General features: G+C 57.0%; 49 protein-coding genes and 1 pseudogene (2 of these 50 only partly in view). 15 read left to right on the top strand and 35 right to left on the bottom strand.

Going from position 1 to position 57,671, the window contains the following annotated elements; translation table 11 throughout:
• Both Q7U76_11080 and Q7U76_11075 read left to right on the top strand, forming a co-directional pair.
• Positions 1–438 carry the end of an SHOCT domain-containing protein gene (locus Q7U76_11080; protein ID MDO8356921.1) on the top strand. Its footprint begins 438 nt before the window's first position, so the window shows 438 of its 876 coding nt (coding positions 439–876); the start codon falls outside the window, past its left edge; its stop codon occupies positions 436–438.
• A 358-nt stretch (positions 439–796) separates the two neighbouring features.
• On the top strand, positions 797–1,204 hold the full coding sequence (locus Q7U76_11075; GenBank protein MDO8356920.1) for a response regulator: 408 nt from the start codon (positions 797–799) through the stop codon (positions 1,202–1,204).
• 50 nt (positions 1,205–1,254) lie between these two features.
• Here Q7U76_11075 and Q7U76_11070 read toward each other — a convergent pair whose 3' ends face one another.
• From Q7U76_11070 to Q7U76_11030, 9 genes are all read right to left on the bottom strand, one after another.
• Complete coding sequence (locus Q7U76_11070; protein ID MDO8356919.1) at positions 1,255–1,509, bottom strand: hypothetical protein; 255 nt, start codon at positions 1,507–1,509, stop codon at positions 1,255–1,257.
• 524 nt (positions 1,510–2,033) lie between these two features.
• Positions 2,034–2,600, bottom strand: a complete 567-nt coding sequence (locus Q7U76_11065; protein MDO8356918.1) for a heme-binding beta-barrel domain-containing protein — start codon at positions 2,598–2,600, stop codon at positions 2,034–2,036.
• Positions 2,601–3,277: 677 nt separating this feature from the next.
• The gene (locus tag Q7U76_11060) at positions 3,278–3,973 is read right to left on the bottom strand and encodes an ABC transporter ATP-binding protein (protein ID MDO8356917.1); all 696 of its coding nucleotides are present in this window, start codon (positions 3,971–3,973) and stop codon (positions 3,278–3,280) included.
• A gap of 1 nt (position 3,974) precedes the next feature.
• Complete coding sequence (locus Q7U76_11055; protein MDO8356916.1) at positions 3,975–5,255, bottom strand: ABC transporter permease; 1,281 nt, start codon at positions 5,253–5,255, stop codon at positions 3,975–3,977.
• 9 nt (positions 5,256–5,264) lie between these two features.
• Positions 5,265–5,636 carry a hypothetical protein gene (locus Q7U76_11050; protein MDO8356915.1) on the bottom strand — a complete coding sequence of 124 codons (372 nt, stop codon included), beginning with the start codon at positions 5,634–5,636 and terminating at the stop codon, positions 5,265–5,267.
• A 3-nt stretch (positions 5,637–5,639) separates the two neighbouring features.
• Positions 5,640–6,338: a hypothetical protein gene (locus Q7U76_11045; protein ID MDO8356914.1), complete on the bottom strand. Its 699-nt coding sequence runs from the start codon at positions 6,336–6,338 to the stop codon at positions 5,640–5,642.
• Positions 6,339–6,347: 9 nt separating this feature from the next.
• Complete coding sequence (locus tag Q7U76_11040; protein MDO8356913.1) at positions 6,348–7,634, bottom strand: hypothetical protein; 1,287 nt, start codon at positions 7,632–7,634, stop codon at positions 6,348–6,350.
• 53 nt (positions 7,635–7,687) lie between these two features.
• Positions 7,688–8,041, bottom strand: a complete 354-nt coding sequence (locus Q7U76_11035; GenBank protein MDO8356912.1) for a hypothetical protein — start codon at positions 8,039–8,041, stop codon at positions 7,688–7,690.
• Between the two features lie 249 nt (positions 8,042–8,290).
• Positions 8,291–8,662 (bottom strand): hypothetical protein, encoded by a 372-nt coding sequence (locus tag Q7U76_11030; protein ID MDO8356911.1) that lies wholly within the window; start codon positions 8,660–8,662, stop codon positions 8,291–8,293.
• A gap of 593 nt (positions 8,663–9,255) precedes the next feature.
• Between Q7U76_11030 and Q7U76_11025 the strand changes: the two are divergent.
• The 4 genes and pseudogenes from Q7U76_11025 (at position 9,256) to Q7U76_11010 (ending at position 14,293) form a co-directional block, all read left to right on the top strand.
• Positions 9,256–9,456, top strand: a pseudogene (locus Q7U76_11025) (type II toxin-antitoxin system RelE/ParE family toxin).
• 488 nt (positions 9,457–9,944) lie between these two features.
• Positions 9,945–11,324 carry a hypothetical protein gene (locus Q7U76_11020; protein ID MDO8356910.1) on the top strand — a complete coding sequence of 460 codons (1,380 nt, stop codon included), beginning with the start codon at positions 9,945–9,947 and terminating at the stop codon, positions 11,322–11,324.
• A 421-nt stretch (positions 11,325–11,745) separates the two neighbouring features.
• Positions 11,746–13,371, top strand: coding sequence for a peptide chain release factor 3 (locus tag Q7U76_11015; GenBank protein ID MDO8356909.1), 1,626 nt, complete (start codon positions 11,746–11,748; stop codon positions 13,369–13,371).
• Between the two features lie 136 nt (positions 13,372–13,507).
• On the top strand, positions 13,508–14,293 hold the full coding sequence (locus tag Q7U76_11010; GenBank protein ID MDO8356908.1) for an alpha/beta hydrolase: 786 nt from the start codon (positions 13,508–13,510) through the stop codon (positions 14,291–14,293).
• Between the two features lie 659 nt (positions 14,294–14,952).
• Here Q7U76_11010 and Q7U76_11005 read toward each other — a convergent pair.
• From Q7U76_11005 to Q7U76_10995, 3 genes are all read right to left on the bottom strand, one after another.
• Positions 14,953–15,342: a hypothetical protein gene (locus tag Q7U76_11005; protein ID MDO8356907.1), complete on the bottom strand. Its 390-nt coding sequence runs from the start codon at positions 15,340–15,342 to the stop codon at positions 14,953–14,955.
• Positions 15,343–15,657, bottom strand: coding sequence for a hypothetical protein (locus Q7U76_11000; protein MDO8356906.1), 315 nt, complete (start codon positions 15,655–15,657; stop codon positions 15,343–15,345). It abuts the gene before it with no gap.
• Between the two features lie 302 nt (positions 15,658–15,959).
• Positions 15,960–17,525, bottom strand: coding sequence for a DEAD/DEAH box helicase family protein (locus Q7U76_10995; GenBank protein ID MDO8356905.1), 1,566 nt, complete (start codon positions 17,523–17,525; stop codon positions 15,960–15,962).
• A 460-nt stretch (positions 17,526–17,985) separates the two neighbouring features.
• Between Q7U76_10995 and Q7U76_10990 the strand changes: the two genes are divergently transcribed.
• On the top strand, positions 17,986–20,016 hold the full coding sequence (locus Q7U76_10990) for a diguanylate cyclase (GenBank protein MDO8356904.1): 2,031 nt from the start codon (positions 17,986–17,988) through the stop codon (positions 20,014–20,016).
• A 66-nt stretch (positions 20,017–20,082) separates the two neighbouring features.
• On the opposite strand, the gene Q7U76_10985 is transcribed toward Q7U76_10990, so the two are convergent.
• The 4 genes from Q7U76_10985 to Q7U76_10970 all read right to left on the bottom strand — a co-directional run bounded on the left by Q7U76_10985 (position 20,083) and on the right by Q7U76_10970 (position 24,122).
• The gene (locus Q7U76_10985; protein ID MDO8356903.1) at positions 20,083–20,643 is read right to left on the bottom strand and encodes an acyloxyacyl hydrolase; all 561 of its coding nucleotides are present in this window, start codon (positions 20,641–20,643) and stop codon (positions 20,083–20,085) included.
• Between the two features lie 166 nt (positions 20,644–20,809).
• A complete protein-coding gene (locus tag Q7U76_10980) occupies positions 20,810–21,478 on the bottom strand; it encodes an inorganic pyrophosphatase (protein MDO8356902.1) in 669 nt (222 codons plus the stop codon).
• A 333-nt stretch (positions 21,479–21,811) separates the two neighbouring features.
• Positions 21,812–23,593 carry a DEAD/DEAH box helicase gene (locus tag Q7U76_10975; GenBank protein MDO8356901.1) on the bottom strand — a complete coding sequence of 594 codons (1,782 nt, stop codon included), beginning with the start codon at positions 23,591–23,593 and terminating at the stop codon, positions 21,812–21,814.
• A 331-nt stretch (positions 23,594–23,924) separates the two neighbouring features.
• Positions 23,925–24,122 (bottom strand): hypothetical protein, encoded by a 198-nt coding sequence (locus Q7U76_10970; protein MDO8356900.1) that lies wholly within the window; start codon positions 24,120–24,122, stop codon positions 23,925–23,927.
• Between the two features lie 196 nt (positions 24,123–24,318).
• On the opposite strand from Q7U76_10970, the gene hrpB reads away from it, so the two are divergent.
• Positions 24,319–26,835: an ATP-dependent helicase HrpB gene (gene hrpB, locus Q7U76_10965; protein MDO8356899.1), complete on the top strand. Its 2,517-nt coding sequence runs from the start codon at positions 24,319–24,321 to the stop codon at positions 26,833–26,835.
• A gap of 119 nt (positions 26,836–26,954) precedes the next feature.
• Positions 26,955–27,590 carry a hypothetical protein gene (locus Q7U76_10960; protein MDO8356898.1) on the top strand — a complete coding sequence of 212 codons (636 nt, stop codon included), beginning with the start codon at positions 26,955–26,957 and terminating at the stop codon, positions 27,588–27,590.
• 126 nt (positions 27,591–27,716) lie between these two features.
• Here Q7U76_10960 and Q7U76_10955 read toward each other — a convergent pair whose 3' ends face one another.
• The 3 genes from Q7U76_10955 to Q7U76_10945 form a co-directional block, all read right to left on the bottom strand.
• Positions 27,717–27,995: a MoaD/ThiS family protein gene (locus Q7U76_10955; protein MDO8356897.1), complete on the bottom strand. Its 279-nt coding sequence runs from the start codon at positions 27,993–27,995 to the stop codon at positions 27,717–27,719.
• A gap of 161 nt (positions 27,996–28,156) precedes the next feature.
• Positions 28,157–28,390: a hypothetical protein gene (locus tag Q7U76_10950; protein MDO8356896.1), complete on the bottom strand. Its 234-nt coding sequence runs from the start codon at positions 28,388–28,390 to the stop codon at positions 28,157–28,159.
• Positions 28,387–31,230 carry an FAD-binding and (Fe-S)-binding domain-containing protein gene (locus Q7U76_10945; GenBank protein MDO8356895.1) on the bottom strand — a complete coding sequence of 948 codons (2,844 nt, stop codon included), beginning with the start codon at positions 31,228–31,230 and terminating at the stop codon, positions 28,387–28,389. The genes Q7U76_10950 and Q7U76_10945 overlap by 4 nt, the downstream gene beginning before the upstream one ends.
• 107 nt (positions 31,231–31,337) lie before the next feature.
• Between Q7U76_10945 and Q7U76_10940 the strand changes: the two genes are divergently transcribed.
• Entirely contained in the window at positions 31,338–32,306 is a 969-nt protein-coding gene (locus Q7U76_10940) for a D-glycerate dehydrogenase (GenBank protein MDO8356894.1), read from the top strand.
• 74 nt (positions 32,307–32,380) lie between these two features.
• Here Q7U76_10940 and Q7U76_10935 read toward each other — a convergent pair whose 3' ends face one another.
• Together Q7U76_10935 and Q7U76_10930 are read right to left on the bottom strand one after the other, a co-directional pair.
• On the bottom strand, positions 32,381–34,639 hold the full coding sequence (locus tag Q7U76_10935) for a tetratricopeptide repeat protein (GenBank protein ID MDO8356893.1): 2,259 nt from the start codon (positions 34,637–34,639) through the stop codon (positions 32,381–32,383).
• Positions 34,640–34,789: 150 nt separating this feature from the next.
• Entirely contained in the window at positions 34,790–35,011 is a 222-nt protein-coding gene (locus tag Q7U76_10930) for a cold-shock protein (protein MDO8356892.1), read from the bottom strand.
• Positions 35,012–35,315: 304 nt separating this feature from the next.
• Between Q7U76_10930 and lptF the strand changes: the two genes are divergently transcribed.
• The 5 genes from lptF to lpxD all read left to right on the top strand — a co-directional run bounded on the left by lptF (position 35,316) and on the right by lpxD (position 40,325).
• A complete protein-coding gene (lptF, locus tag Q7U76_10925; GenBank protein ID MDO8356891.1) occupies positions 35,316–36,407 on the top strand; it encodes an LPS export ABC transporter permease LptF in 1,092 nt (363 codons plus the stop codon).
• A gap of 4 nt (positions 36,408–36,411) precedes the next feature.
• Positions 36,412–37,503, top strand: a complete 1,092-nt coding sequence (gene lptG / locus Q7U76_10920) for an LPS export ABC transporter permease LptG (GenBank protein ID MDO8356890.1) — start codon at positions 36,412–36,414, stop codon at positions 37,501–37,503.
• A gap of 124 nt (positions 37,504–37,627) precedes the next feature.
• Positions 37,628–38,884, top strand: a complete 1,257-nt coding sequence (fabF, locus tag Q7U76_10915; protein MDO8356889.1) for a beta-ketoacyl-ACP synthase II — start codon at positions 37,628–37,630, stop codon at positions 38,882–38,884.
• A gap of 24 nt (positions 38,885–38,908) precedes the next feature.
• Positions 38,909–39,232: an acyl carrier protein gene (locus Q7U76_10910; protein ID MDO8356888.1), complete on the top strand. Its 324-nt coding sequence runs from the start codon at positions 38,909–38,911 to the stop codon at positions 39,230–39,232.
• Between the two features lie 4 nt (positions 39,233–39,236).
• Entirely contained in the window at positions 39,237–40,325 is a 1,089-nt protein-coding gene (lpxD, locus tag Q7U76_10905) for a UDP-3-O-(3-hydroxymyristoyl)glucosamine N-acyltransferase (GenBank protein MDO8356887.1), read from the top strand.
• Positions 40,326–40,343: 18 nt separating this feature from the next.
• On the opposite strand, the gene Q7U76_10900 is transcribed toward lpxD, so the two are convergent.
• The 14 genes from Q7U76_10900 to Q7U76_10835 all read right to left on the bottom strand — a co-directional run.
• Positions 40,344–40,865 (bottom strand): hypothetical protein, encoded by a 522-nt coding sequence (locus Q7U76_10900; GenBank protein ID MDO8356886.1) that lies wholly within the window; start codon positions 40,863–40,865, stop codon positions 40,344–40,346.
• 608 nt (positions 40,866–41,473) lie between these two features.
• The gene (locus tag Q7U76_10895) at positions 41,474–43,636 is read right to left on the bottom strand and encodes an HD domain-containing phosphohydrolase (protein ID MDO8356885.1); all 2,163 of its coding nucleotides are present in this window, start codon (positions 43,634–43,636) and stop codon (positions 41,474–41,476) included.
• A complete protein-coding gene (locus Q7U76_10890) occupies positions 43,599–44,405 on the bottom strand; it encodes an AAA family ATPase (protein ID MDO8356884.1) in 807 nt (268 codons plus the stop codon). Before Q7U76_10890 ends, Q7U76_10895 begins: the two co-directional genes overlap by 38 nt.
• A gap of 79 nt (positions 44,406–44,484) precedes the next feature.
• Positions 44,485–45,432 carry a hypothetical protein gene (locus tag Q7U76_10885; GenBank protein ID MDO8356883.1) on the bottom strand — a complete coding sequence of 316 codons (948 nt, stop codon included), beginning with the start codon at positions 45,430–45,432 and terminating at the stop codon, positions 44,485–44,487.
• Positions 45,433–45,485: 53 nt separating this feature from the next.
• Positions 45,486–46,880: a response regulator gene (locus tag Q7U76_10880; GenBank protein ID MDO8356882.1), complete on the bottom strand. Its 1,395-nt coding sequence runs from the start codon at positions 46,878–46,880 to the stop codon at positions 45,486–45,488.
• A 42-nt stretch (positions 46,881–46,922) separates the two neighbouring features.
• Positions 46,923–47,372 carry a chemotaxis protein CheW gene (locus Q7U76_10875; GenBank protein ID MDO8356881.1) on the bottom strand — a complete coding sequence of 150 codons (450 nt, stop codon included), beginning with the start codon at positions 47,370–47,372 and terminating at the stop codon, positions 46,923–46,925.
• Positions 47,366–47,884 (bottom strand): chemotaxis protein CheW, encoded by a 519-nt coding sequence (locus Q7U76_10870; protein MDO8356880.1) that lies wholly within the window; start codon positions 47,882–47,884, stop codon positions 47,366–47,368. The genes Q7U76_10875 and Q7U76_10870 overlap by 7 nt, the downstream gene beginning before the upstream one ends.
• Before the next feature lie 64 nt (positions 47,885–47,948).
• A complete protein-coding gene (locus tag Q7U76_10865; GenBank protein ID MDO8356879.1) occupies positions 47,949–51,320 on the bottom strand; it encodes a hybrid sensor histidine kinase/response regulator in 3,372 nt (1,123 codons plus the stop codon).
• Between the two features lie 50 nt (positions 51,321–51,370).
• Entirely contained in the window at positions 51,371–53,245 is a 1,875-nt protein-coding gene (locus Q7U76_10860) for a methyl-accepting chemotaxis protein (GenBank protein MDO8356878.1), read from the bottom strand.
• An 80-nt stretch (positions 53,246–53,325) separates the two neighbouring features.
• The gene (locus tag Q7U76_10855; protein MDO8356877.1) at positions 53,326–53,850 is read right to left on the bottom strand and encodes a chemotaxis protein CheW; all 525 of its coding nucleotides are present in this window, start codon (positions 53,848–53,850) and stop codon (positions 53,326–53,328) included.
• A 4-nt stretch (positions 53,851–53,854) separates the two neighbouring features.
• The gene (locus tag Q7U76_10850; protein MDO8356876.1) at positions 53,855–54,217 is read right to left on the bottom strand and encodes a response regulator; all 363 of its coding nucleotides are present in this window, start codon (positions 54,215–54,217) and stop codon (positions 53,855–53,857) included.
• A 73-nt stretch (positions 54,218–54,290) separates the two neighbouring features.
• Positions 54,291–55,028 carry a DUF3365 domain-containing protein gene (locus Q7U76_10845; GenBank protein ID MDO8356875.1) on the bottom strand — a complete coding sequence of 246 codons (738 nt, stop codon included), beginning with the start codon at positions 55,026–55,028 and terminating at the stop codon, positions 54,291–54,293.
• Between the two features lie 913 nt (positions 55,029–55,941).
• Positions 55,942–57,477, bottom strand: a complete 1,536-nt coding sequence (locus tag Q7U76_10840; protein ID MDO8356874.1) for a cobyric acid synthase — start codon at positions 57,475–57,477, stop codon at positions 55,942–55,944.
• Positions 57,474–57,671 carry the 3' end of an adenosylcobinamide amidohydrolase gene (locus Q7U76_10835; GenBank protein MDO8356873.1) on the bottom strand. The gene runs 555 nt beyond the window's last position, so the window shows 198 of its 753 coding nt (coding positions 556–753); its start codon lies off the right edge, out of view; the stop codon is at positions 57,474–57,476. Before Q7U76_10835 ends, Q7U76_10840 begins: the two co-directional genes overlap by 4 nt.

The raw sequence follows: 57,671 nt of genomic DNA, 5'->3' as shown, positions 1-57,671 counted from the left end.
ACTGGCGGATGGTATCTGGATGGCCCTGACCTGCATTTCGTCTTGGCCAACTATCGGGTGAGCGTCACCATGTCCAACATGCACCAATTACTGTGGGAGCAGCCGCTTCACCCTGACAGTGACTCTTCGTACAGTCTCATCGCAGGCACCCAACAGACGATCGTCCGAGCACCCAAGTCCGCACTGAGCCTGTTCACCTCGAGCCCCCTTCATCTCGCAATTGTCTATCACGCACTCCCCTCGGGCCAGCCTGTCACGAAGACAGGCGCCCAGGAAATCTCAACCGTGAATCAATCGCCAGCGCCCACTCCGGGGACCGTTTCTCCACCCACGCCCATCGAGGAACGACTCCAGACGCTGAAACGGCTGTATACGCAAGGGCTCATCACGGAAGAAGAATACCGAGCGAAGAAGCAACAGTTGCTCGAACAATTCTAATTCACGCGGCGACGCGCCACACTCTGTGCGCCATCCGACTGCCTAGCTTCAACGCACTTCGCGTAGGGTCCGGTATGGTTCAGACATCTTCCCCCCTTGCCTTCTAGTCACCTTCCAGCGAAAGACTCAACTGACAGTGCAAGTCCTACGTAATGCCTCACATAGCCTAGTATGGCTCCGGCTGAATGCTCAGGTTTCCCCAAGGTCTCCCCGTGATAGGCTGCGCTGTAGTCAGAGGGAAGCTCGTAGCACAGATTCGCATGATCGACGATGTGCAACGCTTTCGTGATCGCATCAATATCGTATCCCCTCGGAACGGTCATGACGTGGTTCTGGCTACGGACGGGAAGGCATCATCGTGCATCCTCGCTCCATCCTCCTCATTGACGACAACGACCAGATCCGTGCCCTCCTTCGCCGGGTACTGGAAGAAGCCGGGTACTTCGTTATCGATGCGGCCAATGGGCGAGAAGGACTCCGGCGGTTCAGAGAAACTCCCGTCGCGCTCGTGATCACGGACCTGCTCATGCCGGACAGTGACGGCTTGGAAGTCACGATGACGTTGCGGCGTGAATCGCCGCACGCCAAGATTATCGCTCTGACTGGCGGCGCGGGGGAGCCCAACCTCCTCGAAGTGGCCAAACTCCTGGGTGCGCATCGCACGATGAAGAAACCCCTCGAGCTGGCGGAATTACTAGAAGCCGTGCAGCAGCAGTTACAGGAGGGCCCGCTGCAACAAGAACCTGAGTCTCAAGATACTCCGTGATCGACGCAGCCTGGTGACAATCGGTGCGTGAAGGAACAAGAAGATAGCGGTCAGCGTTCCGGTAGGTTCAACTTGCGGGAATGGACTGCTGTGGGAACGGCTCCTCCCCCACGCGCCCCTCCATACAAGACAGGCGCACGATCCTTCCGTTTCATTTTGCGAGCGAGAGTGGCAATCTGCGTCAAGAGTGCCACTTCATGCTGACGACAAATGCCATGTGTGGCCATCGTAGAGGGATCGGATTCGGTCACACCGATCAGTGCCTGCTTCCCTTCTTCTTCGCACCATGCACAAAGAATGTTCATCGCATCACTGCCTCAATGCCAATATGTATGGACTCACCCACATACGGACTATGAGCAAGGCCGATGCCAATACGTGGATGCACAAACAATGATGTAATGGAGTAACCCTGGGGCTGCGAACCAATGCGAGTTGTATCTTCGAAGGGCAATGAGTACAGGCACAGAGGAGAATCAGACGCACTCACGGAAAATATGAGGGGTAGCAGGACCCTTCACTTCAGTGCCTCGCGGAGCGGTTCTTCGAATTTCGTCCGTCGCTCACGACTATAGCTATCAGCACTCAGCGTTCAGCCACCAGCTCCTATCCGGAAATGCGGTGCGCTTCGCGCGATACGAGCGACGGCCTTCTTCTGTTGTGGGCTTGCTCCGCATCCTGGGAAGTAATCGATGTAGGGTAGGAGCAGAATAGAACGGTCAACCTCCGGCAGGCTCAACTCACGGGAATTCCGTGAAGTAGTGTGCCCCTGTGGCAGGGGCGCACGTAAAACAAAGACTCCCGCCCGCTCCGTTTTTCTGCGATCGGCTCACGACTTGACGCGCGAGAGGGTATTCTTATCCGTGTGATGGAATAGCTCTGCTTGGCCGGGAATCTGGAGTTGTGTATCCTCCTCATAACGAAACTGGTCGGCATCCAGCACCGTGATAGTCAATTCATACCGCACCGTCTTGAATGCTTTGTCTAGAAATTGATTTGAGCAAATGCCGTAGGTGTGCGACGACACATCCGCCGCAAGGGAGAAGGACGTGGCCGACGGTTCGACCGTCCCGCCGGCAATCACCGTGACCCCGCGGGGCACAATGAAACAGCGGAGCACTTGCTTGGCCTGGGCATCCCACAGCCAGTAGCCCAGTTCCTCGTGAAAGGGGTCCGTCTCCCCGAGACGCCACACAGTCGTGGCATAGCGCAACCCATAGAGGGTTTGTTCGTGATTGCGGACCGGGCCCATGGGCTCGAAGGTCATCCGCTCACGAAACTGATTGCGCTCAGTCCCGCGATCGTCCGAAGGCGCCACATCCTCCCCCTTCTGTCCCTCCCACACTCCAGCCAACGCCGCAAGCGGCCCAAGATGTGCGATCAAACTGTGATCCATGCTCTCCTCCCATCATGCTCTTGAAGAGTCAGACTTACGAAAGTGAGAAGTGATTTTTCACATAACATGGCAGGAAAAACAACCCGCTCGCGTGGCCTAATCATGGTGGCAGAGCCCTTCGCTCCAGCACCTCCCGTCTGAAGAAAAGAGCATATGGCTGATAGCTGATGGCCGATAGCGTATGGCTCGGAGTGAAGAAGGAGAGGGGCGACCTGATTGCTCCCCTTGCTCGCGCAACGCGCACGGGCTTGTCTGTCTGGTTCTTCTGGATGAATTTCCAGTCCAACCAATCAGACAAACCAGAAAGACAACATAGACCAGATGAACCAGATCTCATTGGACGCGCACAGTCAGGGAGTGAACCAGGCCACCCTAGAGGAAAAGTAGAAGAGACTACAAGCCCGTCAGCTTAACGCTTCGGCAAGCTTCGTCTCCTACGACATAACGGCGCATCCCGACGGTGATCGAAGTGAAGTTGGAGAAGAATGGAGCAGTCAGCTTCCTGGTAGAATCAATTCGCGGGGATTTCAGGAAACGGTTACGGCCCCACTCACTGGCCCACGCAACAGATGATAAAGAAAAACTCTCGTCCCCTTTGGTTTTTCGGCGGTGGTGCGAGATGTGAGAATGGAACGGCTATTTGCGTGCTCCGGATTCGAATCGGCGAGGCCGGGCCATCATCTCCCCTTTCGCAGATCCTCTTCCTTGACGATCCTGCCATCTTCCAGCGTAATGGCACGGTCCGTCTCATAGCCGAACACTGGGTTGTGCGTCGTGATGAGGATCGCCAGCCCTTTGTCGGCTGCCAGATGTTTGAACAACGTGATGATGGACTCTCCCGTCGCCTTGTCGAGGTTCCCGGTGGGCTCGTCCGCGACCAGAATCTTTGGATTCACGATCAAGGCTCGCGCGATCGCCACCCGTTGCATCTGCCCTCCTGAAAGCTCTCGCGGCAAATGGGTGGCCCGATCGCTCAGGCCGACCATCCTCAGCACCTCCGCGATCCTCCCGGCATCGGTTCGACGCCCCAGAAACATCAGCGGGAGCTCGACGTTCTCCGAAACCGTCAGCGTCGGCAACAAGGAGAACTGTTGGAACACGAACCCCAGCAGGCCGCGTCTGACCTCGACCAGCTCGTCCTCGGAGAGTCCGGCGACCGACTTGCCTGCCACCATGAGCGTCCCTTCTGTCGGCGCATCGAGGCAGGAGAGCAGGTTGATGAGCGTCGTCTTGCCCGAGCCAGATGGACCGAGGATCGAAACGATCTCGCCGGTCCGGATCGACAGGTCCACGCCGTCCAGCGCCTTGACCGTCTCGCTGCCGCGATAGTAATACCGTTTGAGCCCATGGGCTTCGATGATGGTGTCATGCATATCACCCGCCCTTCCCGATCGCTTCGACGGGCCGCATCGACGATGCACGCCAGGCAGGATAGAGCCCGGCGAAGAATCCCAGCACCACGGCAACGAGGACGGTGTATCCAACGAGGGCCGGAGTAATTTGCACGATCGACCCCGACAGGCCCAGATCGGCCAGCCCTTTGATCGCCTTTTCGACAAGACCCGCGCCGATGACCGCCAGCGCCGAACCGGCCAGCGCCCCGACAAAACACACCATCAGGGTTTCCAGCCAGATGAGCTGGAAGATGCTGCCTCGCCTCGCGCCGAGCGCTTTCATGATGCCGATTTCCGCCGTACGCTCATACACACTCATGAGAATTGTGTTGATGACACCGATGAGGGCGACGATGACGGCGATGGCGGCCACGGCTGCAATCATGGTCTGGGCCGTGGCGACGAGGTTGACCAGCGTATTCTTGACCTGCTGCAACCCGACCACCTGGACCTCCGGCAGCTTGAGCCAGCGCATCTCGAACTCGCGCATTTTGAACGAACTGAATTTCTTAAGTTTGATGCCGAGGATCGTCAACTGGTTTGGCCGGTTGAAATATTCACGCGTCGCATCGATCGGCAGAAAGACCGTCCCGTCGTCCTGCGTTCCGGTCCGCTCCAGCACGCCCACGACCGTGAATTGATACATGACGGGATTGGGCTTGCCCGCCGGCGTGATCGAGGCATAGAAGCTGTCGCCGACCTTGCGCTGCTCGTACTCGGCAGCTTCGAAGCCCAGGACCACCTCGTCTTTGCTCCCAGGAGTAAACCATCGGCCATTGGCGTACCCCGGCCCCTTCTTGAACCCGAGCCAGGGCTTCATGACCAGGAAACTCGGCACATCAATGCCGCTGATGATCGTGAAATTACTGGCGGCACCTTCGTCACGGATGCTGCTGGCCTGTTTCTCCGCCACCCCAACGAAAATCGGCGTGATGCTTTCGATGTCCGGATCGCTCTTGACCTGTTGGTAGGTGTCGCCCGGCAGGTAGAGCAATCCTGTCCCTCCTTTGAGCATCATGGTCGCGGCCTCGTAGGGACAGCCTTTGGCCATGATCATGACCTGGTAGCCCAGCATATTGATGCTCTTGTCGATGGCCCCTCGGTAGCCCAGCATAAAGCCTCCGAGCGACACGGCCACCGTCACCGCCAGCGCGACGCCGGCGACGGTGAGCCCCGTGCGCATCGGACGCCTGCGCAGGTTCTTCGTGGCCAGCACGACATAGCGCCGAAGCACAAACGGATCTTGTGTTGTATCCTCCATCGCTCCTCCTCACTTAAATTCGACCGCGCTGGCGACAAACTGATAGCCGTCACCATAGGGCACAATCTGCCCTTCCACGCGGGCAACATGCCCATTCCTTCTCGGCGCCACCATCGTGATCTGCTCCAAATCGACCCGTAACACCTTCTCGCCTGAGAGAAAAAAGAAATAGCAGCCCATGGTGGTGCATTGTTTCCGGACCGTTCCCTCAATGGCCACGGTTGTATGCAGAAAATCCTTCGGCCGTTCGATGAGATCGGCGACCTCGGCCTTCGGCATCCCCGTGAATGCACCGTACTCGTTGGGCAGGCTCACCATGTACCAGATGAGCACCGCCCCGACGACAAGAGAGACGGCGCATAGGACCAGTATCGTTCTCATCCCCTACTCCTTTCGAGCCTTCGCCTTCTCGGCTGCCTGCTTGGCTCGCTCAAAATATGGCTCGAACTTCTTTCCGTAGACGAAGAAGTCGACCAGGATTAAATTCTTGCGGATGCCGCGGAGCGACGCCTCGTAATCAGGCCGGCCGCTTGGATCGAATACCGGCGGCGTAATGGCCGCGACGTTGTCGGCCTTTGCGCCCGGATCGACGGTGTCATAGTAATCGTGCTTGTAGAAGTCCCCCAGCGTCAGGCCCTCGAATTGACCGAGGAACTCCTTACTCCTCAGCTGGCGCGCCGCCGGGCTTTCCAGCCGCTGGAAGAAGAATCTCCTGATCGCGCCGGTCTGCGGATTCATCGACAGGAACACCTGGATCACGCCGCCCTTGCCTGGCACGTTGACGCCATGGACGACCCCGATCTTCTGCTGGCCCTTGAAAACGCTGTACACGGTATAGGGAGTTTCGTAGGTCTCATAGATTGGATCTAAGTCGCTGCCGAGACGCTCCCGCAGAGCACGGAACAGCTCGGTGCCATCCTTGAGCAATGGAAACTCATTGAGATCCTCTTTATAGGTCGTCATCTCTGGATAGAGATACTTCAGATCTTCCGCCGGATTGCTCAGCGTGCACCCGATCGCAGCAAATGTCTGTTGCGGCATCGCGAGAACCGCGAACATCATGAACATGACGACGCTCTTCATCCGCGCCTCCTATTGATAAAAATAATATTGCACTGTGGCAATGGTGCTCTGTGGCCCTTGCATCTGTTCCAATTGGCGCTCGATATTGAGTTTGATCCAATGCAAGTTGGAGTTACCAATGTCGTTCCGGAAGTACCACGAGACTTCGCCGATGATGGACGCATCGGCGCCGAGCCCCTCTTGCTGGAATCGTCGATATTGCGCGGAGACGCCCCACTGGCGCGAGGCGCGAAGATATTCGGCTTGATAGAGCTGCGTGAACACATGGCTGGACAGATCACGGCCTCCGCTGAGCTCAGAAGTGACGGTGAGCAGACCCGTCGGGACCGCCTGTCGATATCGGCCATCGAGGCCGACCCGCTTGGTTTCAACGCGATTCGCACCCCCTGCGTCCGAGGCAAAAGTTTGGCTGCGCTTGACGGCATCAGGAGACAGCCGTTCCCCTCCCAGAATCGACAGCCCGCCTTCCAAGCCGTATTCGTAACTGTACTTGTTAGCCAGGCTGAGCCTGATCGCGCCGAGTCCGCTCTGGCCTTTGAATTTGAGATCGTACCCGGAGCCGGCCAAATAGTAGACGTCATAGTTGAGATGTGAGTTGATCGCTCCCCAGAAGCCGGTGTACCAGTCCCGCTCGAACCCGAAATTGCGGTCGTTGGACAGCTGGAGCACCGTGCCATGGGTGTCAGTCTGGAGGTTGAGTCCGAACGGAACATAGAACCGGCCTGCGCGAAGATTGAAATGCCCGACCGTGTTGCTGCGCTGTTCATCGCTCAACAGAGGATTGAGAACGTTGTACAGGTCCAGATAGGCGTTGTGATACTCGAACGTCCAACCGGGCCGACCCTGGCCCTCCATATCGTTTTGCACTGGATTGAACCCATCTCGACGGACCAGCCGCCCCTGGAAATCGAAGCTGGCCAGGGTCGCAGTCGCCGTCGAGAACTTCTTGAGCGCCTCGAAACCAACGGACTGGCGACTGGCGGTTTTGCCTCGCTCGTTCATGTCGAACTGCGACATGATTTCCTTTCTGAAGCCGAAATTCTCGGTAAACAATGTCTGCCGCCACGAGCGCGAGGCCTGTTCGGGAGTTGCCTGCGACATCGGGGGTTCGGCAAGGTCCGCGAACGGGTCTGCCTCGGCGCCTGCTGCCGATTGAGACTGAGCGGCACCCTTCGAATAATCGAAGGGTGCCGCTGGCCTGTCTGCTGCCGCAAGCATCGTTGGTGTAACCATGGCGATCACGATGAACGCCACCGCTGCGTCAAAGAATTGCTTCTGGATTGCTGGACGCGCCACAACTTCTTTCCCGCCTATGACCGCCAAAGGCTCACGGCTTCGTAAATACTTCTTTACGAATGGCCCTTCATGTCTCGATGCGCGCGTGCGATCACCTCGGCCTCATCAGCGGCCTTGGTATAGATGGCCGCGAGGCTCTGGCAATGCTGGACCATATCGACCTTGCGGGACATTACCCCGTACGAGCCCGCTTCAGGATTCTTCTGATACTCCTCCGCCATGACCAACATGTCCTTTGAGCGTTGTCGGAGATGGGCGGTCTCCTTCACGTACCAGGCTTCCAGCCCTGCGTGGTCGTTCTTGGCCACAAGGTCTTGAGGCGGACTGGCCATCACCGCGCAGGCCACGATTCCCACCATCAGCAGAACCGCGGCAATACCTCTCAATACATTCCCATTCTTCGTCATGATTGCACCTCCTCTTGATATGGCGCACCGTATCCGTGCGCCGGCTGCCGGTTATGGATTTACAGCACGAACCTCATCTATTTCGTTCCAGAGAAATGACTGCCCTCGCATGTCTGTCACGATTGATGCCGTGTCTGTGCGCCGGTCGTACACATCCCAATGAATGAGACAGTAGATCGGACGCCGAAACCTGGCATCACGCAACACAGCGCTAGCGATGGAGCGATTGTGAGAAATGGGCGGAGAAGATCAGATACGAAGCACGGAAATCTTGAGCAGGAGATCCTGTGAAGGACTATCCGGAGGATGATCAAACAAACGGCTGCTGTGCGAGATGATGGCGGCACGAAGGGCTAATGAGGCGGTGTCTTCCGGGCAGAGCGCGTGAGAGTCACTCTCGAAGTGGAGCTTATCGACCGACTGCACGCCGAGCGTCTTAAACGCATCGCAGAACTGATAGACCGGTAGCTCCTCTGGAGTCGAACAGTCCTTGCCCATGGCAGTAGCCATGACGCCATTCACAGGCAGAAGGCAGGCATAGGCATTAAAGCTCAACGCGAAAAAGAGCACGACAAGCGAAACGGCGAGCACAGACCGGAAGGGATGGGAAGGCGCGTTCATGGCCCGAGTCTATTCCTCTTGACCTCGCCCGTCAACGGCAGCTCTCGTACGCCAAAAGTTTTCCTTACCGGAGAAGCTGATTGCGCTCAGGGCTCTGCCACCCCTCAAAGAAGTCGCCAGCAACCATCAAAACAGAAAGGGACAGGCCGCTTACAAGCCTGTCTCCTTCACGCTTCCGGCAGACTCAACTCATGAGAAAACCCAAGCAAGGGCACGGCCACGCCCTGTACCCGCACGCAACGTCAACCTTGCCGGACATGATGGAATCTGCCAATCTCTAAAAGTACCATACAATTGGAGGCCTGCATGAGCGCGACAAACCTGGTGCGAAAAGCAAAGCCGATCAACGTACGTGATGCCCAAGCGCAATTATCGAAACTGATCCGCTCGAAATCCCCCACGGTGGTCCTCTCCCATGGCAAACCTGTGTCGTTCCTTGTCCCCTACGAGGACATGCTGAACTTGGTCGACACCCTCAATGAGTTGAAAGACAAGAAGCTGCTTGCAGAAATCGAACGAGCACGGACCGAGTATGCGCGAGGGAAAGAAGTCCCTGCGAAGAGGCTCTTCAAGAAAATGGGCTTCTATTTGCCGCCATCAGATCCCTCAAAACCAATCCCCGACCTCAGGGCAAGCGGACCAAGAAGCTCACGGGAGAACTCATCGTGTCACGCTTCACCGCCGAGTATCGGCTGCGAGTCGGCCCCTACCGAGTACTCTACGATATCGACGACCAGCGCAAAAAAGTCGTCTTCCTCAAACTCGCCAAGCGAAACGAACAGACCTACAACTAGCAGTCACAAGAAGAAAAAAGCTGATGGCGTATGTCTCGGAGCGGAGAGGGGCAGCCTGATTACTCCCCTTGCTCGCGCAACGCGCGGTCGAAGACTCCCCTCGTTGAACGCGCGCAGTCAGGGAGTAAATCAGGCCGCCCTAGAGGAAACGGGGAAAGAGCTGACAAGCCCTACGCGGAGCAGTCTCGATGACCGCCACCCCTTGAAGGAAAGTAATCCGTGATAAGTGAAAGGAAAGTCCAGTAGTCAGCGTCCGGCAGGCTCAACTCGCGGGGATTTCTGAAAACGGTTGCGACATCTTCCGCCAGCTCATCTCGCCCCCTTTATCTCTTTCAGACACTTTGGACGCTTGCGGGAGAAAGGGGAAAGAGGGAGTATTATTACTTGCTGGGTTGCTACGGAGGCCGCACTCAATAGACAGCTGTCTCGAAAGACTTATTCGTCCCAATAAGTCGTAGCATTGGGACTGGGAAATAAGGAGCCGATCCATGAGATTCGTCACCTTCGTAACTAAAACAGGAGAGATTAAGTCTGCATCATCAGGGCCATCGGAATCCCTTCTGCAAAACCTTGAACCTGGGTTAAGAGTGGGCGACGCTGGTGAATTCAATCAAGAAGGGGCTCTCAAGAATTATGTCTTCTGTTTAGACCCGGACCAAACAGAGGGAATGCCGGTGGTCAGAGGAAGGGTCCAAAGAAAACCTAAGGAGGAGTGGGATCTGACAGCGGAGGCAGAGGAACGGAAACGATGGGAAATCATGAACCGTTTTCATCACCTCCAACTCAATGACATTGACCACATTGATGTGTATCTCATAACCCCGGTAGTATTTTCTCGGCTGCATGAAGACAAATCCACATTTCCCTGTCGCGTTGATGGGAAGGAACTGCCGGTAAACCTTGAGCGAATCACTACCTCCACCATTCCATTTCATTTCGAATTTGGAGGCCATGCTGCTCCGCTGAGACAAACGATAGTTAAGCTTACACTTTCTGGCAGGGAAGAGTTTCTACAACGCACCGTTCAATCATTTCTAAGAGAGAAAGATGAGGGTTTCGATGTCTTCACCGCTCGCGTTATTCAATCTGAATGTCTTAGGTTATCGATTCGTGTCGTAAACCATGTCATCGAGGCATATCGCCTGGCATTCGATGATCCTGCTGCTCGGCCAATAGGTTTTGCCGATGCCATTAGCGCCGCCATGGTCGTCGTCTTAACAGACGGCCCGAAAACTGTTTTCCTCACGGGAAATCCGTACGAGAGTGAAATGCAGTTGCGTGGGATGGAGAAACGGGATGTTCAAGAAGATACCTCCCGGAAGCTTCTTTTTTCATCCCTTCTATTATCGCAATCCCCCCCATTTCTTCCCGTAGCCGTCTCATTGCTCAAGACTGCTCACCTGTACGGTCAGTATCGTGAATGCTTGGTGTGGGCTGGAACAATCATGTCAAATATAATCGAAGGCATCCTGCTCGATAAGCTGCCGAAAAGCACATCAGAATATAAACGATTGAAAAACCAAAGTGATAAGATCACTGGCCAGACCAAGCGGAAAACCTATTTCAAATTAGCGATGGGAGATACGCTCAAGGATTATCTCGACAAAACTGTCGCTGCTCATCGAGGCCGAAACGAAAGCGACTACTGGATTAGGCTCTCTGACCATGTGGAAAAGGTTCTCAATCAGCGCAATCTTCTTCTTCACCGCAATCTTCTTCTTCACCGCAAGAAAGCAATTGGACATCAAGAGGCAGACGATGCCTTTTACACCTGCATGAACTTCATCTATGCAATTGAGAGAAAGGTGCCCTATTCAGGCTTGTATTCGCGGGACTACAGCCTCAAACTAGCCGATCCACTACTGTAATTCTCCACCTTCTAAAGGACACCCTTAGCCTCGACACCCTTCCGATGCGCGCATTGAACGAGCACATTCCGATTGTGCGCGTTCAGCGAGCAAGAAGGATGGTCCGGCCGCTCTCTTCTGGTCTTCCCAGCCTCCCCATTCGCCTCTTCAGAGGGTGGCCTGCTTGGGCTCCCACTGCGCGCGTCCAACGAGGGCCTTCCGAGGCCGCGCGTTGCGCGAGCACAGGAGACCAACAGGCTACCCTCCCCCGTAGTTTTCTGCTCTGCCAGATGCTAAAACATTAATTACTCAGGTGTTCAGGCTGAAGGCGATAAATTATCTCGCATCAAAACTTTCAGGCTAAAAGCCTTCAGCCTATCTACCTGAGCAGGTACATGAAACATATCTCCATCTGATGCCTAGCCTAAGAGAAGGACCGTCCATGTCTTTGCCGATCGAAAAGTCGTCGTCCGATGAACTGGCGCGAGAAGTCTCCCGGCGACGCACCTTTGCCATCATTTCGCACCCGGACGCAGGAAAAACCACTCTGACTGAAAAGCTCCTCCTCTATGCTGGAGCCGTCCACCTCGCCGGGGCCGTCCATGCACGGTCCAATCAGCGAGCGTCGAAGTCGGACTGGATGGAGCTGGAACAGGCGCGCGGCATCTCTATCACCTCCACCGCGCTGCAGTTCGACTATCAGGGTGTGCGGGTCAACCTGCTCGACACGCCTGGCCACCAGGACTTCAGCGAAGACACCTACCGCACCCTCATGGCCGTGGACAGCGCCGTCATGGTGCTGGACTGTGCCAAGGGCATCGAGCCCCAGACCAAGAAACTCTTCGCCGTCTGCCGCAAACGCAATATCCCGATCATGACCTTCATCAATAAGATGGACCTGCCGGGGCGCCATCCCTTCGAACTACTCGAAGAGATCGAACAGACCCTGAACATGACGGCAGTGCCCTTCAATTGGCCCATCGGGGAAGGCTCCGGGTTTCTAGGGCTCTACGACCTTCAAGACCCCCAAGTGCTCTTCTTTCAACGGACGCTCCATAACCAGAAACGGGCGCCGATGCGAGTGGAGACCTTCCCCCACCCGAGCCTGGCCGAGACGCTTGGAGAAGCCTATGGCCCGCTCCAGGAAGAGATCGCCCTCCTGAGCGGCGCCGGCACGAAATTCGACCGCGACCGTTTTCTCGCAGGCCAGCTCACGCCGGTTTTCTTCGGAAGTGCCCTCACCAACTTCGGCGTCGAACCCTTTCTGAACGGCTTCCTTCAGCTTGCGCCTCCGCCAGGCCCTCGCATGAGTTCGGAGGGACTGGTGCAGCCGACGGACGAAAAGTTCTCCGGCTTCGTCTTCAAGATTCAGGCGAACATGGACCCGCAACATCGCGACAGAATGGCGTTTCTCCGTATCGTGTCTGGCCGATTTGAGAAGGATATGATGGTTCACCATGCGCGGTTGGACCGGAAGATCCGGATGACGCGACCGCACCGGCTCTTCGGGCGGGACCGGGAAACGATCGAGGAGGCTTACCCGGGCGATGTCGTAGGATTCGTGAACCCCGGCCTCTTTGCCATCGGCGACACCCTCTGTTCCGGCAATCCCCGCTCTTTCGATGCGATTCCGCTCTTTCCCCCGGAATGTTTCGGCGTGCTCCGCAGCCAGGACCTCACGAAGCAGAAGCAATTCCAGAAGGGACTCCAGCAGCTGGAAGAGGAAGGGGTCATGCAGGTGTTCTATTCCCCGGACCATGTGCGGCGCGAGCCGGTCCTGGCCGCAGTCGGAGAACTCCAGTTCGATGTGGTCGCCTCGCGCCTCGACAGCGAATATGGGGTCAAGACGACTGTCGAACGCATGCCCTTCGTCCTGGCCCGCTGGGTGACTGGCGATCCAGACGTGATTGCCCGCATCTACTGGCCGCAGGACACGAGACGGCTTGTGGACAAGGACGGGAGGATGGTGATGCTCTTCGGCTCAGAACGGTTGCTCGCCTACTGTATGAAAGAATATGCCTCCCTTAAGTTTCAACTGCGGGAAGAAGTTGGCAAGCCAGACGCCTAACAGGCCCATGGAGGATGCAGTGAGAAGATTTACGCTTTTCCTGTTGGGCGCACTTATACTTTTCGCCGGCTGCGCTGAAACCTCGACTGCTCCCCCATCCGGCCAAGCGATGACCGGCCATCCTGCATCAGCTCAGATGACCGCTCAACCAACCCGTCGCACTGTCTCGCTGGATGGCGTGACGTTGAGCATCCTCGAAGCAGGGACAGGAGACCCGGTAATCTACGTCCATGGCGTGGTCACCACCAGCAACATCTTCCCGAAATATCTGGCCGCCTATTCCCCTGCCTATCGCGGCATCGCAGTCGATCTCCGGGGCTATGGCGATTCGGAGAAGACCCCCACCGGCTCCAACATTTCGCAATTCGTGAAGGACCTGATCGCACTGGCGGATCGGTTGAAGATCGAGAAGCCCGTCTGGGTCGGTGTGTCGATGGGCGGCATGATCCTCCAGCAACTGGCCCTGGAACATCCCGATCGCGTGAAAGCCCTCGTGCTGGTCTCGACCACCGATGGCGCCATGATTCTCGATCAGAACCTGCCGTCGATCGGCAACCCACGCACGAACGCCGAGGTATCCAAGAAAATTTTACTGGAAAGTTTTCCCGCCGGGACAAATCCACAGCTTTATCAGCCACTGCTCGACCGCATTCCCACCTGGAATGCCTCAGTCCTTCGTGAAGCCCTGACCTCCATGTCCCTCTTCAACAAACACGGGCAGCTCTCTTCGATTACCGCGCCGACTCTCATCATGGTCGGCGCTAAAGACGGCGTGGCCACGCCGTCCATCGCAGCAGATATTCAGGCGCAGATTGCTGGATCGCGCCTGGCGATATTCGAAACGGGCCACTTCATGATGGCCGAAGACCCTGAGGGTTTCCGGAGAGTCCTGGGAGGATTCCTTCACGCTCTCAAGAAGTAAGGCATCGTGCCTATGACGCGATCTCTGCATTGGGAATGAGTCACTGACTGAGTCACCGCTCTCCGCCTCTTTCTTCACTGTTCTATCTGTAGGCAAACAACTTCAGCCTCTATCCTCCCAGAATCACTAGGATTGGCGCGGCAATCCTCTGCCACGCCCTACAGTCTATCGGCAGCGCATCGGCACACCCATTCTCGTATCCGATGATATTGCTGGTATTTTTCTTCCAACCATCCTCCTTCTCACAGCGGCACATACCTTGCGTAGTTACCACGGTGAAGAGGTGAACAGTCCCCTCAGCGATTTCTTCTCGGGTAGCCGAGTCCGTTGAGCAAACCGACATCGTCTGAAAACGAGAGAAGAAACCTTCTCCGGGAAAGATATGCCTGTTGCCGAGGAACACACAATAGGAGTGCCTGTATGAACTGGAGAAGAGCCATCACTGGCATACTACTACTGTGGTCGACTCCTGCGTGGAGTGCCACGTTGACGTGGAATGCCAATCACGAACCAGATTTGGCGGGATATCGTATTTATCAATGCAGTCAGCAGCCTTGCACGCGCACATCTAGCAACGCATCTCTTCTCGTCATCTTGGGAACGGCAACGAGTTTCAATATCGGAACTCCGGCGCTCACTCAGTACTACTTCATTACGGCCTATGACTTTTCCAATAATGAGTCGACCGAGAGTAGCCTCGCGATCTTCACACCAGCTGGAGCGCCGCCGCCGGTCACTCCGCCACCGGTCACCCCACCACCGGTCACCCCGCCGCCGGTCACCCCACCACCGGTCACGCCGCCACCGGTCACCCCACCACCGGTCACCCCACCTGCCATTGGGGCGAGTGCGACAAGCCTCTCCTTCACTGCAATAATTGGCTGGGCCAACCCCGTGCCCCAAACCTTGAGCATTAGCAATACTGGAAGTGGCACGCTCACGTGGACCGCCAGTGACAATGCCTCTTGGCTGACGCTGAGCCCGGCCTCGGGGACCGGAAACGGCGTTGTGACGCTGAGTGTAACCAACGGCACATTGAGCGCCGGCACCTACAGCACCACAGTCACCATTACTGCCCCCGGGGCTACTTCGCGCACCGTGCCGGTAACCTTCACTCTCGCAGCCGCCGGGGCACCGCCCGCGGCATCGGCCCTCGGAGCGAGTCCAGCGAGCCTCTCTTTCGCTGCAACAATTGGTTGGGCCAACCCCGTGCCCCAAACCTTGAGCATCAGCAATACAGGGAGCAACATGCTCACGTGGACCGCCAGTGACAATGCCCCCTGGTTGACGCTGAGCCCGGCCTCGGGGACCGGAAACGGCGTTGTGACGCTGAGTGTAACCAACGGCACACTCAGCGCCGGCACCTACAGCACCACAGTTACCGTCACTGCCCCTGGGGCTACCCCACGCACTGTACCGGTGACCTTCACCCTATACTATGCGGGCACTTCAACTCCGACACGCCCGGTGACTCCAGGCGACCTGGTTCTTAGGTAAGACTTGACTGACATTGAAGCCAAGAATGGCTTATTAGCGGGATAGCCGAGCGAGATTGGCGGGAGGGCGCGACGAGACAGAAGTCCAATCTGTCCACGTCGCGCCTGTCTCGTATCGCTTGTGCTTCACGCGGAAAGGCCTGCAGCCTGCGCATATCTATCGAGACAGGTTAGACTCGCGCTCGGCCTCCGTCAAAACCAGAATCCCGCCACTTTTCCAGCAGCGCAATACGGCGGGCCAGTTGCGCGACGGTCGCTTGTTCGACCCGCCCGCCTGTCCGCTTGATGAGTTCCGCATTCAGTTGTCGATGATCGACGCCGGTCTTTCGAGACACCGAGCCGACAAGGGAACGATGCTGGTCTCGCAGTTCGTTTTTTCTGTCATGCAGCGCCACCGGCGGCTCGACGAACCCTTTACCGTCAAGGGCCGGCTCTCCCTCATCCCCTCCGATCAACGTATCCATCCTGGCGATCCCATGGAGGGGGATGTATTCTTTCAGCGATGTGGCAGCTGTCCCGAAAAGTGTGCGCTGCACGGAGGGCATGATCTCTTCCAGGACATGGTCGCGTTCTGCCTTGATCCGTTTGGCATAGTGGACCAGCGTCGCATCCTTCGGCAGGTAGAGCCAGGCCCGCTGCGGCTTCGGTAACCCCTCCTGCATCCGGACGAAGCGTCCGACGACCTGACGGAAATACATTTCGGTCAGCACGTTCGTGGCGTAGACACCGACGCGGAGCCTCGGAATATCGACGCCTTCGCTCACCATATTCACCGCCACAAGCCATTGCTGGGTCTTATGCTGCGAGAAGGCCTCGATCGTCTTCGAGGCCGATGGGTCGTCCGATATCGCGACATGGGCGCGGCTGCCTGTAATTCGACCCACGAGTTCTGCGACCTGCCTGGCATGATCCTGATTCATCGTGACAATGAGGCCGCCGGCATCGGGCTGTTCTTGCTTGCGAAGGCGGCGTAACTCGGCATGGGCATCCGTAATCACCGGGCCCAGCCAACTGTCTTGCAACAGCGCAGTCTTAAGCCGTTCCCGCTGCAACTCGAACGTGAGTCCATCTTCAAAGGTCGCTCGATGTTCGCGCCCCTCGGAGAGCCACGTCAGTTCCCCCTCGTAACTCGGAAAAAGAATCGGACGGCAGACGCTTTCGCGAATTGCCTCGGCATATCCATAGGTGAAGTCGGCCTGACTCTCACCCTGCTCGTACCGTACATAGGGAATCGGATTGTTATCCGAACGAAACGGGGTGCCGGATAAGGCTAGACGAAAGACTGCGTCGTCGAACGATTCCCGCAGGGCGTTGCCCCAATCTTTGCCCTCGCCTGCATGGTGCAACTCGTCGAAGATGAGCAGCGTGGGCCGATTCCGGCAGGCACGCTGGAACACCCCGGGAGCCAGACAGACTTGCTGGTAGGTCACGACGGCGCCATGGTAATCGCGCGCTTCGATCCCTTGCTCGTTCGTCAACGCCGGATCCAGTTGAATCCCCACCAAGCCTGCGGCGGTCGCCCATTGCGTACGCAAGTGATTCGTCGGACAGATTACCAAGACACGGGTCGCCACCCGATCCGCCAGGTACTGATGGGCAATGCGCAGGGCGAATCTGGTTTTGCCCGCTGCGGGCGTGGCCGTCGCAAGAAAATCAGGGCGCGTATGGGTCAGGACGCTGGATACGGCGCGAGCTTGCCACTCGCGCAGTTTGGCCGTCCAAGGAGACAGGGTCACAACAGCCTCTTTCTACTGGTCATTGCGGTCCGGACAGGGGTACGACAACGTGGGAACTCGGGTTCAGCTGCACCTAACGACTCGTCATAGACTGATGTTGTCTCATAATTGGGAGGGCCTGGTCGACCCCTCCGAATGCTTCGCCAAACCGTTTCGTCTGCTTCATCACATCCTATTGTAATCAGTGACAATCTGTGCCTTCCGCTCTCATCAGAAAGTGACCGCTTTCTTGCCTTACGCCGCTCTTGCTTTAGGATGGAGCAGTGATAGGCAGCCACGCGTTCAGCATGATCGATACCAAATGGAGAACCAGCCCCACATCGCCGATAGCCGCGACTCTGGCTTGGTTTCAACTGCTCGCTTGAACACACAACGGCACTCACCATTTACGGCAGACCGCTTCCCCGACTGGATGGACCACCATCACTTTCGGCTCCTGTTCGTATTCGCTATCATGACGATGGTGACAGTCTTCTGTCTGGGTTGGGCCCTCTACACCATCCAGCAGCGGTTGATCCAATCCAGTGGCCATAGCCTGGTGCAGGCAGCCACAGATGCCGCCAGTAAATTAGACATGCTGATTCTGGAGCGATCAGGCGATATTCAGCTGTTCTCAGAAGCTCCGATCGCTCAAGATCAGAACCCGGAGACATTGACACAGTATCTCCGCCAACTGCGTCACACCTACCCGGCCTATCGATGGATCGGCGTTACGGATTCACAGGGGAGGATCGTCGCAACCACAACCCCGTCGAGTACGTCCCTTGACCAGAGCCAGCGTCCCTGGTTTCAGCTGGCGCGCAACCTCACTGGCGTCAGGATTCTGGATGCACGGATGAGTGAGGAATCAGACGTGACCTCGGCGATCACGGTGATCGCACCCCTGCACAGTCCCGACGGTCGTTTTCTCGGCGCCATCAAGGCCGTCGTAGGCATTCCCTCACTGATCACAATCCTTGACGACACGATGCAGGTGCTCAAGGATATCGAGTGGACTGAAGAGTCGCATCTTGAATATCAGCTCCTGAACGAAAACGGCGATCTGCTTGCGGATTCGGCGCTACCACAAGACGGCCACCTCAACCTCAAGCAACTCGGACTTTCTTCTGCCGCACTGGTTGGCATACATACACGTGGATTTGTCGAGGAAACACATCTCCGTCGAGGCGCCTCCGTCATTACCGCCTATGCGCAGCTCGCCATCCCCCATGCCGACCCCATCCTACGGTGGAGCATCTTAATTCGTGTAGACCGGGACAGCATTCTTGCCCCCATTCGGTCGTTTCTCTGGAAACTGTCGTGCCTATCACTGCTGCTCCTCCTTCCCTTAGTCGGTCTTGTGCTCTGGATGATCAAGGCCCGTCACGAAGAATGGAGCAGCGCGAAGCGGGAATCTCAGCGAGCGATCGACGCAGAATCAGACCTCACGAAACGGACGGAAGCCCTTCATGCCTTGGTTGTGGCCACTCAGACGTTGTCTGCACAGCAAGACCTCGACGGGCTGCTTCAGCAGCTCCTCAATATTGCCAGAGGGATCACCAGCGCGCACTACGCGGCGTTAGCAATCTCCAGCAACGACCAGCGAACACCAGGACAGTTCTTCAGCACCGGAGCAGATGAGGCTGCGGCCGACGCCATCCGGATACTTCCGCTCGAAACGGGAGCGCGAAAATCACTTGGACAGGAAAACGGGACTCTGTCCCTGAATCATCTTGCGAAATACTGGGCAGCACTAGGACTGCCAGCAGACCATCGGCCCATGACGTCATACCTCGGGGTATCGATTCGGTGCCATGAGCAATTCTTCGGCCGGCTCTCACTCGCCAACAAGCTGACGCCGAAGGGTCTCGCGGCCGACTTCAGCGAACTGGACGAACAGATTGTGCTGACCCTGGCCGCCCAAGCCGGCACCGCCATTCAAAATCTCCAGCTGCTCCACGATTCCAAGGAGCAGGCCAAGCACGATTCATTGACGGAGTTACTGAATCATTCGGCCATCCTCAACGCCTTGGCGCAAGAACTGTCACGGGCTGAACGAAGCCGCCAGCCTGTGGGGGTCTTGATCGCCGACCTCGACCATTTCAAGCGGGTCAATGATACCTATGGACACCAGGTTGGAGATACCGTCCTTCGAGAAGCCGCACAACGACTCCGCGAAACTGCGCGCAGCTACGATCACGTGGGTCGCGCCGGAGGTGAAGAGTTTTTGATTGTGGTGCCGAATTGCGATCTAGAGGCGTTGAGAGAATGTGCCGAACGTTTCAGGACCGCCATCAGCGATATGCCCTTTGACACGCCAAGTGGCCCGCTCACCATTACCGTGAGCATCGGAGCGACGGTCTGCTCCCCCGAATATCCATTGAGTTCTGAGCTCTTGAGAAAAATGGCCGACTACGCGCTCTATCGTGTCAAAAACCACGGCAGAAACGGGGTCGACATCGTGCCCCATCCCCACGCACTGGTAGTAGAGCAGATGAAAAAGACCGCATAACGGCTTCGCCGATGCGCAGCACATGTTGTGGATGAGGAAGACGGGACACAGAGAGCGTGGACACCGTCAAAACCGATAGCTGAATTCGATCATATGAAAATCGGCTCCATGGGCATCGCGCCCATAGGTGCCGGCATCGGATATATGGTGGAACCAATAGCCCACGCCTATCCCTCGATAAACCTTTGCTCTGACCGCCAAATCCGCCACAAACTGGAAGTGCCCCCCCATATCCTGGTTTGCAAAGCGGTGCTGGCTGAGGAAGGCACCTCCCCCTCCGACTTCTAGAGAGAGCCAGCCATCCTTCTTCCCGAGCACAAAGCCCGGCGTCAGCGTGGTCACAAATGCGGTATCCCCCGATGCCGTTATGGCGCCGACCGTGCCCATTAACCTTGTCCCAACACCCCATCCCGACTCGGAATACCATCCCCAGGGCATTGACCAGTTCGCCATCAAGTCATACGTCTTAAAATATTGCGTCTCAAGTTCCCCGATGGGAGAGCCTCCGGTCACTCCCCCCCTCACCCCGATGCTATTTAATCGAATCTCCTCCGCTTGACTTAACCAGGGAGCAAAGAGAACCAGCGCAAACCCGACCATCGCCAGCTGCCATTTCATCCGTAACATAGCTTCCCCTCTCTATCTCGCACTGGCGCAGATCTCATAGGCACATCCTCCTCACGCCCACTCAAGGAGGACGGCCTGGCTTGGTCCCCCACTGCGCACGTCGAACGACCACAGTTTCATCGTGGGCGTTCCGTGAGCACAGGGGACCGACCAGGCCGTTCCTCCGCTATCCCCACCGCATTTCCAACTCAGGGAATTTCGCCTTGTAATCGGCATGACTGGCGCGGATAACCTTCATGGCTTCCTCGCGGCCATAGATACTCGTAATTTCAACCTTATGCTGGGTGCTGCCTGGCGCACTCTTATAGGTCAAGAAATAATGCTGCAGACGATCGATCAGCGCCATGGGAACCTGGCTGATATCCGTATACCCGCCATAGGTTGCATCGTCCTTCATGACGGCGATGATCTTGTCGTCCGCTTCACCATCGTCAGCCATGCTGAGCCCACCGATGGGCAAGGCCGTAAGGAGAATGTCACTGTGTGGAATCGTCTTCTCTGTGAGGACGCAGATATCGAGGGGATCGCGGTCCCCCACCATACCTTGACGCTTGGCCCGTGCGGAAAACAACGCCGCAACGCCGTCTCCGCAATAGGTTTGCGGAACCAGTCCGTAATAGACCGGGCAATAGTTCGAGAATCGCTGCGGGCGATCGACCTTCAGGAACCCGCTAACCTTATCGACTTCGTACTTCACCGTGTCGGTCGGCACGATTTCAATATAGGCCGTCACCACTTCAGGGGCCTTCTCTCCGATGGAGACTCCATGCCAGGGATGGGCTCTGAACATCAGGCTCATTAGTCGCAGCACGGAATCGGCTTGGTTGCCGCTCATCACGTCTTCCTCCAATGAATGTTATGAAAATAAGAGCTGAATAAGTAGGACGTCTATCCTAACACCTGATACGAAGAGGATATCGGGGATCGCTCACCACTCCACGTAAAAACTGTTTTTCGTCCGAACTCAAAGCCTCAGACCTCTAACAATACTCTACATATTCCCTTCAGTCTTGCATGGATCTCTCAAATGAGGTGGCTGATGGTCCCCCACTGGTTGCTCCTTCTCACCCGCTCTCTCAAAGAGGGTGTAGGCAAGTTGCCCTTTACTGCGCGCATCGAATGAGCACCTTCCGAGCGGGCGCGTTCTGCGAGCAAGAAGGGCACTTGGCTATGCCCTTCCACCCCTTGGCTGCTCCAGAAACAGTCGCACGCCGACCTTCTGTCCCTTAATCCTGGTGCGGCTAAGGGTCTCGATGATCTCGCGAGCCATCACTTCCGGCACTTCCACCAGCGAGAATCGATCCATAATTTCGACGGCGCCGATCGAACTCGAATTGAGTCCGGCCTCGTTGGCAATCGCTCCGACGAGATCTCCCGCCCGGATACCTGCCTCCCGGCCTGCACCGATATAGACCTTCGCCATGCCAGGCGTTCGTCCGCCACGGCCTGGAGGGTTGAATGGTCTGCCCTGTCCCTCTCTCGGCATCATGGCACCGGCCCGCCCGCGAGGATCCGCTCGAGAATCTTCCATGGGGCGCCGCCCCATCGAAGGACGCTCCGGTGGTCTGTTCGACACGGCCGGAATATCGTATTCCTTCCGCTCCCCACCCTGCAGACGGAATACGAGCTTGAGGGCGGCCGCCGCCACTTCCGCTGGGTCTCCCTGTTCAGCCATCGAGGCCACCACGGCCCGAAACAAATCCAACTCACCAGCCGCCAGTACTTCTTCAAGTGCTGCCTTGGTTCGTGCAAGCCGTTTCGTGCGCAGGTCGGCAATGGTCGGCACTTGTGTCACGACAATCTTGGCCTTCGTGAGCTGCTCAATGTTCCACAGCAATCGCTGCTCACGCGGGTCGAGAACAGTAATCGCCGACCCTTCACGCCCAGCCCGTCCCGTCCGTCCAATCCGATGGACGTAGACCTCAGAAGACATAGGCAGATCGTAGTTCACCACATGCGACACAGATGGAATGTCCAATCCTCGGGCTGCCACATCGGTCGCCACGAGGAGTTCGGTTTGACCGGATCGGAACGACGCCATCACACGATCGCGCTGGGGCTGATTCATCCCGCCATGGATCGCTTCGGCCTTGTGTCCGCGGCTGGTCAACATCGCGGTGAGTTCATCGACTTCGATACGTGTGCGGCAGAACACGAGGGCAGATTTCGGTGCTTCCATATCCAAGATGCGCGCCAAAGCCGCCACCTTGTGCGGTCTGGTGACGATATAGGCCGTTTGATGCACGCGTGGAGCTGCGCCAGCCTTCAGCGGTTCTTTGGCAATCTTGATCTCGACCGGTTCCTTGAGATGGCGCTTGGCAATGGAGGCAATCCTGGGCGGCATAGTCGCGGAGAACAGAGCCGTCTGCCGCTCTTTCGGCACCTGTTCCAGAATGGCGTCCAGGTCGTCGGCAAAGCCCATGTCCAGCATTTCATCGGCTTCGTCCAACACGACCATCTGAATCGTTTTGAGCTGCAGCGTTTTCCGGCGAATATGGTCCAGCGCACGCCCAGGCGTCGCCACGATGACATCGACACCGCGCTTGAGTGCATGGAGCTGGGGACCGATCGCCTGTCCTCCGTAGACCGGGAGCACGGTGATCTTCAGTTCTTTGCCATAGCGTGTGACGGCTTCGCCGACCTGCATCGCCAACTCTCTCGTTGGGACCAGGATGAGCGCGGAGGGACAGCGCCTGGCTGAATGGGCGATGCGCTGGAGCATCGGCAACGTGAAGGCCGCCGTCTTACCGGTTCCGGTCGCTGCTTGGCCCAAGAGATCGCGGCCTGCCAAAAACGGAGGAATCGCTTCCCTCTGGATCGGCGTGGGCTCTTCATAGCCCAGCGTATCGAGTGTGGTGAGCAGCGCGGCTTCCAGGCCCAACGCGGCGAAACCAGGAGAAAACCCTTTCGCCGGCGTTTCCGCCGGTGGGTTGGTGCTATCGTGTTTCATAAAATGTATCGACTGCCTTTCTGGATAGGATCTCGAATGGTGTGTATGTGCTATCCCCCTCGCCCTCTCACAGCAAGGGGGATAGCCTCAATGAGACAATAGGCGCCGAGCCCTAAGGCCCTAGGCGCATACTGGTCTCTGCGTCAGATGGTAGCTCAACGCGCGATCACGATCACGTGTCACGAGCGAGAGAATGTCATTCAGAGACTCGGGGGAGAGAATCGTATCAGGCCCGTTCAGAGGGCTGCGGAAGACACTTGCAGATACCTTCTCACCGAACAACCATCAATCAAGTACGCATTATACACCTATTCGGTGTATCTCTCGCCACTTATTCCTTCGGCTCTTCGATGGGCCCCGCCCATTCCCCTTTGGCGAGTATCGCCTCTTGAAACCCGCCATCCGGCCATTGAAACTGGCCGACCTCGTCCACTTCTACAATAAAGGGATCTGCCTCATGTGCCAGGCCCCGGAACCAATACCAACCGGCTGTAATGGGTTTCGTTTTGCTCCATCGATACTCGACCATCTACCGCTTCCTTTTCGTTCTGACTTCGACTCTGCTACAGTCCTGGCAGGACACTGAAAAATGCCGCCAGCTTCATTCTCGCGTCGTTCAGACCCTCAACGTACCCAGCGGGTACGCCTCGGCCCTTCACTCGCTGCGGCCTCGCTGAACGGACTTTTTGAGTATCCTGCTCACTCTCGTGAAGATTGAACTTACCATGTCCAGACTCCCAATAGAAGATGTGTTGCCGGACCTTCGTCTTGCACTGACGAATGGGCGCAATGCCCTTTTGACTGCGGCGCCTGGTGCGGGCAAAACGACAAGGGTTCCGTTGGCCTTGCTCGATGCCCCCTGGCTCGACGGGAAAAAACTCCTCATGCTGGAACCGCGGCGGCTTGCCGCCCGTGCAGCAGCCCATCGCATGGCCACCACCCTGGGGGAGCCGGTCGGCGGGACGGTCGGTTATCGCATGCGACTCGATACGAAAGTGGGACCTACGACGAAGATCGAAGTCGTCACGGAAGGGATCCTCGCTCGGCTGCTGCAAGACGATCCTGCCCTCAGCTCCTATGCCATCGTCCTGTTCGATGAGTTCCATGAACGGAGCCTGCAAGCCGATACCGGCCTGGCCCTCTGTCTTGAATCGCAACGGCTCTTCCGCCCGGATCTCCGTCTGCTCGTCATGTCAGCCACCTTGGACTGTGGTCCGGTCTCGGAGCTCTTGGGGCAGGCGCCAGTCATTGCCTGTGAAGGCCGAATGTTTCCGGTCGAGACCCGCTATCTCGAACAGCCGCTCTCGGGCCATCTGGACGTGGCCGTCGTCCAATCCATCAAGCGTTCACTGGCGCAGGATCAAGGCAGTCTCTTGGTCTTTCTGCCTGGTATGGCGGAAATCCGCCGCGTCGAACGAAAACTGCTCGATCTGAACTTGGCGCCGAACATCATGATCGCCCCGCTCCATGGAGACCTGCCGCAAGAGGCGCAGGACCGAGCCATCACACCTACGCAACCGAGCATGAGAAAGATCGTGCTGGCCACCTCGATTGCCGAAACCAGTCTCACGATCGACGGGGTCCGGGTCGTGATCGATGCGGGACTGTTGCGCGTGCCTCGCTTCGATCCGCGATCGGGACTCACGAGGCTGGACACGATTCGCGTCACCCAGGACTCTGCCGAGCAACGGCGTGGCAGAGCCGGCCGTCTCGAACCAGGCGTCTGTGCTCGCCTCTGGACCGCTGGGGAGCATCAATCGTTGGCCCCTCGCCGCCCGCCGGAAATGCTCGATGCCGACTTGGCGCCGCTCCTCCTCGAATTGGCCCTCTGGGGCACTCCAAATCCAGCCGAGTTGTCCTGGCTCACTCCCCCACCACCCGGTGCCGTCGCCCAGGCGAGAGAGTTGCTCACAAGCCTTGGCGCACTCAATGGAGAGGGGCAGATCACGGCCCATGGCAAACAAATGGCTGAGTTGCCGCTCCATCCACGCCTCGCCCATATGCTACTCAAGTCTGTGCCCCTGCAGCTCGGCTATCTGGCCTGTGAACTGGCCGCCCTGCTCAGCGAACGCGATATTCTGCGGGGCCCCTCCGGCTGGCGCAACGCAGATCTGCGGCTCCGGCTGGATGTCTTGCATGGACAGCACGATCATGCGGCCGGTGCGACCGTCGACCGCGGGGCCTGTCAGCGAGTGGCCCGTACGGCCGACCTCTGGCAACGCCAACTTCCGCGAGCGGCTCGTTCAAATCGGCAGGACAGCCTCGATGAAGTCGGCCTCTTGCTCGCACTGGCCTATCCCGATCGCATCGCCCAACGTCAACAAGGAAACAACTCCCGCTATCTCATGGCCAATGGCCGTGGCGCCCTCTTCCAAAACCCCGACCCGCTCGGCTCAGAAGATTATCTCGTCATTGCCGACCTGGACGGCGGCCAGCAATGGGCCAGGATCGATCTGGCCGCACCGGTCAGCCTTCACGATCTTGAAACCCTCTATGCAGACCAGATTCGAGTGGTGGATGAAGTCTCGTGGGATGAGACAGCACAGGTGGTTCGTGCAACAAGACAGCGCCGATTGGGTTCACTCGTTCTGTCTGAGCAGGGGCTCTCGAAGCCGGATCCTTCGATGATATCGGCGGCATTGCTGCAGGGCATTCGTCGGGCGGGACTCGACCGGCTGGCCTGGACTTCAGAGCTTCGTCAGTGGCGGGCGCGAGTGGCATTTCTCCGCAAAATCGAGGGACAAGAATCACGATGGCCGGACCTGTCGGACGAGGCCTTAGCACAGACTGTCGACGACTGGCTCGGTCCCTACCTATCAGGGCTCACGACCCTCGACCGCGTCACGCGGCTCGATCTTACCCAACCATTGCATGCCTTCCTCTCCTGGGAACAGGCACGCCAACTCGACCAATGGGCTCCCACCCATCTGATAGTCCCCAGCGGATCGAACGTGCGAGTGGAATATGAGACGCTTGATCTGCCAATCCTGGCTGTGCGGTTACAAGAAATGTTCGGCTGCAAAGAGACACCGCGCCTCGTCGATGGAAAGATTCCGGTCATGCTGCACCTCCTCTCACCGGCCCGCAGACCCGTCCAAATCACGAAGGACCTCTCCAGCTTCTGGAAGTCTGCCTACGTCGAAGTCAAAAAAGAACTCCGTGGCCGATACCCCAAACATTCTTGGCCAGACGATCCACTTACAGCTCCGCCGACTGCTAAGGCTAAACGCCGCGTGCGGTGAACGGACGGGCAAGCAAGCTTTCTCCCTCCCTCACTCATCACCGATCACTCATCACTTCCCATACCCCCAGCCTTTCGTAGGATAGACCAGCATCCCTCTGTGCCTCTATCGTGACACCTATGCGTTATCTTTTCGCACTGATCCTTGGCATGACGTTGACCGGGCTCACTCCATCTGCCTGGGCCAATTCATGGGATGTCCTCCCGCCGCCGACGTTCACGATTCCATTCGACGAGATAGACGAAGCCACCTTACAAGCGGAAGTGACGAAGCAGGTGCTGACGTTCTTAGAAACGGTACAGGCCCATTGGGGGCAAGAGCCGGAGGCCCTTCGCCTATCGGTGGCAGGAGCAGTCGAGAAAGATGAGGAAGGCAAGCTGATCTATCTGCGCAATCTCTCCGATCATGGTGTGCTGGAAGGCTATGAGTTCCGTCACGAATCACTGGTCCGCGGCCAATACATCCTGTTGCAGCGGCCCCTCAACGGACTGAATGAATTTATCGGGTACTACCAGGTGCTGAAAGAACAGCTCACTACTGCCTACGGAAGCCCGACGAACGACCAGACTCTGTGGGACAACGACCTCTACCAACCGGTCCCCAGCTACTGGGGTGTCGCGGTCCTCATCGGCCATCTCCACTACCATGCGTCATGGGAAACCCAAGACGGCACGATCACGCTCGAACTCACCGGCAACCGACACAGCAAACTATTTCTTGAGTATAGAAGTCGCAGCGAAGGGGCCAGCACATAACCTCAGGATGCTGAAAAATCCCGCCAGCTTCGTTCTCGCATCGTTCAGACCCTCAACATACCCCAAGGGTACGCCTCGGCCCTTCACTCACTGTGGCCTTGCTGAACGAGCGTTTTGAGCATCCTGTTAGATTGGAATGTCTCTTGTCCCGTCGTACGACGTCCGCGATTGGTGGGAGAACTTTACGATATCGCCGTCCTTGACGATCGTATCCTCGCCGCTGACTTTCTTGTTCACCGCTATCATCATTTCCCGGTTCAACAAAAACTGCAGCAAGGGGCCTATCCGATCTAGGTTCGATTCAATAAACTTCCTCACCGTAGTCGGCTCAGAAATCTCCAGCTCGAACTCCGTGTCTCCAACTGCATCGCGAAGCGTCAATCCAAACACCAGCACTGTAACCATGGTTTCTTCATCCTTTACTATGCAGAGCAGATAGCAGATGGCTTATGGCCGATGGTACAAACAAGAGAAGATTCGCTCGCTTGTACCGAAAACAATTTTCCATAAGCTATCGATTCATATTTCCCGCCATCTGCCATACGCTATCAGCCATCAGCTCTTCGTCAGCGCGCATGGCAGCGGAAACAATCCTGTCGTCTGGGATGTCGTTCCGGTAGAGGCTTACTCCCAGTCGGAGCATGACAATAGATACAGGCCTGCTCGGCTCTGATCTCCAGATGTGTGGCATTCGTCGGAACCGGTGGGTTCCGGTCTTTCGGAGTCGGCAACAGCGATACACCGACGACGACGGCCACGGCAAATAGGATGAATAGCGCGTCGACTTTTCGAAATTTCATGCCGGGCCTCTGTCTTTCTGCTGGTCTGCGGCTTCGTAGGCCTCCTGAATAAGCTGAGCCATGTGTTTCACTTCCGCCGTTCCCTGTAATCCCGTGCGCAATTGAATCATACAGGCCGGGCAACTCGTCGCCACGACCTCGGCGCCGCTCTGTTCGACCGCCTTCCGCTTACGTTCGACAATGCGCTGGGACGTTTCAAAATCCTTCACGAGATAGGTTCCGGCTCCACCCGCGCAACGATCGGCGTCCGGCATCTCCACATAATCGACACCAGGCAAGCCCGCCAGAATCGCACGAGGCTCCTTGGTCACTCCCGCTGCTCGCAGATGACAGGAGGAATGGTAGGCCACCTTGCAGGTCTTGGGCTGCTGACTGGCCATGGCCGGTTTGACGGGCGATTGTGACACAAACTGCGAGATATGGGTGATCCGCTTGGCCAAGGCCTGGGCTGAGGCTTCTTCCGGCTCACCGGCGAACAGGGTTGGGTAGTCCTTCAACATGAGGGTACAGGACGCGCACCCGGTCACGACTGTCTCGTATCCTGCCATAGACGCAAGATTGACCCGCGCCCCTTCTTTGGCTAATGCGCGGTGCCCGTAGGTTTCGATCGGCGTCCCCGAACAGCGTTGCGGCGGCAGATCCGGTTCAACCCCATGCTTTCGTAACACCGCAATCACGGCATCTCCCACCCCATCGTCGAAATAGTTGGCCGCGCAGCCGTGGAAATAGGCCACCGGAGAACGGGCCGGTTGCCCGGCCCTGGGGATCAATTCCGGATAACGGTCACGAAGTTGCCGCTTGGCCAATCGAGGGATCACCAGCTTCGGAGAAAGTCGTGCGGTTTCGGCCAGAAAATGCATGAAGGGCTTCGTCACCAGATCGAGCAGCCACCGCATTAGAGGTCGATCCCAGATCGGCTGACAGACTGCGAGGAACTTCAAAAATCGTTCAAATATGGCTGTTCGTGCATGGAAACGAAAGATAAGACCCGCCATCTTGTTCGGGTTTTCGGCGCGACGGTCCAGGATGAGTTGGGAGACATCGACTCCAGCCGGACAGGCCGTCCGACAAGACTTGCAGTTGAGGCAGGCCTCCACGACTCGCTTCGAGTTGAGATAACTGTAGTTCTTGTCGGTGACGATCTCGAACCAGCCCCGCGAACTCATGTCTTCCGATTGAAAGACATCGTAGACCGGACAGACGGCATTACATTTGGCGCAGGTCGCACAGGATTTCGACAATCGCACATAGTCGATATGGTCCGTGAAGGGCCGATCGCTGATCTTAATCCCGGGATTGAGCATCCCGGCAGGATCGAAGCTCTGCTTCACCTTCACGAACAGGTCATACAACTCAGGACCGAACATGGTCTTCACATATTCGGCTCGCACACGGCCATCCCCATGCTCCCCACAGATCGACCCGCCGAAGCGGCTCAAGACAGTCTGGTGAATCTCGTGATAGCCCTGCACCATCTTGTCGAAATCGCCCTGATCGTTCACATCGAGTAACGGAATAATGTGGGCGTTCCCATTCCCGATATGGCCGAAAATCGCGACCGGCACATGCTGCCCGACGAAGAACTCCTCCAGATACCGGATGAGTTCGCTGATCCGTTCAGCAGGGACCACGACATCGTCGACAAAGTTGATGGGCTTCTTCTTGGGATCGAATCGATAGAGCGTCGGATAGAGGGCTTTCCGCGCCTTCCACAACTGATCCCGCTGCTCGGGATTGAACGCAATCACAGGGTCGGACGCGAGACGATAGCTGCGGCAGATTCCGGTCATGCGCTCGGCCTGTTCGCGAAGATCGATCCCCGCCTCGTCAGCATCCAACTCCACCAGGAGCGTGGCAGCCGCATCGGCCGGGATGCCATGCTTCGCCCGCCCAATCAGATTGAGCGTGTTGGCATCCATCACTTCCAACGCGCTCGGATGCAACTCCAGCAACTTCGGCACCGCATCACCCACATCTTCTAAACGGTGAAAGTGGATGAGCGCCGTCAGGGTGGATCGAGGCTTCTCCACCAGCTTAATGGTGGCTTCACTGAAGAGACCGAGCGTCCCCTCGCTGCCGACGAATAGCTTGGGAAGATCGAAGCGGCCTTGCGCTAGCCCATCGGCAAGCCCAAAGAGGTTATAGCCGCAACTGTTTTTGCTGACAGTCGGACGTTTTTGCGCGATCAGGGCAGCATTATCTTGAAGCAGCAGCTTTAAATCGTGCAGCGGCCTATGCGTCTCTAGTAGCTGGCTGCATCGTGGATCGTCGAGTCCATACGACTTCGCGTCCAACCACTCGCCTGATTGCAGGCAGACACGGAGCGCTTCGACATTATCTTTGACGGCACCGTAGCGCAGCGTGTGAGGACCGGATGAATTGTTCGCCAACATCCCGCCAAGCTTGCACATGTCGCCGCTGGAGGGATCGGGACCGAAGAGCAGACCGTCACGCGCCAGCTTCTTATTGAGTTCAGCCAGTACGATTCCCGGCTGGACCCGAGCCCAGCGCTCTTCCCGATTCAGCTCCAGCACCCGATTGAGGCGCGACACATCCAAAATGATCCCGGCCCCGATCGCCGAACCGGTCAAATTAGTTCCAGCCGCCCGGGGTGTCAATGGGATACCGCGCGACACAGCATAGGCGACCGTCGCCGCAATATCCTCCTCGGACTCAACAAGCACGACGGCCTTCGGCGTCATCCGATAGATGCTCGCATCCACAGCATAAGCCGTAAGCGTCGAATAGTCGTCTTTGACCTTATCGATGCCGATCGCAGCTCGGAGATCGGAAGCAATGGCGTGGGAACGTTCAGGCAGAATGAGAGTTGGTGCGCTCATAGTTAAATGGGTGGTCATTCTAGACGGACTGTTGAGACCGGCACAAGTCCGGTTGTCCCGCCATGCACGACCGGCTAATATAAGCGCCTCATTTAGGAGTACGCATTGTGGTCGATATACGTCCAACCCTTTACGTCTCTCGACTTCTTCCCGACCCTGTCATGGCCATCGTGCGGGAACGGTTCCATTTGCTGCAAGAACCGCTCGATGCGTTGCCCGCTCCATCGGCTCTCCGTGACGGCCTCTGTCAGGCCGACGCCGCGATTGTGACCCTGGGTGATCGCATCGACGCCGAGACCATTCAAGCTGCCACCAGGCTGAAAATTCTGGCGAACTATGCCGTCGGGTATAACAACATCGATCTGGCTGCTGCACAACAGCGCGGTCTGATCGTGACTAATACGCCGGACGTCTTGACGGACGCCACAGCAGATCTGACCTGGGCTCTGATTCTGGCGACGGCACGCCGCATCGTCGAAGGCGATGTCCTTGTGCGATCAGGCCAATGGACGGGATGGAGCCCCACGCAACTCTTGGGGGCGGAAGTGTCTGGAAAAACCCTGGGCATTATCGGTATGGGACGGATCGGCCAAGCGGTCGCCCAGCGTGCGGTTGGATTTCGTATGGCGGTGCGCTATCACGCACGCCAACCGATGACCGCCTCGTCTCTCTCTCATGAATGGGAGCACCGCTCGCTGAGAAATCTCCTTGAAGAAGCCGATATCGTGACCATCCATGTTCCGCTCACAACAGCCACCCGCCATCTGATCGGAGCCCGTGAGTTGGCCTGGATGAAACCCACCGCCTTCCTGCTTAATACTGCTCGTGGCCCGATCGTCGATGAGGGTGCATTGGTTGAAGCTCTCAAGAGAGGAACCATCGCCGGCGCGGGACTCGACGTGTATGAACAAGAACCGGCAATCCACCCGGCGCTGAGTCAGCTGAAGCAAGTGGTGCTCCTTCCACATCTGGGCTCTGCCACATTACATGCGAGGGTTCAGATGGGATTGGTCTGCTTGAAAAATATTGATGCTGTACTCAAAGGCCTTCCGGCCCCGAACCGTGTTCAGTCGTAGAATACACGCACGGGCTTGCAGGTTTTACGGGAAAGATGCGACGCGAATCGATAGAGGCTTGTTTCGACGAGCTGCTAGTTGGCGTAGCGTAACGCGGGAGCCGGTGCCTGAGCCGGTCCGAGGCGAGCACGAACCGAGTCGAGTCGTTGCGGCACATCATGGAAGGTCGGAATCGATTGATAAATTATGGCAGCGTGACTCCATCGCTCTTGGGCTTCGTAGAGTAATCCGAGTTCATAACTGATGGCTTGCGCCTTGGCGCCTTGACACTTCGGGTCCTGCAGCAACTGCTCAAGCTGTTGACTCGCCAACTGACCTTCTCCCTGCTCTTTCAAGCAGACCGCGATCATCAGACAGGAGTCCAGGAAAAAGTCAGAACCCTTCATCGAACAACCAAACTCCTCTTTCGCTTCCTCCCAAAGCCCCATATTCTTGTACGCGACGCCCAAGGTGTAATGGGTTTCGGGGTCAAGTGCATCAGGCGGCTCGGCGGAGACCTGAGCCTCAACGGCCGGTACTGTCACCTCCGGCTTCTTTGGCGAAAACGTCGCGGCCCATTTGGCGACTAACGGACTGGCAGGAGCGAGCTCTTTGACCTTGGCATAGAGAATCGCCGGCTGCGGCTCTTGCTTCTTCTCCGGATCTGCCAGGAGCAATTCGAGCGCTCGCGAATATTGTAAGGCGGCGCCGGCGGTATCGCCCTTGATTTCAAGCAAGTAACCGAAAAGTTCTCGGGCTTCAGAATGATGAGGCTCTGCCGTCACAAGTCGACTGAGCCATTCCTCCGCCTCAGCATGTTGACCGGCCGCCACATAGGCTTGGAACTGCTCGTTTGTGGAGAGGACAGGCTCGATGGACGCAACCTCTTTTGGCTCGTCCTGCAACAGCGAGAAGGCATTAACCTGTGTAACCGGTTCCGGCTCTACCGACTGAACCGGCTCCGGGTCTGACACTGGGTCCGGTTCAGACCCAGCGAGGGAGAAATGTCTATCCTGTAGCGGGGCGATCTTCGAGGTCATACTCCAGGCATCGTCCGGAGCGGCATCGGCAATCGAAAATGTGTTCGTTTCCTGAACTGGGATCGGTGGAACAGCCACTGCGGGAGAAACAACTGGCTCGGGTTGAACCGGAACAGGCGGTGCCTCCATTGGAGCGCCAGGCATCAGTGCCGCCAGTTTTTTCGCCGTGGGACTATCCGGCGCGAGTGCCGTGACTTTCTCGAAGAGTTCCTCATGCAGTGTCGGCATCCCTGGCTCGGGATGTTCCAACAACAGCTCAATCGCCTTCCCATACTGGACCACGGCGTTGGCGGCATCGCCTTTCTCTCCGTAGAGTTCTCCGTAGAGTTCAAGCATCGCCACAGACTGCGGTTCGACCGCCAGAAAATCGGTGATCAGGGTTTCAGCCTGTGCGTAGTCTTGCGCGCGTAAGGCTGCGCCAGCGAGGTACCGATATTCGCCGAGGGCCACCTGGAGATCTCCGCGTTGGAGATGCAACTTCGCGAACAACTGGCAGACATCCGGATTGCCCGGCTCCTTGGTCAGCAATTGATTGAGAATGGCCTCAGCGCCGGCAAACTGTTTCTCTTCGATCCGACGTGTAGCCTCCGACAGCAGATCGAGCGGCTCTGAACTCTTTGATTGGTCTCCTGCTTGAGCCGTACCCGCCTTCGCAGGTTGCCCAGAGGTGCCACCGGTCTTTTCGAAATGGTCGATGAATTGGGCGGCCTCGCTGTTGGCAGGATCGATGCGCAAGACAGCCTGATACGCGTCTTTGGCCTCCGCATACCGCTGCTGTGCCGACCGTTCGCGCCCCAGTTGCAAGTAGACTTTCGTGGCTTCGTCCTGCATATTTTCTTGCAGGCACAGTTCCGCCACCCGCTGCTGGGCATCCAGATTCGAGGGATCTTGCGTGACGATCCGCCGATAGATGTCCAGCGCGTCTTTGCCTTTTCCTTCTTTGAGGTAGTGCTTCCCGAGGGTGAGATAATCCTGTACGGCACTGCTCAGCAAACCTCGTTCTGCATTGAGATCTCCGAGATGCCGATAGACGTCGTACCGGGACGGGTCCACCTTCAAGATTTTCTTGAATGTGGCAATGGCCTTCAGCGTGGCGCCTTCTGCACGAAAGGCGTTGGCGGCCTGCAGAAACGCCGCGACGGCATCATGGGTCGCATTGCGCTTGAGATGCAATTCTCCGATTGAATTGAAGATGCTCCCGTCACCTGGGGATTCGGCGGAAAGCTTCTTCCATTCATTGATGGCGGCGTCGAATTGCCCTCGTGACGCAAAGAGCTGTGCGCTATGCAGAACCTTACTGCGGTCAATCGCCAAGACGAACCTCCACAACGATCAAACGCTAACAGTGTCACTGGTTATTGTCAACGAAATGGGGCTTTCCGATGCGTCGCGCTCTCAGCAAAAATACGAAGGCCTGCTCCTGATGAGGAGCAGGCCTTCCAGTTCGAATTTCCGTACGGGCACTTATGACAATTCGGCGCCGGCTGCCTTCAATACATTCGAAGCCTGAGGCCCCTTTGCGCCTTGCACCACTTCGAACTCAACATTTTCTCCCTCTTTCAACGTCTTGAATCCTTCTCCTTGCAGGGCGGAATAATGCACGAAGACATCATCTCCACTCTCCAAGCGAATGAACCCAAACCCTTTGCGATCGTTGAACCACTTCACCGTGCCTTTTGCCTTCACAGAAACCCTCCTTTCCTCAACGGACACGTGTAGTTACGTGACCGATCCCGGAGCCAACTGAGTGACACATGTGATGAAAAAAAGACAGAACAACGAGCGGGGTGACAATGACGGGCTCATGGGAGAGACAAAATCAGTCACAAAACCCATCTTGGTTATAAATCGCGCAGCATGTACCACGGCGTTTCCAATCTTGTCAAGCCATCCATTAGCAATCGGCGCGGTAGACCCGTCGCCTCTCCGCTAGACAAGCCTCGCCTGCTCGCCTATAGTGTCGCACCGTGCGAGGAGCATGATTTGTCGAATGTTTCTACGAACGCTGCTAGATCGTTACATCTTCACCGAACTCCTGTCCCCGTTTAGCTTAAGCCTCGGAGCCCTGTGCTTTGTAATGCTCACGCGGGAACTCCTGCGCCTCGTGGAACTGCTGGTCTCCAAAGGCGTTGGAATCGTGGCGGTGCTGCAAGTCTTCGCCCATCTGATGCCGTCGTTCCTCGTGTTGACCCTCCCGATCGCCGGGATTATCGCCTCGATCACCGCGTTCGGACGACTCTCCTTCGATAAGGAATTGGTAGCAATGCAGGCAGCAGGCCTGAGCCTCATGCGATTGGCTCGCCCCGTCATACTCTTTGCCCTGCTCGTGTTCGGATTGACCTTGTGGCTGGCGCAGTGGGGGCAACCCTGGAGTTCCACCAATCTCAAAAAGGTGGCGCTGAATCTCCTTCGAGATCAATTGGTGCTCGCGTTGGAGCGGGGAACCTTTAACGAGCCCATCCCCAACATGACGATCTATGTCCCGGATGGGGATCCCAAACAGACCACGACCGGCATCTTCGTCTCCGATGAGCGCAATCCAGACAATCCCCGCATTATCGTGGCGCAACAGTATGAGGTCTTGATCGACAGCGCCAGCAATCAGGTTGCCTTACGCCTGCAAGAGGGCGTAATTCACAGCAGACCGGATCAAGCCGATCAATACGAGCAGGTGGCCTTCACAAGTTATGACTTGAAGCTCTCATTGAATCAAAGCGGCTACTCCTCGACGGAGGAACGTCCGTCGTACGAGGCCATTGTCGCCCAACTCTCGCAATCTCAATGGCGCGACCCCACCGCGCTCCGACGATTGATGGAATATTATAAAGACCTGGCCTTTCCCACCGCCTCACTGGTGTTTTGCCTGCTGGGCGTTCCGGTCGGCATCGTCTCGAAACGATCAGGAAGCATGGGGGGCTTTGCGGTCGGCGTGGTCGTGGTCGTCGTCTACTACATGCTGAACGTCGCCTGCGAATTCCTGGTCACGACAGCAGTACTGCAACCCTTTGCCGGAGCCTGGCTCCCGAACGGCATCTTTGCGCTCACCACGGTCGTGTGGTTTTACATCATGAGTCGCCGGTAATCCTATGCCTATTCTCTTTCGTTATCTCCTTCGCGAATACGGCAAGATCTTCACAATGTGTTTCAGCGGGTTGATGACCATCTATCTCGTCATCGATTTCTTCGAGAAGGTGCGCCGATTTTTGCGTTACGATGCCAACTGGATCGACGTCCTGACCTATTTCCTGCTGAAGGCGCCCGCAATTTCCTTCCAAATTGCGCCGCTGGCGATTCTCATGGCCACCCTCCTCACATTTGGCCTGCTCTCCCGCGGCCACGAAATTACGGCGATGCGCAGTTGCGGTATCAGTTTGCCCTGGATCACCGCCCCCTTCATTATTTTTGCCGCAGGGATTTCTCTCGTGCTCTTACTCTTCAGCTCCACCGTCATCCCGTTAGCCGCGAGCAAGTCCGAAGAGATTCGAACCACGCGCATCGAGAAAAAGTCTCCTGCTGCGGCTGTCAAACTCCAGCAGCCCTGGACAAGAGTGGGAGCGGACAGCCTCATGCATGTGACGAGCGTCTCCGTCGACGGAGAGCGCTTGGGCGGCGTGCGCCTCTTTCAATTCGATCGTCACTTCCAACTGATCGGCATCACTGAAGCCGAGGAAGCCCGCTACAGTAACTCCAGTTGGGCCCTGTACCAGGGGCAACACCGACTCTTTCCCCCCGATGGAGCCGTGTCGGCGACCCCATTCGATCGGCAAGCCATCGCGTTGACCCTCATTCCAGACGACTTCACCACATGGCTCGCCGGCGATTCCGAAGCGATGACGTTCCATGACATTCGGGCCTATACCAGACGCCGGCATCAGCAGGACTCCCAGTCAGCACGGCTCAAGACCGACTATTACAGTCGAATCGCCTTCCCGTTCGTCACCGTGATCATGGTGCTGGTCGGCATTGCGCTGAGTCTGCGCCGAAGCGGGACGCGAGGGGGCAGCATGGCAATGGGAATTGGGCAGGCGCTTGCCGTCGGTTTTTGTTATTGGACGACACACTCGATCGCGATCGCACTCGGCCGCGGCGGGGTCTTGACGCCGCTGATCGCCGGATGGATGGCGAATATGCTCTTTTTGAGTTTTGGCCTCTACTTGATGCTCAAAGTCCGGTATTAAAGCCCGCGAGAGGCAGGCTGAAGGCTGAGGGGAAGCCTGGAGCCAGCCTATCCCGCCCCCGGTTGACTGCTCCATGCGCTTCCGGTAAGTAGAAGCAAAGCATTTGCAAAAGGATTTCAAGAAGATGCGCTCGCGAGTTGTCGTCACAGGGTTAGGTGTCGTTTCTCCGATCGGTATCGGGGTCGGTGAGTTTTGGAAGGCTGCCCTCGCCGGCCAATCCGGGATCTCAGCGATTACGTCGTTCGACCCCTTTCCCATGGATGGCTATCGCTCGAAGGTCGCAGGTCAGGTGCGCAACTTCGCCGTCGAACGATTTCTCGACAACGCCCATGGCGATCGGGTCGATCGGTACGCCCAGTTTGCCCTTGTGGCGGCAAAAGAAGCACTGGCCGACTCAGGTCTCCAGATGACCAAAGAAAATCCTCACCGCGTCGGCGTGATCGTGGGAGCCGGTATGGGTGGGATGGTAATGGGCGAACGTGAAATCACGCAACTCTACCAGCACCAGAAGCCCCATCGCGTCCATCCAAACTTCATTCCCACCATCACTCTCAACTCTGCCTCCGGCATTATCGCGATGGCCCATGGCGCCAAAGGCCCGAATCTGACGATTTCCACGGCCTGCTCTTCCAGCGCCCATGCCCTGGGACAAGCACTTCACTGTATCCGCGAGGGCCGGGCCGATGTCGTGATTGTCGTCGGGGCCGATGCCAGCATCACCCCGCTTGTCTTCGCAGGTTTCTGCTCCCTGCGTGCCCTCTCGTCTAAGTTCAACGATCAACCGGACAAGGCCTCTCGGCCGTTCGATCGGTTGCGCGACGGCTTCGTCATGGGTGAAGGCGCCGGCTCGCTGATCTTGGAATCGGCCGCACATGCCAAGAAGCGCAAAGCGAGAGTCTATGCTGAAATTGCGGGCTATGCCGCTACCAGCGAGGCCTATCACATGGTCATCCCTCGTGAAGACGGCCTGGAAGTGGCCAATACGATGAAACTGGCTCTCGCGGATGCCGGCATCACCCCTGGGCAGGTGGATTACATCAATGCGCATGCCACGTCGACGTCAATCGGCGACGCCGTCGAAGCCAAGGCGATCAGGCAACTGTTTAAATCGCGCGCGGATAAAATCGCGATCAGCGCCACCAAGTCCCTGATCGGCCATACCCTCGGCGCCGCCGGTGCCATCGGAGGCATCGCCTCGGTATTGGCCCTCCACACAGGCCAGATTCATCCAACCGCCAACTATGACGACCCGGATCCAGCCTGTGCCCTAGCAGGGCTGTCCCGCTCGGCACAAGAACGTCGTGTGAAAGTCGCCATGCTGAACGCTTTTGGATTTGGCAGCAACAATGCCGCTGTGGTATTGAAGCAGGCAACCACCTAAGCACGCCACTGAGAGAATCGACCTATGGCAACCGACCCCACTGTATCGCTGAAGATCCGCACCTCCTTGGGTGAATACCTGAAACGCGATCCAGCCACGATCCTCATCACCCAACATCTGCGTGACGATTTAGGTCTCGACTCGATGGCCGTGATCGAACTGCTCTACCGTATCGAGGAGGCCTTCGATCTCCAGATTCCTGACCAAGATCTGGTGGGACTGACGACCGTGGGCCATGTCGTCACCTACGTTGAACAGCGGTTAGGAAAATCGGCCTCGCCCACCGCGGCCAAGAAGCCGGCAAAACCAGCGAAGATCCCTAAGCCGAAGAGCAAAAAGAAATCGTAATACTATGGCCACGCGCCCACGTCCCCCCATCACCTTGACACAGATCCACCACGTCGTCGGCGGAGAACTTGTGGGGTCGCCACAAGCCAGCATCACAAGCCTGGCCAGTTTTGAAGAGGCAGGCCCGAACGATCTGACTTTCGTTACAGGGGACCGGATGCTCAAGACTGGCGGGCCCACCGCTGCCGGAATGCTCCTCTCCCATCGGCGTCTGGCTGAGATCTCCAACCCTCATATCGTCGTCGCCAATCCGACATTGGCGTTTGCGCAGGTCGCCCACGCGTTCTTTTGCCCGGTCGCCCCTCCTCGCGGCATCGACCCTGCCGTGGTCCGGGGTATCGATACGCAGGTCGGTCCCGATGTCTCAATCTGGCCGGGTGTCACCCTCGGAGACCGTGTACAGATCGGGGCGCGAGTGAGGCTCTACCCAGGCGTCTTTGTCGGAGACGACACCACCATCGGGGACGATACGCTGCTCTATCCCAACGTCGTCGTCAGGGAAGGCTGCACCATCGGCGCGAGGGTCATCGTTCACAGCGGCACGGTCATCGGAAGCGACGGATTCGGCTATGTGCAGGATCAAGGACGGCACTATAAAATTCCTCAGCTCGGCGGGGTCATGATCGAGGATGACGTCGAACTCGGAGCCAATGTTGCGGTTGATCGAGCCACACTTGGCCAAACGGTGATCAAGCAAGGCACGAAGGTCGATAACCTGGTCCAGATCGCCCATAACGTGACGATCGGCGCCCATTCAATCCTCGTCTCACAGGTCGGGATTGCCGGCAGTACTCGTGTGGGACATCATGTCATGATCGGCGGACAGGCAGGAGTGGCTGATCACATCGTCATCGGTGATCAAGTCATGGTCGCCGCTCGTGCAGGCGTGAACCGCAACCTCGAACCGAATCAAATCGTCTCCGGGGCTCCCGTCATGCCGCATGAAGTGTGGGTCAAAGCCCAAGCCGTGATTCCACGGCTTCCTGAACTCCGACAGGCGGTTCGCACATTGGAAGAAAAGATGAAGCAGATAGAGGCCCGAGGCAAGGCGCCTCGAACCTCGAAGCCGAAACCCAAGAAGCGAACCAGATAACGGATCGGTCGTCTACCCCTACCCGATAATTCCACGCCAACCAAACAGCTTGGCCCAGTAGAATCCCGCCCAGGGAATCAGCACAGCCGGGAAGGGGTCAAGGTCCCCCTGCAGCATAGCTGCAGCCGATGCGCTGAAGATCAGTGCCACCCCGGCGACGGTGAGTATCGGAACGAAGCCTCGTCCGGCATGGGTGATTTCCGGCATCTCCGGCGCGGCCTTGGCCTTCTTGCTGCCTTGCACCACCGCCGTTCGCATCCGCGCCGCATACACCTCCGGAAAGGCGGCCAATAGATAACGGTGATACCGGGTCTGCCCCCACCCAAACAATGCGCCGATCACAAGGAGACCCGAGCTGGCGAGAAACGTCAACGAGGTATAGGTATGGTTTGCCAGAAGTTGATAGCCGAGCAATCCCAGCCCTCCAATCATACAGACCAGTCCGACCACCCCGGACGGCATGAGGATATACGACCGCACATAGATACGAGCTTGCTCCTGAATTTTCTCGGGCCGCAAGACTGTCACAAGTTTTGGCATCAGCCGTTCCCCCACCTCATTACGCTGACAGGCTTCTCGTCCTCGACGAAGAAAGACCGTAAATCGGCGGCATCATACCATCCTTCTGTTGTTTGTCGCATGCGAGGAAAGAGGAGAACGATCTTTTCTGCAGAGCTAATTAGCTGGCCGTCCAATCCCCGCGACTTGATGAGGGATTGTGGATGGCACCTGAGCAACTGCAAACGGGCTAGCTGATTGTGAGAAGCTGGATACCCTTCGACTGAGTCCACGGGATGAAGGCAGATGTCGACAGCAAAACGGCCTTCTCCCAGCGGTCTTTCACTGTCGACCCCATGAAGTTCCGCGCTGGAAAAGGCCGGAAAGCATGAGTCCGTTGCTACGGACAGCTTCGGTGTCCACAAAACATGTGCACGGCTTGTGGATAACCATGTGGATGAGCGGCCAATACCATGTCGAAACAGCACACCACACTGATTGCCCAATCGGTAGGCAATACAATCCGTGCAATTCCATAGAGATGCGATGATACCGCAGAAATGTACAGAGGAGACAGGCACCGTTTCCATACGATCAGGAAGATTCTCTCGTAACAATCGTACAGAACTGTGCGAATCGGCAGGACAGAACTAGACTGGCAAAATATTACCGATGGCCAATCGCTCGACACGCCCGATATTGACCCATTGCTCCGCCATGGGAATCAACGCTTGAATCCGGCCCTGGACGGTTTCCAGTCGTTGCGGCAACGTCGAGGTCTTCCGATAGGCTGCCACCATGAGAAAGGAGCGGAGGCCTTGCAAAAACATCGTGATCATCGTCGCTTGCACATGGCTGGCCATGTCGTAGAGAATCTCGACCTGCTGGACAATCGGATCGAGTTGAGACGCCGTCACAAAATCCGTCGGCCCATGCGCGCGTAACTCTTCAATCGTCCGACTCATGATCGGGACCTGGCGACGGACTTCGTGAAGGAACTCATCGTCGAGGCGATCGAGCTCGGTCAATATCTGTCCAACGGCGGCCACATCAAGATCATTGGCTTCCCGCTCGGCTCGGTTGATAACGGCCTCCAGCACATCGCGCGCCGGTTGCATTGAGCGGGCACGCGCCTGCTGCAGATCCCGTAGCGCATGAAGAAGGGGTGGGCTGGAAGTCCCGGTAGCGACAGGGGACTGTCGCGGAAGAGTCGCAGAATCATCCATGGCCATAGCAGGAGATATCTCCTGCGTATCTTCCACCGGTGCAACAGAAACGCCATCCTGTTCAGCACGATCGTCCTCTTGAGTTCCTGCTAATCGACGCACAGCCACATTGATCCGATCCAACCCCTCCTGAAGCGACTGAAGCGCTGCCGTCATCGCACGCGGTTCCTGACGCCCCACATCGTGGAGAATGGGAAGCAGATTCGAGGCCATCTGCTCAATCGCATGGAATTGTACCGTTGCCGCAGACTTGGCAAGATTGGTAATACCGTGCAAGAGAATCCCGTAAAGCTTCGGACGCACCGTTTCGTGCGTCCCTTCACCCAGTTGTCTCAACGCCGCCTGAATTTGAGCCAGCCATTCATGCGCTTCGAGGGCAAAAAGCCCGATCACTTCTTTCTCAAAGCTTGGATCCGTCAGATTCTGCGCAGAAGAACGCACAGGCCATCTCCGCTCACCCGACAACGCCGTCGACTCCTGTTCTCGTACAGGAGTCTTGGACTCGACAGCGCCTTGAATCGCGCTGGCCAGCGCATCCAACCCTTCCAATAACGATGTGAACTGATCGGATGCCGCGGGAACGACCGCAGATGGCATTGGACTCTTCTCAATTGTCGGAAAGGACAAACGCGCGACGTCAGGCGGTTCAAGCGTTTGAACGATGGACACGAGCGGGGTCAAGCTCAAATCAAGTTGCCGTGGTTCCTGGCCGCGGACTGGATCACCCTCGATCCATACGATAGGACGAAGCGGGTAGTTCGTATTGACGCGCTTCACGGTCCCCACCTCTCCGGTGGTCAACCGCACCGAGGTGCCGAGCGGATAGGCCGACAGTTGTTCGACCAAGGCTTTCACCACCTCGCGCGGGAATGCCGTTCGTTCCGCCACCATCAATTCTCGGACCGCTTCGTGCGGAAAATATCGACGGCGATAGCCCCGCGGGCTCACCAGGGCATCGAAAACATCCACGACCCCGATGATTTGGGCAAACTCGCTGATCTGCCGTCCCTTCAGTTTGTTAGGGTATCCCTGCCCGTTCCACCGCTCATGGGCTTGACGCACCACTTGCGCCAGCCACTCGTATTGTGGACCAGCCTTTCGAATCGCCTCATAGCCGAGATCCGGATGCTGCTCAATCAGCATCCGTTCATCGTGGGTCAACCGGCTGGATTTACTGATGACCGACTGCGGTACGGCAAACAGACCGACGTCATGCAGGAGCCCGGCGAACGTCAATCGTTCCAACTCTTTCCCGTGGTATCCCAGCCCGGCGCCAACCTTTGTTGCGACAATCCCGACATTCACAAGATTGGTAATCAGCGGGGGGCCAGCTGGCCCGCTCATCGCCTGCACGAGTAATTGGTCACTTCTCTTGAGTGCCTCCCCAATACCCGTCGACAAGGTGGCGATGGACTCCAAGTCGAGTGCATCCTGCCGCTGGACGGCCAGAGCCACGCCCGTCAGTTGTTCCTGCGCAATCCGATACCAATCAGGCACGTTGTATTCGTTCATGGCCTTCGGCCGTTCTTTTTGAGCATTCGCCGATACATCATCGGCATTGCCCGACCCGCTGAACAAGTCGGTCATCGATCTCTACCATGTTTTCGAGGGATCCGGCAAAGAGGCATTGATCACAGAGCGCATTGATCAGCCGCCCAATCCCCTGAGTCTGTTCGTAAATGGCTGCCACTGCTTTCTTGGTAAATACATCTGTCCGATGAGTGGCGATGCCCATGCGAGCCTTCATATATGGCGCCGTCTCCTCGGCCGTGAAAGGGCCCAGGTGGGCACGGACCGCAATTCGCTGGTTCAGTTGTGGAATGTTGGCGACACGATGTCGCAATTCAGGCTGGCCGATCAACACCACGGTTAACAAGAATCGGTCATTGAGTTGGAAGTTCGTTAGTAATCGCAACTCCTCGAATCCTTTGACACGTTCAATCGCTTGCGCCTCATCCACGATCAAGACCGAACTGATCCCGTGCTGTGCATTCAGCTGCAGTCGCTCATTGAGCTGCTGCAATCGTCCCGCTTTTGATCTCACTGGGTTGAGTCCGAACTGAGACAATACCTCATCCAACAGTTCTGAGGGGGACAATGCGGGATTGGCAACAAGCGCAATATCATACTGTGCAGGCGATAGCCCGCCGATCAATCTGCGGCTGAGCAACGTTTTTCCGCACCCGATGTCGCCGGTGAGCAGGAGCATGCCCTTGCGTGTCTGAATTCCGTAACTCAACCACTGATAGGCCGTGTCATGCTGGGTGCAGGGCACATAGAATCGCGGGTCCGGCACATTGTCGAACGGGAGGGTTTGGAGTCCCCAATACTTCGTATAATCCACGTCTGTCGTCATTGAGCCATCATCTTCGCTCGTCGATAGCGATTCCCGCAGGCATCTCGACGAACCTCTGTGCGGGGTTCCGGCACATCCATCACGACTGGCTGGAGGGAAGCAACTGATTGATCGCGGCCCGCTGAGCACGCCCATGGTCCGCCCACTCCCGGATCGCGGTGCCCATGACGTGAAGCCGTGCCTTCACTGTTTCCACCCGTGCGGCAGCCAGACGCACTCGACGCTGCGCCACCACAGTCATTAAACTATGCAGCCCTGCAAAAAATATCATGGCCGCCCCCGCGTTCACCTGTTGCGCTTCGCTGCGAAGCCGAGCCACATCCTGAAGTGAGGCGTCGAGGACTGCCATGCGTGAGGCGGGTTCGTCCCCGTCCTGTCCGAGAATACTCAGCTTCTCAGAAATCGCAGGCATCTGCTTGCCAATTGCTTCCAGAAACAACTCTTCCGCTTCGGACACGCGAGTCAAATAGCCCTGGATCACCGTGGCATCCACTTGCCCAACGCCGGCCTGAACCTGCCCTTCTATCTGCTCGATCATGACCCGGATGACGTTGCGTCCGGACATGACCGCTTGTGGCTGTCTCTCCTCCAACGCCTGTAAGGCCTGCAAAAACTCAGCAGATGAGAGACTCGAGTAGGCTGCCTCAGCCGCGGCCCCACTCCCGTCATCTTCAAAGGAGATCCCCGTGGCCTGGGTCAAGGCCGTATGAATCTGTCCTAACTGCTTACAGAGGGACAGAAAGTCCTGAACGGAAAGCGATTTGGTCGGATCCTGGAGGGCTTCGATGAAGGGAATCGCCTTGAAGCTGGCCTGTTCGACATCCGGGAGATTGATTGTGGCCGCAGATCCGCCGAGATTTGTTACTCCTGCCGAAATGATCCCGATGAGTTTGGCATGCCGTTCCGGCGCTGGGCCCTGTTGCAGCTCATCAAGGGCGACATGGATGTTCTGAAGCCATTCTTGTGCTTCCTGAACAAAGAGATCGATCAGCTCTTTCTGGAAATCATCTGTCGTCTCAGCAGCCATAACCTCAGTCCTTTACGACTGTGACAGTTCTTACGGGAGGGAGGCGTATCAGTTCAGGATCGCCGTTTTCCACTCCCCAGCTGAGAGGCCAACCCTGCGATCTCACCAAGCTTCGTCGCCATCTCTTCAAACCGTTTGGTCGCCTGCTCGGCTGCCTGTTCTGTATCAGATGCACGCTTGGCCAGAAGGCTATTCCGTTCTCGCTCGGTCTGAAGCAACGATTCAAACTCCAGGACTCGTTCCGATGCACGTTGGGACTCGGAAAGGCGCGCAGCGAGGTCGTGATTCGTGTCCTGTTCGGCAGCCAATGTTTGTTCCAATATACTCATCCGTGCGACAATCTGTTCTTGCTCAGCCACACGCCGAGAAAGTTCCTGCACATGCTTTTGCTCCTGCGCTAGTTGCGCGGCTGCCTGGCGTTCAGCCTCAGCCGCCCGGCGCGTTGCATCGCTCGTACGTTCCTGTTCTTGCGCTAATTGCTGCGCCAGCTCTTGAGATCGGGCCACGGTCTTTTCCATCGCCGTCATCTGCTGGACCAGTTGCGTGGCAGCCTGGCGCTCGGCATGCAACGTCGCCTCCATTTCCTGGACTCGACTCGCACTCCTCTGCATCTCGGCGAGACGCGAGGCCTCTTGCGCCCTGCCCTCACGTTCCTGCTGAAGAGCCTCTTCCAGTTCCCGAACACGGGCCGTCAGACTCTCAACCACGACTCCCTGCTTTTTGGCGTCGGCCGCCTGCTCGCGTTCATCTTTCAATACCGATTCGAGCTCCTGCACCCGGGCAGTCGCCTCCTCGGCTTCTGCAAGCTTTATCTTCAGTTGAGCCGTCTGCTCTCGCTCTCGGGCCAGCATCGACTCGAGTTCCTTCATATTGCCCGACTGCCCCTCAAGCTGCGCCACTCGTTGAGTGAGTTGTGCCGATCGGTCTCGTTCAACCTGAAGTTCTTCCTCAAGCGGTTTCAATCGCGCAGCCGTCTGCCGATACGTTTCCAATTGTTCGTCGCTGACACGTGCTGTATGAATCGGTTCAACCGTCTCTGGCACCGGCTCAACATGCTTCGGAGCAGGAGCAACCGGCGCTTGTCTCTTGGACAATAACTCAAGCACCCGATCCTTGAGAGAAGTACCCTGGAACGGCTTTTTCAACACTCCGTCGGCATGACAAGATTCAGCTTGCCTGGTCACCTCCTCGTTGACAATACCGGAGATCAAGAGCACCGGGGTGTTCGCCAACCCGCTCTGCGCGCGCACAAAGGCGCAGACTTCGTACCCACTCTTATCCGGCATGATCACGTCTGAGACGACTAAGTCAGGCTTCTCTTTGGCCAAGTAGGCCAACGCCTCTTCACCGTTTGCAGCAAGAGTGACTCCAAATCCAGCCTCCGTCAGCAACCGCTCCGCGACTTTCCGAACGGCAATACTGTCATCGGCAACCAGCACGTTTGGCATCTCAGTTTCCTTTCCCCATTACCTTGAACCTCGAACGAGGTCCTATCCTAACCGTCCCAGTCGTTGCAAGGCCACGATCGTCACGTCGTCTCCACCAATCGTGACTGACCCAAGCGTTTCAAGATCACCGCCGATAGTGGGTCGAATCGCTGCGGCATCTACGGTTTCGAGAGACGGTACCGCCGCATCAATACAGATCGCCATCGGTCCATCGACATGACGCGCGACCAGGCACAGCAATGGATCTCCCTGCAAGGTGCGACTCAACCTGTTCGCCAATTCATACACCGGCATGACCTCATGATCCCGTTTCTGCATCGCCTGCACGAACGGTGTCCGACTCGGCACAGGAATACTATCAGTCCAGGGTGACACGCCCCCCACATCTTCCGTCCGTGCGGCCAACTTCATCCCACCAATGGAGAAGATCACCACATTCCACGACCGTTTCGTCGTCTGAGTCTGCTGCTGCCCTCGAGCCGCCCTCAGCACGATCCACCAACCGTGAGCGAACCAACGGTGACCAGCTGCGAGGTCTCCCTCGCGCCCACAGAGACCACCTCAGCCAACTCTCCCAGCATCCAGGCAGGATTCACGATCAACACCAGAAGTTCCTCATACAGCATCATCCCCCCGAACCACCGTCGTTCATCGCATCGAAACTGCGGCGGCAACGGAAGACAATTCTTTCGTTCGACGTCCGTCAAGCCGACCACCTGCTCGACACGAATCGCGCCATGTGAATGCCCATTCGAATACAACACCGTCCGTACTTCGAGGCCGGACAGATCGGCCACCACCGAGAGCAAGTGAGCAAGATCAACCGGCTGGTAGAGCGTCCCTGTCGCCGTCACAGCCTGCTCCAGGCCAGCCTCTTCGGGCGTGAGCACACCATGAACGCCATCTGCTGGCAATGCCAGATAACTCCCCCCCAGACGAACGACCAAGAAGCTAGCCGTCTCTACGAGCACATTCGTCGATTTAAGATGACCTCGTAAACTCATGATCGTTCCAGTTCTGACAACAACTCAGCTACAACAACCATTCGAAAATCAGGCGGCAGAGAGCCTATTGACGCACGGTGGCCTCTTTACCGATCCATCGCTCAATTTCCTGAATCAACGCCCGCTCTTCAACCGGCTTGGGAATATACGAGCTCGCGCCGATATTCAGAGCCATTTGCCGGTGTTTATCTCCGGCTCTGGTCGTCATCACGATAATCGGCGTCTGCTGCGTCTGCGCCCGGCTGCGTAATCCCTGGATCACTTCATAGCCATTGAGCTTCGGCATCTCAAGATCGGTAAGGATTAATCGGTAGTTTTGTGCCGATGCTTTACGGAGACCTTCTTCTCCATCCACCGCAGTATCGACTTTATACCCGGCAGACTCCAACATCCGGCCCACGAACTTCCGGATGCTCAAGGAGTCGTCGATTAAGAGAATCGACGGTTCCGACGCCTTCGGCTCTGGCGCCTCCACGTATGGAATCAGGGCCTCCACGGAGGCTGACGCGTCTAACGACAACTCCGGTCCCGCCGCGACTGGCGCCTCTCGGGCCAGCAGTCGAGCCGGGTCCAATACGAGGACTACGCGACCTTCCGGATCGATGGTCGCTCCGCCAAAGCTGGAACGATCCAACGACTTGAACGACCCCAAGGGCTTAATAACGATTTCCTGACGGCCGAGCAATTCATCAACCAGCAAACCGATCATGCCAGCGGCCGTTCTCACGATGACCACCGGTCTCCCGACTTCCACAGGCACGCGATTCCGAGTGAGCAATTGCTGAAGCGGCTGCACCTCGATCGCCTCATCGCCGATATGCAAGATCGACCGTTCGCCCATGCGTTGATGTGAACTGGCTGTCAACATCGTGACTTCGCGTACCGATGGCAATGGAATCGCATAACGCTCACTCCCGGCCTTCACCATGAGCGCCGTGGCAATCAGCAAGGTCAGCGGGAGATTCAAGGTGAACTTCGTCCCCACACCTCGAATGGATTCGACATCGATGTGGCCGTTCATACTTTCAATGACACGTTTCACCACATCCATGCCGACCCCTCGCCCGGCCTGATCACCGATCTGGTCAGCCGTCGAGAATCCCGGCATAAAAATAAACTTGATCACTTCTGACTCCGGTAACACGCGGGCCACCTCTGCGCGAATCAACCCTCGTTCCACCGCCTTGGCCCGGATCTTTTCAACATCGAGCCCCGCTCCATCGTCTTCCACTTCAATCAATACGGCATTCCCGCGATGGGACGCATGGAGATAGATCGTCCCTGCTCCCGGCTTCCCCTTCGACACGCGAACCGCAGCAGGCTCGATCCCGTGATAGACCGCATTACGCACAAGGTGCACCAACGGATCGACCAGCCGCTCCACGACGCCCGTGTCCACTTCGGTATGTTCACCGGAGGTGACCAATGCCACCTCTTTCCCTGTTGCGCGAGCCATCTCGCGTGTGGCGCGGCGGAATCGCGTGAATGGCGTGCCGACCGGCACCATACGTGCCCTGGCAATTTCATCCCGCATACCCAGCGTCAATTGTGCCAAGTGGCTCATGTCTTCATGCGAACGGCGAATCGATCCGCTCAATTGCGTCATCGACTCAGTAATATCCGCCGTGACCTCGCTGATGCGGCGGGCCAAAATATTGAAATCGTCGTACTTGTCGAACTCAAGACTGCCGAAATCGCTGAGACCGGCCACTCCCTGGAACGGAACGGCCGCCGGGCTCGAGGAGGCGACCGGAAGCGTGAAGGTATGTTTTTCCTCAAACGAACGAACCGATTCGACTAATCGCCCCTTACAGGCTAAGACTTGCTGCGAAAGATTCTCGAGCATATGCAACCGCTGCTCGAGCCGACCCCGGCCGATGACCAGCTCGCCGACCAAATTCAATAGTCGCTCCAACCGATCGCGGCTTACACGGATGACTTCACGATCCTCCGCCGCTTTGCCGTCCACCGTCTTGGCAGGCTCAGCGTCTTGCTGATCCTGTGCCTCTTGCTCCACCGGCGACGCGACTGAATGAACGGCACGCCTCGACTCAACGGACTGAGCCGCCATTAGCTGATCGAGCTGCTTGAGTCCTTGCATCGCCACAGCAAATCGCTGGCGCAGCATGTCGAGAGATGAAGAATCTCTCCGCATCAACAGGCGAACCACATCGACCGATCGCAACAGCGCGTCCGTATGCCCGGGGAGAATCTTGACGCGCCCCTCCCGCACCGAGCCCATAAAATCTTCAACATAATGCGTCAGATCGCCAATCGACTGGAATCCAACCGTGTAGGCAGACCCTTTCAGCGTATGCGCGGTCCGAAAGAGCTGATTGATGACTTCCGGATTGTGCTGTTCTTTCTCAAGACGCAGCAGTTGCGCTTCGAGTGATTCGAGATATTCCTGGGCTTCCGGGGCAAAATAGGAGAGCACTTCGGCATCCAGAAGCGGCAACAGATACTCATCCGTTAAAGGACTCTCGGCGGAAGGCATTTCCCCTTCAGGGCAGGTAGATTCCACAGGACGATCCATGACGGCCGCCGCAACGGGCACCGTCGACTCGATCGGAGCAACCGCCGGAGCCTCCACCACAATACCCTCCCCACTGCGAATCTGTTCAAGCGCCTGAGTGACTTCTGGCACATCATGCTGCAATTGAGTAATATTCTCGTCGTCTCGACGCATGAGCAGACGGATCACCTCCACCGCTCGACCGATCGCGCCGACCAACGTTGACGACATGGCAACCCGTCCCTCACGAACCGCGATCATGCAATCTTCGATTGGATGAGCCATGTCGCCGACGACCTTAAATCCGATCGTGTGCGCAGACCCTTTCAGCGTGTGGGCCGTGCGATAGAGCGTCTGGATGGTCTCTCCATCTTTGGAGTCATGACGCAGACGATGCAGGAGCGACTCAATGGTCTGCAGATACTCCTCCGCTTCCGGAGCGAAATACGACAAGACCTCGGGATCGAGAGTCGGGACGAGATAATCCGGTCTGAATAGGGTTGCTTCTGATGGAACCATGGCCGGTACAGACGGGAATAATTTAGCCACTTCGTCTTTCCATCGCGCACTCACTGATGGGTCTTCAGCGCCGCCTTGTGCAACAACTTTCAATTGAGACTCGAACGAGGTCACCATCCCACGTAAGGCCTCCAATGCCTTCGGCCAGCGCGCGGCCTGGATAGACGGCGCCTCTTCCAAGGTGGACTCCAGCAATGCCCCCAACAGGGCTAACCCCTCGTATCCGTAGAGTCCTGACGCCCCGCGAATTTTATGGGCCCAGACATACTGCTCTTGCAGTTGCGCGGGTGTCGGCGTCGTCCCATCGGACGGATGGAATGCCTTGGTGAGGATATACATCGCTTCCGACGCTTCAGCGACGAAAATGTCAACGAGGCCGTCTCGGTCAAGTTCGGAGCTCATCCCTATCCTTTCTTACCCGGAGCATCCTCTGGATGCTCCGGGAAGCAGACCTAGACCAATTTAAACTGGGCGACGGAAGACGTCAGCCCTTCGGCGAGCTTCGCCATATCTTCAACGGTCACGCGCGCAGAGTCCGTCACTTTTTGCGTCGCCGCGGCACCGCCGGAGAAGTCCTTAATCGAGCGACCCACCTGATCCGTCGACGCGGTCTGGGTGACCGCCGCGCTGGCGATGGTCTGCGCCAACTCCGACGAACGTTGAGCGATTCCTGAAATTTCGTTGAACACTTCACCGGTGCGCAGTGCGGAGGCCGATCCGGCTTCCACCGCCTGCGTTTCCTGTTCCATCGCGACCACCGCGTCTTGCGTTTCAGTCTGAATCACCTTCACAAGATCGGCGATTTCGCGCGTCGCTTGCGTCGAGCTTTCGGCCAGTTTTCTGACCTGATCGGCGACGACGGCGAATCGGGCACCGGCCTCGCCGGCGCCGGCCGCCTCGATGGCTGCGTTCAACGCGAGCAAGTTCGTCTGATTGGCAATATCTCGAATCGTCGACACGATCTGCGAAATTTCCAAGGACCGGTCGCCCAGCGCCTTGACCTGCTTCGACATACGTTGCACGGCTGAACGAATGCTGTGCATGTCCTGCACCGTTTCTTCCACGGCCACTCGTCCGCGTTCTGTCGCTTGCAACACTTGCTTCGCCGACTCCGAAGAAGCGCCGGCGGTTTCTGCAACCTGACGCATGGATGTCGCCAATTGTTCGACCGCACCCAACGTCTTGGTGGATTCGTCCGCCTGATGCTTCGCGGTTCCAGCCATCTGTCCGGCGCTTTCACGAAGAGTCCCGGCTGATTTGTTGACGCGTTCGGCAGCCTCTCGAACCTGTTTCAGCAACTGTCCGAACCGGGTCACCATGAGGTTGAACCCGTCCGCAAGGTTGCCGAACATGTCTGCCGTCACCTCACCGCGTTTTGTCAAATCTCCTTTACCGACATCCGAGACCAAGACCAGAAAGCTCATCAAACGTTTTTGCATATCGTCGCGCTCGGACTCCGACGTCACCAGGGCCGTAATGCGGTCCAACATGGCATTGAACGAAGCGGCCATCTGTCCGAGTTCGTCCTTCGACGTGATCTTGGCGCGAGCTTGGTAGTTGCCGCTTGCCGCCAACTGTGCGACGTGCGCAACCTGTCCAATACCCAACGCCAATTTATGCGCCACCCAGTAACCAATCGACAATCCCAACAACACCGCGAGCACTCCGCCGATCACCAACGCGAGGGTTGCATTTGCAGCGAGCGACTTTGCCTCATTACTAAGATCCTTGGCAATTTCTTGCATCGTCTTAATCTGTTCTGAGTGGCGAATACTCACTTCATCAAAGGCCGGTGCAATACTCACCGTCAAGGCAAGTTGTCCCAATTCCCGCATCTGTTGAGCCTGTCCAGGTGACAATGCCTTCGATTCAAAACTTTCAGCAATGGCAGCAACTCCAGCTTCAGACTGTGAAAAAAATGTCGCTAGGGCCCCCTTTAACAGCACAAGATCTTTTGCTTCATCGCGCCCGGTGCTTGAGACACGCAAGATCGTCGCCTCATATGCGGCGATTAGCCGATCAACTTCCTGTTTGTATGGCCCGATCTTCGCCACGTCAACTTTGAAGTCAGCGGCGCGAGGCGCTCGGGCAAGGTCCTGAAGCGTCTCATGGTACTTATTGACGTTGAACAACATCGTATTGAAGTCGATGAGAGGGACAGTGTAGTCGACGTAGATCGCATCAGTCTGTTGGCTGATGCGCTTATTGGTCCACACACCCAACGAGCTCATAATCACGATGATGACGCTGACGATGCCAAAAGCCGTCAACAGCTTCGTCTGTGTTTTTAAGTCCTCAAACCGTTGCAGTACAGTAGGCCTCGCCATGGGAACCTCCTCCTTCTAGCTAGCTAGCGATCGATGCATTCATGTCGTGAACTGCCTGTCATAGTGACGTTTCCGCATCCTTACCCTGCGGTCTCGAAGTGCGAGAGCACCGCCGCGGTTTCTAACACTCCCCGTAACCGGTCCTCGAGTTTGACCACCGTCGACACAAATGGAAACTCGGCCTCCCCCGTGCCGGTTGGAGCCGGCATGAATTGGTCTTTTGAGAGGGTGCGGATTTCTGGCACCGTATCTACCAACACACCCACTTGCCAATTCCCATGTTTCACGACGACGGCATATTGCAACGTGGTCTCTGCGTTGAGCGAAAACATCATCCGCAGGTCGAGCAACGGAATCACCGTTCCGCGCAGGTTCGTGACTCCCACCAGGCCTGAAGGCATTCCGGGAACCGGCGTGATAGATTCTACGACGAACACTTCACGAACACTCCGCAGATCAATCGTGAAGAGCTCCCCTCCCATGGAGATGATGGCGGCACGAATGGTCGCCGATCCAGACGAATGACCAGGGCCGGCTCCTGAGCTTGAAGCGCCAGACGCTGGCCTGCTGGAATCCACGGTCATGACATGCTGCATCGATGCCATTGCCTTAGCCCATCACTCGCTTAATGGCCGCAAGCAGCTCTTCGTTTTTGAACGGCTTCACAATGTGGCCGTTTGCCCCTTGCTGTTGCCCCCAGAACTTATCGCTCTCGTTGCCTTTCGAGGTGCAGAGAATGATCGGGACATTCTTGCAACGCTCATCGCCTTTCAAGTCACGGCAGGCTTGGAACCCATTGCGGCCCGGCATCACGACGTCCATCACGATGAGATCAGGCTTTTCGCTGGCCACTTTGTCTTCGAGCTTCTCGGTATTCGGAAAGGACACCACGGTGTAATTGGCCGCCTTGAGGCATCCTTCGATCAACTGCAGCTCGGCGTACGAATCATCGACCACGACAATCTTGCTCATCTTGCGCGCTCCTTTGGTGATGTAACGTGAATGCGTGCTATCCCATATCTCGGTCAGGCCTAATCTCTATATGCTACTTCAGCGGCAGCACCACGCTGATCGCCCCGGCCAGCTCCCCTTCTTTCCATCCCTCTTTCTTCATGCCGGTCACATCGCGATCGCCTTTCGGTGAACCATGACAACCCAGGCAGGTCGGACCGGCATATTCCGGATCCATCATACGAAGCACCGGCTTGCCGTCGACCATCGTATTCCGGACATAGGATTGTCCCTTGGGGTGACGCGGATCGTTGAACATCCGCAAGACTTCCGCCTCAAAGTCATCCGGCTTATTATTGACATTCCTATAGTCGATCCCCGTCAGCTTCATACGGACACCAGACTTCTTGTAGAACTGCTCTCCGACTCTCCGGGCAAACACGGCAGGGATGAATCCTTTGAAGGAGATACCTGGCTTGTTGATGATCGGCTGGGCTTCGTCCACCACTTCCTTCTCTGCTTGGACTAGGGCGAGATAGAGGTTCGCTTGCGGCACGACGTTGGGAATCCGGAGATCGAGTTTCGTCGATTTCTTAAATCGTTCCACGACCTGGCTGGACATGTAATCGCCAGTAAACCCCTTATCGGCCTTGGCCGGGTCATTGATATTCTTCATCTGTTCCGACAAGACACCACGGCCGATCTTGACCAACTCGATCAAGTGCTCAGCCACTTCCGCCTCATTCCCAGCCATCACAGGACTCGCATAGAGCGCCAGGACGGTCGCCGCCACCCCGGCTGCCATTCTCCAACTCAGACTTGTCTGTTTCATGCCCTTCCTCCTCCTTGATGCCTCGGAATACGATTCCATCTCATCACTCGCCATCCTGCCCCCTTGGTGCAGAGCCGCCACCATTGCCCTCACATAATCTTCAGGAAACATCGCTACTGACACTCTTCATCACGCGGCGATAGTGCAAAGGTTGTGCTCGACTGAATACTTATGCAGTCACCACTACGATGCCTTTGAATTATCACGCTGTTTCGAGTGGTTACTATTCACTCTTGCACAGACATCCTTCATGTCACGCCAGCACCGAACTGTTCACCTTGTGACAAAATGATGTCGTCCTGGCAAAAAATGACCATCACACATCACAAGCACAGACTTCGGCATCACCATCGCTTCGATCGAGATGTGTCGTCCCCATCGTTTAAGAATCTGCATCATTCTGCTCATGCCTCTCGCCTATCGGGGAAAGTGTAGCAGACAATATCGATTTGGCATTTCATTCTCTGAATTCCGACATGCCATCACCAGACCCTACGCGCAGGTCTCAGACCTTGATGCCTCACCCTCCGTATAGTCCCCTATGAGCTGGATGCTTTAATGTTCAAACTCAGAAGGACAGGCACGCCGACGGAGCCTTGGCCCTTGAGGCCAACGGCAAGGGAATCAATGAATAGAGGACATCCCTACCGTCCTGATTTGCCTAGATCATGAGAAGCAGAAACACGAAAAGGTTCAAACAAGGATAGTAGACCTGGAAGATGGGGCCGCTAGCCCCACGTTCATAGGTGGGTACATCGTATTGCGGAAGAAGGTCGACGGTCAGAAAATGAATCCTGGAATCACAGGTAGAAAACAAGGCGGATGTGCTGCTCGCGGGGCGATCCTCCTAATACAACCATCCCGATGCCAACCCACCTCCATACTGGTAGGTTAATAGAAGGAACGCTCGTCGCTACGGTACGGCTAACGCGGCATAGACCAGGTCCATATTCAGGTGCTCTTGAAGGTGGTCTGCCCAGCGGTCCAGCTCAGCATGAAGTTGTGTCGTCACGAGTTCAGACTCACGCGGTGAAATAGGCGGGAGTCCCTTTCGACCTCGCGAGCGGTTTAGCCAACTCCGACGAAACTCAGGTTGATCGAACAAGCCATGAATGCTGGTACCCCAGACCAGACCATTCTCACTGGCCGCGCCTTCATCAATCGCTGCCTGACCAGCCCAGGTTTCGCCAACCTCGATCTGAAAGCAGGGATTGACGGCTCCTCGGCTGGTGCGCCCCATATGGATTTCATAACCACGGACCGGCGAATGCGATTCCACGCCATGAAGCCGCGACGATGCATGGACTTGCCTGCAGATCTTTGGCGCATCGAGCTCCGTCTTGACATCGAGAAACGCAAACCCCTGTGCGGTTCCTCCTCCCTCCAATCCCTTGGGATCGGAGATCTCCTGTCCAAGCATCTGATACCCACCGCATATTCCAACCAACTCGCCCCCTCTGTTCACATGAGAGGCTAATGCAATCGAAAATCCTGCTTTAACAAGATAGTCGAGGTCTGCAAGCGTATTTTTGCTTCCAGGAAGCATCACCACGTCAGCTCCTTGCAGATCTTCCGGCGACGCGGCAAACCGAAGTGCCACATCCTTCTCAGCGGTCAACGCATTGAAGTCCGTGAAGTTGCTCATGCGGGGAAGCAGGACCACGGACACGTTTATGAGATCAGGTTTGAACTGAACCGACTGGGAACGAGCAAGATCGAGACTATCCTCTTGATCCAATCGAAGATCGCGCAGATAGGGAACAACGCCCAACACCGGCAGGCCCGTACGGGCCTCAATCATACGGACGCCATCTTCAAAGAGCCGCCGATCGCCGCGGAATTTATTCACAATCACGCCGCACACGCGCGCACGTTCGTGAGGCTCTAATAAATCGAGTGTCCCGATGATCTGCGCGAATACTCCTCCACGATCGATATCCGCCACCAAGAGGACCGACGCATCGGCCAACTCGACCACAGGCCAGTTCACCATGTCCCGATCACGAAGATTGATCTCCGCGGCACTCCCCGCTCCTTCAACGACGATGCACTCATACTCGTCAGCCAGCCGCGCATAGCAATCTCGAACAATCTTGAAGAGGGTCTCTTTCCGATCAAAGTAGGCAAGGGCATCCAGCGCCTCGTAGACCTTGCCTCTCACCACTACCTGAGATCGGGAATCCGACTCGGGCTTGAGCAAAATCGGATTCATGTCCACGGTCGGCTCGATCCCACAGGCTTGAGCTTGCAGTGCCTGTGCTCGCCCGATCTCTCCCCCATCGAGCGTGACGAACGAATTCAGCGCCATGTTCTGTGCTTTGAACGGCGCGACTCGCACGCCTCTTCGTGATAAGAGCCGGCAGACCCCTGCGACGATGAGGGTCTTCCCCACATCGGAGCCGGTTCCAAGAATGGCAATGGCTTTGCTTGGCGTCCTCGAAGCCGTCATGGTTTCTTCCCTGGGCTGCGCGGGGTACGCCGGGCATGCCAACGTACATAGCGGGCCAGCCCTTCTGTGACCGCCCTCCCAATCACCCGCCCGACGAGTTCCCCGAGCACAGTGTGAGTCCCGCTATATCGCTGACGAGGGCCATTCCCGCTTACTACCACGACCGCGTCCGTCCCCGTTCCCGTGGCTCCGGA

It is taken from the genome of Nitrospirota bacterium, assembly GCA_030645475.1.
Taxonomy (GTDB): Bacteria; Nitrospirota; Nitrospiria; order Nitrospirales; family Nitrospiraceae; genus Palsa-1315.
The sequence above is the reverse complement of the archived record's forward strand: the minus strand, read 5'-3'. Positions and strand labels throughout refer to the sequence as shown.

What these genes read in the sequence shown, in the direction of transcription:
- Q7U76_10980 (MDO8356902.1), bottom strand. Translation starts at nt 21,478, where the DNA reads ATGAGCGGCAACCAAGCCGATTCCGTGCTGCGACTAATGAGCCTGATG.
- Q7U76_10885 (MDO8356883.1), bottom strand. Translation starts at nt 45,432, where the DNA reads ATGGCTGCTGAGACGACAGATGATTTCCAGAAAGAGCTGATCGATCTC.
- Q7U76_10890 (MDO8356884.1), bottom strand. Translation starts at nt 44,405, where the DNA reads ATGACGACAGACGTGGATTATACGAAGTATTGGGGACTCCAAACCCTC.
- Q7U76_11060 (MDO8356917.1), bottom strand. Translation starts at nt 3,973, where the DNA reads ATGCATGACACCATCATCGAAGCCCATGGGCTCAAACGGTATTACTAT.
- Q7U76_11035 (MDO8356912.1), bottom strand. Translation starts at nt 8,041, where the DNA reads ATGACGAAGAATGGGAATGTATTGAGAGGTATTGCCGCGGTTCTGCTG.
- Q7U76_11020 (MDO8356910.1), top strand. Translation starts at nt 9,945, where the DNA reads ATGAGATTCGTCACCTTCGTAACTAAAACAGGAGAGATTAAGTCTGCA.
- Q7U76_10900 (MDO8356886.1), bottom strand. Translation starts at nt 40,865, where the DNA reads ATGCCAAAACTTGTGACAGTCTTGCGGCCCGAGAAAATTCAGGAGCAA.
- Q7U76_10985 (MDO8356903.1), bottom strand. Translation starts at nt 20,643, where the DNA reads ATGTTACGGATGAAATGGCAGCTGGCGATGGTCGGGTTTGCGCTGGTT.
- lptG (MDO8356890.1), top strand. Translation starts at nt 36,412, where the DNA reads ATGCCTATTCTCTTTCGTTATCTCCTTCGCGAATACGGCAAGATCTTC.
- Q7U76_10975 (MDO8356901.1), bottom strand. Translation starts at nt 23,593, where the DNA reads ATGAAACACGATAGCACCAACCCACCGGCGGAAACGCCGGCGAAAGGG.
- lptF (MDO8356891.1), top strand. Translation starts at nt 35,316, where the DNA reads ATGTTTCTACGAACGCTGCTAGATCGTTACATCTTCACCGAACTCCTG.
- Q7U76_10895 (MDO8356885.1), bottom strand. Translation starts at nt 43,636, where the DNA reads ATGACCGACTTGTTCAGCGGGTCGGGCAATGCCGATGATGTATCGGCG.
- Q7U76_11030 (MDO8356911.1), bottom strand. Translation starts at nt 8,662, where the DNA reads ATGAACGCGCCTTCCCATCCCTTCCGGTCTGTGCTCGCCGTTTCGCTT.
- Q7U76_10845 (MDO8356875.1), bottom strand. Translation starts at nt 55,028, where the DNA reads ATGAAACAGACAAGTCTGAGTTGGAGAATGGCAGCCGGGGTGGCGGCG.
- Q7U76_10865 (MDO8356879.1), bottom strand. Translation starts at nt 51,320, where the DNA reads ATGAGCTCCGAACTTGACCGAGACGGCCTCGTTGACATTTTCGTCGCT.
- Q7U76_10950 (MDO8356896.1), bottom strand. Translation starts at nt 28,390, where the DNA reads ATGAAATTTCGAAAAGTCGACGCGCTATTCATCCTATTTGCCGTGGCC.
- Q7U76_10850 (MDO8356876.1), bottom strand. Translation starts at nt 54,217, where the DNA reads ATGAGCAAGATTGTCGTGGTCGATGATTCGTACGCCGAGCTGCAGTTG.
- Q7U76_10960 (MDO8356898.1), top strand. Translation starts at nt 26,955, where the DNA reads ATGCGTTATCTTTTCGCACTGATCCTTGGCATGACGTTGACCGGGCTC.
- fabF (MDO8356889.1), top strand. Translation starts at nt 37,628, where the DNA reads ATGCGCTCGCGAGTTGTCGTCACAGGGTTAGGTGTCGTTTCTCCGATC.
- Q7U76_11055 (MDO8356916.1), bottom strand. Translation starts at nt 5,255, where the DNA reads ATGGAGGATACAACACAAGATCCGTTTGTGCTTCGGCGCTATGTCGTG.
- Q7U76_10840 (MDO8356874.1), bottom strand. Translation starts at nt 57,477, where the DNA reads ATGACGGCTTCGAGGACGCCAAGCAAAGCCATTGCCATTCTTGGAACC.
- Q7U76_10955 (MDO8356897.1), bottom strand. Translation starts at nt 27,995, where the DNA reads ATGGTTACAGTGCTGGTGTTTGGATTGACGCTTCGCGATGCAGTTGGA.
- hrpB (MDO8356899.1), top strand. Translation starts at nt 24,319, where the DNA reads ATGTCCAGACTCCCAATAGAAGATGTGTTGCCGGACCTTCGTCTTGCA.
- lpxD (MDO8356887.1), top strand. Translation starts at nt 39,237, where the DNA reads ATGGCCACGCGCCCACGTCCCCCCATCACCTTGACACAGATCCACCAC.
- Q7U76_10860 (MDO8356878.1), bottom strand. Translation starts at nt 53,245, where the DNA reads ATGGCGAGGCCTACTGTACTGCAACGGTTTGAGGACTTAAAAACACAG.
- Q7U76_10855 (MDO8356877.1), bottom strand. Translation starts at nt 53,850, where the DNA reads ATGGCATCGATGCAGCATGTCATGACCGTGGATTCCAGCAGGCCAGCG.
- Q7U76_10945 (MDO8356895.1), bottom strand. Translation starts at nt 31,230, where the DNA reads ATGAGCGCACCAACTCTCATTCTGCCTGAACGTTCCCACGCCATTGCT.
- Q7U76_10870 (MDO8356880.1), bottom strand. Translation starts at nt 47,884, where the DNA reads ATGAGTTTACGAGGTCATCTTAAATCGACGAATGTGCTCGTAGAGACG.
- Q7U76_10970 (MDO8356900.1), bottom strand. Translation starts at nt 24,122, where the DNA reads ATGGTCGAGTATCGATGGAGCAAAACGAAACCCATTACAGCCGGTTGG.
- Q7U76_11065 (MDO8356918.1), bottom strand. Translation starts at nt 2,600, where the DNA reads ATGGATCACAGTTTGATCGCACATCTTGGGCCGCTTGCGGCGTTGGCT.
- Q7U76_11045 (MDO8356914.1), bottom strand. Translation starts at nt 6,338, where the DNA reads ATGAAGAGCGTCGTCATGTTCATGATGTTCGCGGTTCTCGCGATGCCG.
- Q7U76_11010 (MDO8356908.1), top strand. Translation starts at nt 13,508, where the DNA reads ATGACCGCTCAACCAACCCGTCGCACTGTCTCGCTGGATGGCGTGACG.
- Q7U76_11050 (MDO8356915.1), bottom strand. Translation starts at nt 5,636, where the DNA reads ATGAGAACGATACTGGTCCTATGCGCCGTCTCTCTTGTCGTCGGGGCG.
- Q7U76_10880 (MDO8356882.1), bottom strand. Translation starts at nt 46,880, where the DNA reads ATGCCAAACGTGCTGGTTGCCGATGACAGTATTGCCGTTCGGAAAGTC.
- Q7U76_10990 (MDO8356904.1), top strand. Translation starts at nt 17,986, where the DNA reads ATGGTGACAGTCTTCTGTCTGGGTTGGGCCCTCTACACCATCCAGCAG.
- Q7U76_10910 (MDO8356888.1), top strand. Translation starts at nt 38,909, where the DNA reads ATGGCAACCGACCCCACTGTATCGCTGAAGATCCGCACCTCCTTGGGT.
- Q7U76_11015 (MDO8356909.1), top strand. Translation starts at nt 11,746, where the DNA reads ATGTCTTTGCCGATCGAAAAGTCGTCGTCCGATGAACTGGCGCGAGAA.
- Q7U76_11070 (MDO8356919.1), bottom strand. Translation starts at nt 1,509, where the DNA reads ATGAACATTCTTTGTGCATGGTGCGAAGAAGAAGGGAAGCAGGCACTG.